49 protein-coding genes (2 of these 49 only partly in view) are annotated in these 57,671 nt (G+C 49.9%); 40 read left to right on the top strand and 9 right to left on the bottom strand.

Features of this window, described 5'->3' with window-relative positions:
• From QQK89_RS28105 to QQK89_RS28045, 13 genes are all read left to right on the top strand, one after another.
• Positions 1 to 663, top strand: partial view of a response regulator gene (locus tag QQK89_RS28105; RefSeq protein ID WP_284242080.1) — the 3' portion only. It extends 963 nt beyond the left edge of the window; the window shows 663 of its 1,626 coding nt (coding positions 964-1,626); the start codon falls outside the window, past its left edge; the stop codon is at positions 661 to 663.
• Between the two features lie 36 nt (positions 664 to 699).
• Positions 700 to 2,061: a GntP family permease gene (locus QQK89_RS28100; protein WP_284242079.1), complete on the top strand. Its 1,362-nt coding sequence runs from the start codon at positions 700 to 702 to the stop codon at positions 2,059 to 2,061.
• A 38-nt stretch (positions 2,062 to 2,099) separates the two neighbouring features.
• Positions 2,100 to 3,638, top strand: a complete 1,539-nt coding sequence (gene gntK, locus QQK89_RS28095; protein WP_284242078.1) for a gluconokinase — start codon at positions 2,100 to 2,102, stop codon at positions 3,636 to 3,638.
• 115 nt (positions 3,639 to 3,753) lie between these two features.
• Entirely contained in the window at positions 3,754 to 4,257 is a 504-nt protein-coding gene (locus tag QQK89_RS28090; RefSeq protein WP_284242077.1) for a DinB family protein, read from the top strand.
• Positions 4,258 to 4,385: 128 nt separating this feature from the next.
• The gene (locus QQK89_RS28085) at positions 4,386 to 5,546 is read left to right on the top strand and encodes a MalY/PatB family protein (protein WP_284242076.1); all 1,161 of its coding nucleotides are present in this window, start codon (positions 4,386 to 4,388) and stop codon (positions 5,544 to 5,546) included.
• A gap of 265 nt (positions 5,547 to 5,811) precedes the next feature.
• The gene (locus QQK89_RS28080; protein WP_284242075.1) at positions 5,812 to 7,239 is read left to right on the top strand and encodes an ABC transporter substrate-binding protein; all 1,428 of its coding nucleotides are present in this window, start codon (positions 5,812 to 5,814) and stop codon (positions 7,237 to 7,239) included.
• The gene (locus tag QQK89_RS28075; protein ID WP_284242074.1) at positions 7,236 to 8,141 is read left to right on the top strand and encodes a carbohydrate ABC transporter permease; all 906 of its coding nucleotides are present in this window, start codon (positions 7,236 to 7,238) and stop codon (positions 8,139 to 8,141) included. The genes QQK89_RS28080 and QQK89_RS28075 overlap by 4 nt, the downstream gene beginning before the upstream one ends.
• Complete coding sequence (locus tag QQK89_RS28070; protein ID WP_284242073.1) at positions 8,138 to 8,971, top strand: carbohydrate ABC transporter permease; 834 nt, start codon at positions 8,138 to 8,140, stop codon at positions 8,969 to 8,971. Before QQK89_RS28075 ends, QQK89_RS28070 begins: the two co-directional genes overlap by 4 nt.
• Before the next feature lie 110 nt (positions 8,972 to 9,081).
• On the top strand, positions 9,082 to 10,098 hold the full coding sequence (locus QQK89_RS28065) for a LacI family DNA-binding transcriptional regulator (RefSeq protein ID WP_284242072.1): 1,017 nt from the start codon (positions 9,082 to 9,084) through the stop codon (positions 10,096 to 10,098).
• Between the two features lie 71 nt (positions 10,099 to 10,169).
• Positions 10,170 to 11,207: a zinc-dependent alcohol dehydrogenase family protein gene (locus QQK89_RS28060; RefSeq protein ID WP_284242071.1), complete on the top strand. Its 1,038-nt coding sequence runs from the start codon at positions 10,170 to 10,172 to the stop codon at positions 11,205 to 11,207.
• A complete protein-coding gene (locus QQK89_RS28055; protein ID WP_284242070.1) occupies positions 11,204 to 12,247 on the top strand; it encodes a Gfo/Idh/MocA family protein in 1,044 nt (347 codons plus the stop codon). Before QQK89_RS28060 ends, QQK89_RS28055 begins: the two co-directional genes overlap by 4 nt.
• Positions 12,248 to 12,270: 23 nt before the next feature.
• Positions 12,271 to 13,053: an HAD family hydrolase gene (locus QQK89_RS28050; RefSeq protein WP_284242069.1), complete on the top strand. Its 783-nt coding sequence runs from the start codon at positions 12,271 to 12,273 to the stop codon at positions 13,051 to 13,053.
• Between the two features lie 37 nt (positions 13,054 to 13,090).
• The gene (locus QQK89_RS28045; protein WP_284242091.1) at positions 13,091 to 15,058 is read left to right on the top strand and encodes a glycoside hydrolase family 127 protein; all 1,968 of its coding nucleotides are present in this window, start codon (positions 13,091 to 13,093) and stop codon (positions 15,056 to 15,058) included.
• A gap of 42 nt (positions 15,059 to 15,100) precedes the next feature.
• Here QQK89_RS28045 and QQK89_RS28040 read toward each other — a convergent pair whose 3' ends face one another.
• Positions 15,101 to 15,973: a dihydrodipicolinate synthase family protein gene (locus QQK89_RS28040; RefSeq protein ID WP_284242068.1), complete on the bottom strand. Its 873-nt coding sequence runs from the start codon at positions 15,971 to 15,973 to the stop codon at positions 15,101 to 15,103.
• A gap of 224 nt (positions 15,974 to 16,197) precedes the next feature.
• Here QQK89_RS28040 and QQK89_RS28035 point away from each other — a divergent pair, with 224 nt between their 5' ends.
• Positions 16,198 to 17,115, top strand: coding sequence for a nucleoside hydrolase (locus tag QQK89_RS28035; protein ID WP_284242067.1), 918 nt, complete (start codon positions 16,198 to 16,200; stop codon positions 17,113 to 17,115).
• Positions 17,116 to 17,182: 67 nt separating this feature from the next.
• Positions 17,183 to 18,079, top strand: a complete 897-nt coding sequence (locus tag QQK89_RS28030; RefSeq protein WP_284242066.1) for an AraC family transcriptional regulator — start codon at positions 17,183 to 17,185, stop codon at positions 18,077 to 18,079.
• Position 18,080: 1 nt separating this feature from the next.
• On the opposite strand, the gene QQK89_RS28025 is transcribed toward QQK89_RS28030, so the two are convergent.
• Together QQK89_RS28025 and QQK89_RS28020 are read right to left on the bottom strand one after the other, a co-directional pair.
• Complete coding sequence (locus tag QQK89_RS28025) at positions 18,081 to 18,863, bottom strand: phytanoyl-CoA dioxygenase family protein (RefSeq protein WP_284242065.1); 783 nt, start codon at positions 18,861 to 18,863, stop codon at positions 18,081 to 18,083.
• Between the two features lie 115 nt (positions 18,864 to 18,978).
• Positions 18,979 to 19,845 carry an AraC family transcriptional regulator gene (locus QQK89_RS28020; protein WP_284242064.1) on the bottom strand — a complete coding sequence of 289 codons (867 nt, stop codon included), beginning with the start codon at positions 19,843 to 19,845 and terminating at the stop codon, positions 18,979 to 18,981.
• A 141-nt stretch (positions 19,846 to 19,986) separates the two neighbouring features.
• Here QQK89_RS28020 and QQK89_RS28015 point away from each other — a divergent pair, with 141 nt between their 5' ends.
• From QQK89_RS28015 to QQK89_RS27995, 5 genes are all read left to right on the top strand, one after another.
• The gene (locus tag QQK89_RS28015; RefSeq protein ID WP_284242063.1) at positions 19,987 to 20,937 is read left to right on the top strand and encodes an aldo/keto reductase; all 951 of its coding nucleotides are present in this window, start codon (positions 19,987 to 19,989) and stop codon (positions 20,935 to 20,937) included.
• Positions 20,934 to 21,950 (top strand): zinc-binding alcohol dehydrogenase family protein, encoded by a 1,017-nt coding sequence (locus tag QQK89_RS28010; protein WP_284242062.1) that lies wholly within the window; start codon positions 20,934 to 20,936, stop codon positions 21,948 to 21,950. The genes QQK89_RS28015 and QQK89_RS28010 overlap by 4 nt, the downstream gene beginning before the upstream one ends.
• Positions 21,951 to 21,968: 18 nt before the next feature.
• Positions 21,969 to 22,802, top strand: a complete 834-nt coding sequence (locus QQK89_RS28005) for an amidohydrolase family protein (RefSeq protein WP_284242061.1) — start codon at positions 21,969 to 21,971, stop codon at positions 22,800 to 22,802.
• A gap of 14 nt (positions 22,803 to 22,816) precedes the next feature.
• On the top strand, positions 22,817 to 25,195 hold the full coding sequence (locus QQK89_RS28000) for a glycoside hydrolase family 95 protein (RefSeq protein WP_284242060.1): 2,379 nt from the start codon (positions 22,817 to 22,819) through the stop codon (positions 25,193 to 25,195).
• Between the two features lie 89 nt (positions 25,196 to 25,284).
• On the top strand, positions 25,285 to 26,457 hold the full coding sequence (locus QQK89_RS27995; protein WP_284242059.1) for a serine hydrolase domain-containing protein: 1,173 nt from the start codon (positions 25,285 to 25,287) through the stop codon (positions 26,455 to 26,457).
• 47 nt (positions 26,458 to 26,504) lie between these two features.
• Here QQK89_RS27995 and QQK89_RS27990 read toward each other — a convergent pair whose 3' ends face one another.
• Complete coding sequence (locus QQK89_RS27990) at positions 26,505 to 27,572, bottom strand: Gfo/Idh/MocA family protein (RefSeq protein ID WP_284242058.1); 1,068 nt, start codon at positions 27,570 to 27,572, stop codon at positions 26,505 to 26,507.
• A gap of 5 nt (positions 27,573 to 27,577) precedes the next feature.
• A complete protein-coding gene (locus QQK89_RS27985; protein WP_284242057.1) occupies positions 27,578 to 28,666 on the bottom strand; it encodes an FG-GAP repeat domain-containing protein in 1,089 nt (362 codons plus the stop codon).
• A 167-nt stretch (positions 28,667 to 28,833) separates the two neighbouring features.
• On the opposite strand from QQK89_RS27985, the gene QQK89_RS27980 reads away from it, so the two are divergent.
• From QQK89_RS27980 to QQK89_RS27935, 10 genes are all read left to right on the top strand, one after another.
• Positions 28,834 to 29,676 (top strand): helix-turn-helix transcriptional regulator, encoded by an 843-nt coding sequence (locus QQK89_RS27980; RefSeq protein ID WP_284242056.1) that lies wholly within the window; start codon positions 28,834 to 28,836, stop codon positions 29,674 to 29,676.
• Between the two features lie 11 nt (positions 29,677 to 29,687).
• Positions 29,688 to 30,590 (top strand): helix-turn-helix transcriptional regulator, encoded by a 903-nt coding sequence (locus QQK89_RS27975; protein WP_284242055.1) that lies wholly within the window; start codon positions 29,688 to 29,690, stop codon positions 30,588 to 30,590.
• Positions 30,591 to 30,714: 124 nt separating this feature from the next.
• Positions 30,715 to 31,989, top strand: coding sequence for a glycoside hydrolase family 27 protein (locus QQK89_RS27970; RefSeq protein WP_284242054.1), 1,275 nt, complete (start codon positions 30,715 to 30,717; stop codon positions 31,987 to 31,989).
• Between the two features lie 173 nt (positions 31,990 to 32,162).
• Positions 32,163 to 32,852, top strand: coding sequence for a hypothetical protein (locus QQK89_RS27965; RefSeq protein WP_284242053.1), 690 nt, complete (start codon positions 32,163 to 32,165; stop codon positions 32,850 to 32,852).
• A 39-nt stretch (positions 32,853 to 32,891) separates the two neighbouring features.
• Entirely contained in the window at positions 32,892 to 33,674 is a 783-nt protein-coding gene (locus QQK89_RS27960; protein ID WP_284242052.1) for a class I SAM-dependent methyltransferase, read from the top strand.
• Positions 33,675 to 33,859: 185 nt separating this feature from the next.
• Positions 33,860 to 34,624: a collagen-like protein gene (locus tag QQK89_RS27955; protein ID WP_284242051.1), complete on the top strand. Its 765-nt coding sequence runs from the start codon at positions 33,860 to 33,862 to the stop codon at positions 34,622 to 34,624.
• Between the two features lie 145 nt (positions 34,625 to 34,769).
• A complete protein-coding gene (locus QQK89_RS27950; RefSeq protein ID WP_284242050.1) occupies positions 34,770 to 35,270 on the top strand; it encodes a hypothetical protein in 501 nt (166 codons plus the stop codon).
• A 383-nt stretch (positions 35,271 to 35,653) separates the two neighbouring features.
• Positions 35,654 to 40,567, top strand: a complete 4,914-nt coding sequence (locus QQK89_RS27945) for an S-layer homology domain-containing protein (protein ID WP_284242049.1) — start codon at positions 35,654 to 35,656, stop codon at positions 40,565 to 40,567.
• 162 nt (positions 40,568 to 40,729) lie between these two features.
• Complete coding sequence (locus QQK89_RS27940) at positions 40,730 to 41,470, top strand: DUF4184 family protein (RefSeq protein ID WP_284242048.1); 741 nt, start codon at positions 40,730 to 40,732, stop codon at positions 41,468 to 41,470.
• Positions 41,471 to 41,577: 107 nt separating this feature from the next.
• Complete coding sequence (locus QQK89_RS27935; RefSeq protein WP_284242046.1) at positions 41,578 to 42,276, top strand: type 1 glutamine amidotransferase; 699 nt, start codon at positions 41,578 to 41,580, stop codon at positions 42,274 to 42,276.
• 47 nt (positions 42,277 to 42,323) lie between these two features.
• Here the strand turns inward: QQK89_RS27935 and QQK89_RS27930 are convergent, their stop codons facing one another.
• Both QQK89_RS27930 and QQK89_RS27925 read right to left on the bottom strand, forming a co-directional pair.
• Positions 42,324 to 42,668 (bottom strand): P-II family nitrogen regulator, encoded by a 345-nt coding sequence (locus tag QQK89_RS27930; protein ID WP_284242045.1) that lies wholly within the window; start codon positions 42,666 to 42,668, stop codon positions 42,324 to 42,326.
• A 3-nt stretch (positions 42,669 to 42,671) separates the two neighbouring features.
• Positions 42,672 to 44,087, bottom strand: coding sequence for an ammonium transporter (locus QQK89_RS27925; RefSeq protein ID WP_284242044.1), 1,416 nt, complete (start codon positions 44,085 to 44,087; stop codon positions 42,672 to 42,674).
• Between the two features lie 226 nt (positions 44,088 to 44,313).
• Here QQK89_RS27925 and QQK89_RS27920 point away from each other — a divergent pair, with 226 nt between their 5' ends.
• From QQK89_RS27920 to QQK89_RS27910, 3 genes are all read left to right on the top strand, one after another.
• Positions 44,314 to 46,257: a primary-amine oxidase gene (locus tag QQK89_RS27920; RefSeq protein WP_284242043.1), complete on the top strand. Its 1,944-nt coding sequence runs from the start codon at positions 44,314 to 44,316 to the stop codon at positions 46,255 to 46,257.
• A 29-nt stretch (positions 46,258 to 46,286) separates the two neighbouring features.
• On the top strand, positions 46,287 to 46,640 hold the full coding sequence (locus QQK89_RS27915) for a hypothetical protein (protein ID WP_284242042.1): 354 nt from the start codon (positions 46,287 to 46,289) through the stop codon (positions 46,638 to 46,640).
• 93 nt (positions 46,641 to 46,733) lie between these two features.
• Complete coding sequence (locus QQK89_RS27910; RefSeq protein ID WP_284242041.1) at positions 46,734 to 47,510, top strand: IclR family transcriptional regulator; 777 nt, start codon at positions 46,734 to 46,736, stop codon at positions 47,508 to 47,510.
• 18 nt (positions 47,511 to 47,528) lie between these two features.
• Here the strand turns inward: QQK89_RS27910 and QQK89_RS27905 are convergent, their stop codons facing one another.
• Positions 47,529 to 48,458, bottom strand: a complete 930-nt coding sequence (locus QQK89_RS27905) for a helix-turn-helix domain-containing protein (RefSeq protein WP_284242040.1) — start codon at positions 48,456 to 48,458, stop codon at positions 47,529 to 47,531.
• Positions 48,459 to 48,581: 123 nt separating this feature from the next.
• Here QQK89_RS27905 and QQK89_RS27900 point away from each other — a divergent pair, with 123 nt between their 5' ends.
• The 7 genes from QQK89_RS27900 to QQK89_RS27870 all read left to right on the top strand — a co-directional run bounded on the left by QQK89_RS27900 (position 48,582) and on the right by QQK89_RS27870 (position 57,536).
• Positions 48,582 to 49,469: a sugar phosphate isomerase/epimerase family protein gene (locus tag QQK89_RS27900; protein ID WP_284242039.1), complete on the top strand. Its 888-nt coding sequence runs from the start codon at positions 48,582 to 48,584 to the stop codon at positions 49,467 to 49,469.
• 16 nt (positions 49,470 to 49,485) lie between these two features.
• Entirely contained in the window at positions 49,486 to 50,538 is a 1,053-nt protein-coding gene (locus QQK89_RS27895; RefSeq protein ID WP_284242038.1) for a Gfo/Idh/MocA family protein, read from the top strand.
• A gap of 150 nt (positions 50,539 to 50,688) precedes the next feature.
• Complete coding sequence (locus QQK89_RS27890; protein ID WP_284242037.1) at positions 50,689 to 52,758, top strand: bifunctional aldolase/short-chain dehydrogenase; 2,070 nt, start codon at positions 50,689 to 50,691, stop codon at positions 52,756 to 52,758.
• A 116-nt stretch (positions 52,759 to 52,874) separates the two neighbouring features.
• Positions 52,875 to 54,134 carry an L-rhamnose isomerase gene (gene rhaA / locus QQK89_RS27885; RefSeq protein ID WP_284242036.1) on the top strand — a complete coding sequence of 420 codons (1,260 nt, stop codon included), beginning with the start codon at positions 52,875 to 52,877 and terminating at the stop codon, positions 54,132 to 54,134.
• 12 nt (positions 54,135 to 54,146) lie between these two features.
• A complete protein-coding gene (locus QQK89_RS27880) occupies positions 54,147 to 55,619 on the top strand; it encodes a rhamnulokinase (protein ID WP_284242035.1) in 1,473 nt (490 codons plus the stop codon).
• A 121-nt stretch (positions 55,620 to 55,740) separates the two neighbouring features.
• On the top strand, positions 55,741 to 56,100 hold the full coding sequence (locus tag QQK89_RS27875) for a BlaI/MecI/CopY family transcriptional regulator (RefSeq protein WP_284242034.1): 360 nt from the start codon (positions 55,741 to 55,743) through the stop codon (positions 56,098 to 56,100).
• Complete coding sequence (locus QQK89_RS27870; RefSeq protein WP_284242033.1) at positions 56,097 to 57,536, top strand: M56 family metallopeptidase; 1,440 nt, start codon at positions 56,097 to 56,099, stop codon at positions 57,534 to 57,536. Before QQK89_RS27875 ends, QQK89_RS27870 begins: the two co-directional genes overlap by 4 nt.
• Positions 57,537 to 57,596: 60 nt before the next feature.
• Here the strand turns inward: QQK89_RS27870 and kduD are convergent, their stop codons facing one another.
• A protein-coding gene (kduD, locus tag QQK89_RS27865; protein ID WP_284242032.1) for a 2-dehydro-3-deoxy-D-gluconate 5-dehydrogenase KduD crosses the window boundary here: on the bottom strand, positions 57,597 to 57,671 show its final stretch. 675 nt of this gene lie beyond the right edge of the window; only the last 75 of its 750 coding nucleotides appear in the window; its start codon lies beyond the right edge, outside the window — the gene reads right to left on this strand; its stop codon occupies positions 57,597 to 57,599.

The following is a 57,671-nucleotide window of genomic DNA, read 5'->3' as shown; positions in this document are numbered from 1 at the left end:
CAAACGTTGGCTTGCTTATATGAACCGCCGGCCTTGATTCATTTGCTCGAGGCAGCCAGATGGGAAGCCGTTGAGGAAAGGTATAAGCGGATCTTCGAAGGAGTAGAGAGCGGAGAGACGACCTCCGAGGAGCAGTTGCTGGAGATTTATTTGACGATCGCCTCGGCTTATGCCTTTATCGCGCATAAGAACGGCCGCTTACTCGCAGATACATTAGGCGCCGATTACAGCCGGATGACGTCAGCGTTGCCCATTCGAACCATGCATCATTTGCGCGAGTGGGCATTCCGCACGCTTAAGCTGCTGCGTGAAGATATGGCGAAGGAGACGAAAGATAACCGCCATTCGTTGATCGAGCGAATAAGGCGTTTCATCGACGAGAACGCGACGCGCGATTTGTCTCTTCAGCTTGTTGCCGATCAGGTCAAATTGCATCCGGTTTACGTATCTAAGGTGTACAAGCTCGAAACGGGAGAAAACATCAGCGATTATATTCAGCGCGTGAAGATGGAGGAAGCCCAATCGCTGCTGAAGCATAGCGACGAGAAGGTTTACGAGATTGCCGCCCGGCTTGGTTATCAACGGCCGCACTCTTTTATAAGCGCATTCAAAAAAACGTTCGGTATGACGCCACAGGAATACCGCGACGGACATTTGTCTTAAAAGCAAGATTAATTACAACTAGGGGGAAAACACATCATGTTGCTATTTATTGTACTTGCGGCAATCGTTGTATTGCTGCTGCTCATTACGATTGTGAAATTAAATCCGTTTGTCGCTCTGATTATAACGGCGATCGGCACGGGCCTTGCTGCGGGCATGCCACTCGTAGCCACGGAAGACCAGACGGGGATTATCGATTCGATCAAGACGGGGATGGGCAATACGCTTGGATTCCTTGCTATCGTTCTGGCCCTTGGCACCATGCTTGGGAAAATGATGGCTGAATCCGGCGGCGCTGAGCGGATCGCCCGTACGCTTATCGGTGTGTTTGGAGAAAAAAGAGTGCATTGGGCCATGATGTTTGTTGCGTTTATCGTAGGCATTCCGGTCTTTTTCCAAGTTGGTTTCGTTCTGTTAGTACCGCTTATCTTCACGATCGCCAAACAGACGGGATTGTCGCTAGTTAAGATTGGCGTGCCGTTGATTGCGGGCTTGTCCGTCGTGCATGGTCTTGTTCCGCCGCATCCGGCTGCAATGGCCGCGGTTGGGATTTTTAACGCGGATATTGGAATGACGATCTTGTATTCGGTTATCGTAGGTCTTCCGACCGCTATTATTGCAGGTCCGCTCTACGGCAGCTGGATCGGTAAACGGATTCACAAAGAAGTACCGAAGGAAATGGGAGAACAGCTTGCCGATATGGATCCTAATCGCAAGCTTCCCGGTTTTGCCAATACGCTTATTACGATTCTGATTCCGGTCTTCCTGATGTTGATCGCGACGTTCGCGGACGTATTCGTTGAAAGCGGCTCGCTGGCGAAGGACGACACTTTGTTCCTCGCTGCTAAATTTATCGGGGATCCGGTGGTTGCGCTTCTGATTGCGACGGTATATTCCTTCTTCAGCTTAGGTTACGCACGCGGCATCAGCCGAGAGAAAGTATTGAAATTCACGAATGACTGCCTGGCACCAACGGCTACCATTCTGCTTGTTATCGGAGCAGGCGGCGCGTTCAACCGAGTATTGCTCGACTCCGGAATCGGCGACTACATCGCGGATCTTGCTACTTCGTCCAATGTATCTCCGATTCTTCTGGGCTGGGGCATTGCTGCCATGATTCGGATCGCTACGGGTTCCGCAACGGTCTCCATGATGACGGCTGCCGGCATTGTTGCGCCAATCGCAGCGGCTATGCCGGGAACAAACGTAGAGCTGCTTGTGCTTGCGACTGGCGCAGGTTCGCTTATTTTGTCCCATGTGAACGATTCCGGCTTCTGGTTGATCAAAGAGTATTTCGGCATGACGGTGAAAGAAACGCTGCTTACTTGGACGGCGCTTGAGACGATTATATCGGTCGTTGCGCTTGTTCTCATTATGGCTTTGAATATGGTTGTATAGACAGAAGAATTGAAGGATAGGAAGGAGAGAAGGCGAATATGGCTTCCTCTTACGTGATTGGAACGGATATCGGAACAACAAGCACCAAATCGGTATTGTTTGACAAAGAAGGGCGCGTTATCGCGACGCATACGATTGAATATCCTTTATACTCGCCGAAGTCGGATGTTGCGGAGCAGGATCCGGACGAGATTTTCCGCGCGGTAGTAGGTACGATTAAACAAGTTGTATCTCAAGGCGGCGCCGAGCGCGAAGGCGTCATGTGCGTCTCGTTCAGCTCGGCGATGCATAGCGTTATTGCGGTTGACGGCGAAGGCCGTCCGCTGACCCGCTGCATTACATGGGCGGACAACCGCAGTGCCTTATGGACGGAACGGATCAAAAACGAGATGAACGGACATCAGATCTACCTGCGCACGGGTACGCCGCTGCATCCAATGTCTCCGTTGTCCAAGCTGGTGTGGCTGCGGAATACGCAGCAAGACTTGTTTGGCCGTACGCATAAGTTTATCTCGATTAAAGAATACGTGTTTCACCAATTGTTTGACCGGTATGTGGTCGATTATTCGATTGCGTCCGCTACGGGGATGTTTAACTTAACCGAGCTGGATTGGGATACCGAAGCGCTGCAGGTTGCCGGCGTAACGGCAGAGCGCTTGTCGGAGCCCGTGCCAACGACGTATGCGCTTGAAGGGATGAAGGAACAATGGGCAGCCGAGATGGGACTGCCGGCTTCTACGCCTTTTGTTGTTGGAGCAAGCGACGGCGTATTGTCCAATCTTGGCGTGAATGCGATCGAACCTGGAACTGTTGCGGTAACGATCGGAACAAGCGGCGCGATCCGCGCGGTCACGGACCGTCCGGTGACGGATCCGAAAGGACGCATCTTCTGTTATGCACTCGCCGAGAACATGTGGGTAATCGGAGGGCCGGTTAATAACGGCGGCATGATCTTCCGCTGGGTGCGCGACCAGCTCTGCGCGGCGGAGACCGAAACGGCCAAACGGCTTGGTAAAGACCCGTATGATATTTTGACCGAGATTGCTTCCCTTGTACCGGCCGGTGCGGACGGGCTTCTGTTCCATCCTTATCTGGCTGGGGAAAGAGCACCGCTCTGGGATGCCAACGCTAGAGGTTCGTTCTTCGGGCTTGGCCTGCAACATAAGAAGGAGCATATGATCCGGGCTGTGCTGGAAGGCGTAATCTTCAACTTGTTTACCGTATACATGGCGTTGGAAGAGTTGATCGGCCATCCGACGAAGATCCAAGCAACCGGCGGCTTTGCCCGTTCGGCGCTGTGGCGGCAAATGATGGCGGATATTTTCGACCAGGAAGTTCAAGTGCCGGAAAGCTTCGAGAGCTCTTGTCTTGGCGCCGCGATTCTCGGGATGTACGCCATTGGCGAGGTGGAATCGTTGCATGTGGTATCCGGCATGATGGGCACGTCCCACACGCATGCGCCTATTCAGGCTAACGTTGAACGGTACAAGGAGCTGAGCCGGATTTTTGTCCGGATCTCCAGAATGCTCACCTCAGAATATAAGGAAATCGCGGCTTATCAGAAGAAATGGACTTAATCTTGCAGGCAACTCGTCAATATGGCGGGTTGCCTTTTCTTATGGAGAAGGATAGTTGCAAGCCATCTCGAAATGTTGGTATAGCCACGTATTGGAATAATGGAGGTGTTGCGTCTTGATCAAGCTGTTTGAATATAACTGGCAAGTCCGCAAGGATTGGTTCGAATGGTGCGCTGCCGTGAGCCATGAAGAACTGATGAAACAACGTACCGGGGGGATCGGATATATCCTTCCGACGCTGTATCACATCGTAGCCGTAGAATATGGATGGATTTGCGGCGGCATCCTGCAGAACCCGATTGAAATCCCCGCCTTTGGGGAAATACCGAGTCTGAAGCAGATCGAGCAATTCTCCGAGCGTTGTCACAGCGAACTTGCTCCGTTTGTTTATGGCTGGAACGATAGCCTCGAAGACCGCATCATGATTGATATAACGGACGAGGGAGAAAGCGTGCCCCATCCATACGGCGAAGTGATGCGGCATGTGATCGCGCACGAGATCCATCACATCGGACAATTATCGGTCTGGTCTAGGGAAATCGGCAAAAAGCCGGTCACGGCGAATTTGATCGGCAGAGGTTTGTATGGCGTAACGAACGGGGATAGCCAGGGATTATGATGCTCTGGAAAAACATTGGGATTAGGCCAAGCTTACAAGCCCGCCAATTCCTGACTGGATGTCGCAATCTTGGAATGGTATTCTAGACATCAAGACATAAGTTGCGAACAGAAAAGGTGGCTTGCAAGATGAAGTTTGATTTTGACGAAAGAATTAGCAGGAGAAATACAAATAGCCAGAAATGGGATACTGCCCACGGTAAAGACGATGTTGTCCCGATGTGGGTTGCAGATATGGATTTTAAGGCAGCAGATCCGGTTATTCGGGCGATGGAGCACAAGCTTGCGCACGGCGTATTTGGTTATGCTTATATTCCTGACGCTTATTATGAAGCGGAGATGAACTGGTGGGAGAAGCGGCATCATTGTCCGATCGAGAAGGACTGGATAGTCTTCACGCCCGGCGTTATTCCGGCATTGGCCGTTGTGATTCAGGCTTTCACAAGCCCGGGCGATAAAGTATTGATCCAAGCTCCCGTATACAACGCATTTTACGGCGTCATATCGGCGAATGAGCGCGAGATCGTGGAGAACGAACTGGTGAGCCAAGACGGTATATACGGCATCGATTTTGAAGATTTCGAGAAGAAGGCAGAAGACGATCGGGTAAAGCTGTTTATCCTGTGCAACCCTCATAATCCGGTCGGAAGAGTATGGAGCAAGGAAGAGCTGGAACGGCTCGCGGAAATTTGCCGCAAACATAATGTCCTAGTCATTGCCGACGAAATCCATAGAGATTTGGTATTCGGGGGATCGACCTTTATTCCTTTCGCCGCGGTTGACGCAATGAATTCCATAACATGCACATCCCCAAGCAAAACGTTTAATATAGCCGGTCTAAAAACGGCAAATATCGTCACTGCTAATTCGGAATTGAAGGATAAAATCAAACACGCCCTTCACGTAAACGGACTGCATGATCCGAATAACTTCGGAGTTGAAGCGTTGATCGCAGCCTACAACGAGGGTGAAGAATGGCTGGATCAACTGCTGGTCTATTTGGAATCAAACCGGGATTATTTCCTTGCCTTTGTAGAGGAGAAACTTCCGAGACTGAAAGTTTCCGCGCCTGAAGCCACTTATTTGATGTGGGTAGATTGCCGCAGTCTTGGGATAAATTCCGAGGAGCTTGGACGCAGGCTTTACGAAGAAGCCGGTCTTCGGATTAACGAAGGCAACATGTACGGAAATGCCGGAGACGGATTCATCCGCGTCAATATCGGCTGTACTCGGGAAGTATTGACGGAAGGATTAGAGAGGTTGGAGAAAGCCCTCGGTCAGCTGAATTAAGTATCAAGCTTAAGCCGGTTCCTATGTGGAACCGGCTTTTTTATGTCTGCAATATGACGACATAACTGTTCACTTTATGTCTGAATATTAGAATTGACTTTTTGTTTGTAAAGATTTTATAATGGCCATGTAATCAACATTAACGATAATGTTAACGTAAATGGAGGTGATTATTTCCTTTTAATAGCAAAAACCGACATCATGACTTGCAACTTTGGTTGAAGAACAATTCGAAACTTTTAACCAAATTTAGGGAGGTAAGTCTATGAGAAAGAGAAAAACGGCAAGTTTAGCCTCGGTATCATTGTTAGCGCTTTCAGTGTTGATGGCGGGATGTAGCGGCAACGGCGGAAACACGCCGGGAAAAGAAACATCCGGGAATACGGGAAGCAACGCAGCAAGCAGCTCGCCCGAGAACGAACCGGTGAAGCATGATCCGGTTACCTTGAAGTATACGTTCTGGGGAAGTCCCAACGAGAAGAAGGTACAGGAAGCGGCGATTAAATCTTTTACGGAGAAATATCCTTGGATCAAAGTGAATACGCTTCATATTCCGGATTCCTATACGACCAAGCTAACGACAATGGCTTCATCCAATCAGATGCCGGACATCGGTTTGCTTAACGGGGATGTTGCCCTAGATTGGGCGGCTCAGGGAAGAATCTATAACATTATGGATTTCCTTGCGGATGATCCGGATGTCAGCGTCAATGATATTTTGCCTAATACGATGTATTACTGGGATGAAGGAAAGCTGGCCGGCGTAAATGGGGCGCTTGAAGCTTTTGCTTTGTTCTATAACAAAGACGCCTTTACGGAAGCCGGACTGCCGCTCCCTCCAACGAAAGCGGATGAGGCTTATACGTGGGATCAATTCGTAGAGACCGCGCAAAAGCTGACATTGGATCAAAAAGGAAGAAATGCGCTGGATCCTGATTTTGATCCAAAGGCGATTAAGCAATTCGGGGTTACAATGCCGCTGTGGGCATATATGAACGGAGTGGTGTCAAACGGCGGTAACTTTGTGAATGACGACGGTACGCAGTTTAAGTTGTCAGATCCGGAAGCGGCCGATGCCATTCAGAAATGGGCCGATTTGATTAACAAATACCATGTATCGCCATCGCCAACGCAGTCGAAAAATATTCCTTCCGGCGCCAACGCGTTATCTTCCCGAAAGGTAGCCATGACGCTTGACGGACAATGGAGTCTAGTTGATCTAGGCGCGGCGAAAAAGCTGAACTTCGGCATTGGCGCGGTTCCGGTCATGAAAAATAAAGCAACGATGACCTTAGGCGAACCAATCGTGATCTTCAAGGATACCAAGCATCCACAGGAAGCATGGATGTTGTACAAATGGATGATGAATCCGGAGAATACGCTGGAATTGCAAACGAGCGGACTTTGGATGCCGGTTCTGAAGAAATGGTACGAAAGCGAGGACTTGGTTGCGAAATGGGCAGCAGGAAATCCGGCGCATCCAGACGGCTATCAGGATGCGGTGATGAGAAACGCATTTGACAACGGCTTCCCGAATACTTCGTATTACGTGAAAAACTTGTCCAAGATTAACAGTATTGTCGACCCGGCTCTGGAGCAAGTGTGGCTTGGCAAGACAACGGCCCAGGAAGCGCTTGACAAGATTAAGCCGCAAGTCGAGAAAGAATTGAAAGGGGTCTATACGGAGAGATGATAACCGGGAGGAAATTATGGAATAAAGAGGCCCGGGCCGGGGTTTTGTTTGCATCACCCGTAATAGCCGGATTTCTATTTTTCGTCCTGGGGCCAATGATCGCCAGCTTGCTATTCAGCATGTCGGAATATAACGTAATCACACCTTTGAAGTTTATCGGTTTTGCCAATTATTCGAACTTGTTCGACGGTACGGATCCCTTATTCTATAAGTCGCTTGGGGTTACCGCCTATTATGTCATTCTTAGCGTGCCGCTGCAGATCTTGCTTGCTTTTTTTGTAGCGCTATTGCTGAACCATCCGATCAAAGCAAAGGCCTTTTTCCGGACGGTCTTTTATATGCCGACCATTGTTCCCGCGGTTGCTTCGTCGATGATCTGGCTGTGGCTGTTTGATCCGGATCTAGGACTTCTCAACCAACTGCTCAAAGTGTTCGGCATACCCGGATTGCAATGGATCTATTCCGAGAATCTCGCGGTTCCTTCCCTTGTCCTAATGAGTTTATGGACGATTGGCGGCACGATGGTTATTTTCCTTGCCGGACTTCAGGGCATCCCTAAACATCTGTACGAATCGGTGGAAGTGGACGGCGGCGGAAGGTTTCACAAGCTGTTTTTTATTACGGTACCGCTTATGACGCCAACGATCTTTTTCAATCTGGTCATGGGATTTATCGGGAGTTTTCAGGTGTTTGGGCAAGCCTACATCATGACGCAAGGCGGACCGAATAACGCGACCTTATTCTACTCTTATTATTTGTACCGCGAAGCGTTCGAGTTCTCCAGCATGGGGAGTGCCTCCGCCATTGCTTGGGTCATGTTCCTGATCATTCTAGCATTAACGATGATGGTATTTAAGACATCCGCTATATGGGTGTACAGCGAAGGTGAGGGGAAACGATGAACAGAGGCCGAGTATTATCCAAGTCGCTTATTTATGTGCTGCTCGCCTTGGGAACCTGCTTATGTTTGTTTCCATTCTACTGGCTGCTGCGCAGCTCCGTCATGGACCAGTCTGATATTTTCGTCATCCCGCCTATATGGATCCCTCATGATTGGCTGATTAGCAACTACAAGGAAGCGATGACGATTCTTCCGTTTAGCCGGTATTTCCTGAACACGTTAATCATTGTTGTACTCGAGGTAACCGGCGTTGTGCTGTCGAGTTCGATTTGCGCGTATTCCTTTGCCAGACTTCGGTGGCCGGGACGGAATTTCGTGTTTATGGTCATCCTGACCAGCATGATGCTTCCCGGCGCGGTTACGTTGATTCCCCAATATGTCGGATGGGCGAAGCTGGGAGCGACGAATACCTTTATCCCGCTGACGCTGCCGGCTTGGTTTGGCGGAGGAGCATTTAACGTCTTTCTGCTAAGGCAGTTTTTTATGACGATTCCAAAAGAGCTGGATGAAGCTGCATTGGTTGACGGAGCAGGGTTCTTCCGAATTTATAGCCGGATTATGTTACCGCTTCTTGTGCCTGCCTTGGTCGTTGTTGGACTATTCTCCTTCTTAAACGGCTGGAATGATTTCATGGGACCTCTTATTTATTTGAGCGATGAGAAGCTATATACCCTTGCGCTTGGACTCCAAACGTTCAAGGGAATGTATAATGCGCAATGGCATTTGATGATGGCGGCCACAACCGTCGTGTTATTGCCGGCGATGCTCGTTTTTTTCCTCGGACAGAAGTATTTTGTTGAAGGTATTGTAATGACGGGCTTGAAAGGTTAATTCTAGCAACGGTTCTCCTCTAAGTCATTGACTCCAAAAATTTCTAGTGCTAATCTATTTAACACATCAGAGAGTCTAGCAAAGACATTATAGTAGCTGGGGGAGAAAGCATGGAAGGCAGGAAAGTCACACTGAAGGACTTGGCAGTCAAAGCCGGACTTTCAGTCAATACCATCTCAAGAGCCTTGAAGGACAAAGAGGATATCTCCGCAACCACCCGGCAAATGATCAAGGATTTGGCGAAGGAAATGGGTTACGTCGGCAACGCGCTTGCCGGTTCGCTCCGCTCCGGACTGACCCGCACGATTGCGGTCATCGTCAGCGACGTCGCCAACCCGCATTTCGGCATTATGGTGAAGGAAATCGAGAAGTCGGCACGCAAGCATCATTACACGATTTTTGTCATTAATACGGAAGACGATTACGAGATGGAAGAACGGGCGATCTACACGGCTATCGGGAAAAACGTAGACGCGATCATCATTTGTCCGTCCCAGCGGGGAGCGGATAATATCCGGTTCTTGCAGCGAAACGGCGTGCCGTTTGTCCTAATCGGCAGAAGATTCACGGATGAACCGGAATTCGATTATGTCATCTGCGATGACGAGAAGGGCGGTTTCCTCGCGACCAAACATCTGCTCGACAGCGGACATAAGCGAGTGTTGTTCTTAAACGGTCCCAACCGGATATCCAGCGCGAAGGAGCGGCTTGAAGGCTACAGACGGGCTCATGAAGAAGCAGGGCTACAAGTAGACGGCGAGTTGATCGTTGAAGTTGGTGCAACGGCGGGGGATACGAGGGCTGTCATGAAACAGCTGATCGAGAACAAGGTACAGTTTACGGGCATTTTTGCTTTTAATGATGTGATCGCCTGGGAAGCGGCTTATGTATTAAGCAAGTTTGGCTACAAAGTGCCGGATGATTACTCCGTGATTGGCTTTGACAATATCCAGTCGCGAATCTTTATTCCTTTCCAGCTGTCATCCGTAAGCAATTCCAAAGGCAAAATGTCCAAACGGGCGGTGGATATCGTCTTGCACAAAATCAACCATCCGCAGTCAAACCAAAGATTTAATGAAATTATCGATACGAAGCTGGTATTAAGGGAAAGCACAGGCACCTTATAAACAGCTTTGAAGCAGTCTTTTTTTGCCCTATAACATGAACGATAATGTTAACGATTAAGGAGATGGAGAAGATGAGTCAAGTAATCCATGTACCACAAACCATGAACATTCCGCTATTTGTAGGTCAAGGCAAAATCGAATACGGCGAAAAACCGGTACCCGTGCCGGGCAAAGGCCAGCTGCTTATGCAAGTGAAAGCAAACGCGCTTTGCGGTTCGGACCGGAGCCAATATTATGACGGAAGCACAACAGTTCCCGGGCATGAAGCCTCTGGTTACATTGTAGGCGCAGGCGAAGGCACAACTACGGCAATCGGAACGCCGGGCGTTGTGTTCCTGATGGATTTCTGCGGGGAATGCCGCAGCTGCAAGCTGGGGTTCACGAACCAATGTTTCCACAAACGGGCAGACTATGGCTTCTCCCATGACGGCGGCTATACGCCATATATCGTGATCAACGAAAATGTCTTTTTCGCGGTGGATCCATCCATTCCGCTCACGGAAGCGACAATGCTCCTTGATATTATGGGAACCGGCGGACACGCCATCAAGCGCGCCAAGCTGGTGCATCCGGATGTTCAATCCGTATTGGTAGCGGGTGCGGGTCCAATCGGACTTGGCGTATTAGCAATGGCGAAGCTGCTCCTTGGAGAAGAAACGCCGGTATTTATTATGGATTACGTGGATTATCGCTTGGAACTTGCCGAGCAGATGGGGGCCATTCCGGTACAGCTAGCTAATCAATCCGTGATGGACGTGATTCGTGAGAACGGTCTTGAAGGCGTTGACATTGCGATCGACACGAGCGGCAAAACATCCGGGCGCCGTACCTCGCTGGACTCGCTAAACCAACGCGGCGTTCTGGTGTGCGTAGGTCATGGCCAAGAGCTGAACCTCTCCATCTCGAATGACGTTATTGCGCCGGAGCGGGCCGTGCTCGGCAGCGAATATTTCCAATATAACGAGCTGGCAGAGAATCATGCCCTCATTCTTAAACATCTTCCTTATCTGCAGCAAATTATAACCCACCGGTTTGGCATGGACAAAATTCAAGAAGCCTATGAACTGTTCTTCGCAGGCAATACCGGAAAGGTGATCATTGAACAATGAGCGCAGACAACAAGGTGAAGGTGGCGTTAATCGGAGCTGGCGGGAACGTCGGCTCCCGCGGGAAATCCGAAGGATTTCAATCGGCAGGCAGCTGGGGATTGCAGCATGCCCGAATTTGGGAAGCAAGACCGGATGTAGATTTTTGCGCGATTGTAGGCAGAAATGCAGCCCGGACAGAGGAAAAAGCCGAGCTCTTCGGGACTAAAGCGTATACCCGGATTGCCGATATGCTTGAGCGGGAAACTCCTGACCTGGTTAGCATGTGTCTTCCCAATCAGGGACATTTCGAGGCAACGCTGGAAGTTATCCAAGCCGGCTTCCCATTGCTCGTAGAGAAGCCGCTCGTCTTTGATCTGAAGGAAGCGGACATTCTTCTGAATGAAGCCGCGAAGCGGAACGTATTTTTCGCAATCAACTTCAATCATCGGTTTGCGAAACCCGTTGAGCTTGCCCATGCGGCTATTCAAGGAGGAAAGCTTGGCGAGCTTTCCTTCGCTACCTGGAGATTCGGCGGAGAAGGAAGCAGCGATCATCCCCATGCCAATCTGATCGAGACCCAATGCCACGGCTTTGATATGCTGGAGCATTTATGCGGTCCGGTTGAATCGGTGATGGCGGAAATGACGGACAAAACAGGGGGCGGCTTCCGCACGTTGTCCATTGCTTTTCGGTTTGCTAGCGGAGCGGTAGGCAGTCTTGTGGGCAGCTACGAATCTTCTTATGCTTATCCGGATACGCACCGGGTTGAAATTAACGGTTCGCTTGGCCGCTGCGTCATCCAAGATACGGTCAAGAAATATACGTTCCACGCGGCGGGGAATGAGGTCGGAGAGAGCTGGGAAGCCGGTTACTTCAACGATGTCGACCGCGAATTTCACCGCACCTTCGATAAACACGCCGACGCGCTGCTCCAAGCCTTGCGTAACGGCGAAGCGCCTCCGGTACATGCGTCCGCAGGCTACAGGGCTTTGCTAATCGCGGAAGCTGCGATTCAATCCTATGAGCAAGGACGCAGAGTGAGCGTAGGCCAATTCTTGTAAAAGCAAGAGGAGGAGGATGCATAGTGATTAAGCTTTTTGTATCGGATATCGACGGCACATTGATGGACCGAAGCAAACAGATTCGCCAGGAGGATATCGATGCCATCCGTCTTGCAAATGAGCAAGGTGTTCATATCTGTCTCGCATCCGGAAGGATGTATGAAGAAATAAAGGTTGTTATGGATGTGCTGGGCGTCCCGTGTTATGCCATTTGCCAGAATGGCGCCACGATTGTAGACCAGAACGGAACGGTCATTCAAGCTAGCCGTTTTGACAGAGAGCTTGCGCTAAACGTCCATCGGTACGTTGCGCCGGCACCTCTGGTTACCGTTATTTGCGGTAGCGAAGGGAATTACGTTGCTGAGAATTCAGCTGATACCGAGCGCGTTGGCCAGCGATTCTTGACGCCGTTAATCGAGAATAGCGATATTCTGGATCAGATGGCAAACGGCATGCCGGTCACGAAGTTTTCCATCTATGGTGAAATCCCTCGCTTGGAACAAATGCTTGTTGAACTGGATCAGCGGTTTGCTGAGCGGATTACAGCTTCTTTCTCCGACCCTGACGGCATTGACGTGATGCCAGGGGGAGTGGATAAAGGCGCAGCCGTGGAATGCCTGATGCAACTATTGGGAGTTCGCAGGGGAGAAACGGCGTGCATAGGCGATTCGTTCAACGATTTGGCCATGTTCCGCATATGCTCGCGCAGCTTTGCCATGTCCCACTCTCATGGAACGGTACTTTCAACCGCTACGCATCAGGCGGATACGGTTAGTCAAGCGTTGCAAGATTTGCTTGTCGGCTGAATACAATTCGATTCATAAGGAGTGTTCGAGATTGTCAGTGAAAGCGACTCAAATGAATAAGCAAGCTTTAACTTATAAGCATCAAGTCGTCCGCAATGTACCGGTTCAATCCGTTACCATTCAGGATTCGTTCTGGGAACCTAAATTGAAAGTGCTGCGTGAAGTTTCCGCTTATGATATTTTGAACAAATTCGAAAATGACGGCGCGATGCGGAACTTTGATTTTGTTGCCGAAGGAGCAGCCGAGGGATTTCATTCCGGGGAACCTTGGTTTGACGGACTTATCTATGAAACGCTGCGCGGCATTTCCGATCTGCTAGCCACCTCTTACGACGAACAGCTGGATGAACGGGTGGACGGTATTATTGAACGGATCGTTCAGGCACAAGCGGCAGTAGGGGACGGCTATATCAACACCTATACGCTTCTAGACCGGCCTGGCCAGCGTTGGGGCGAAAACGGCGGATTTCTAAGATGGCAGCATGATGTATACAATGCAGGTTGTCTAGTAGAAGCAGGCGTACATCATTACAAAGCAACGGGCAAAACAGCGCTTCTGAAAGCGGCAGTCCAATTCGCTAACCATATGTGCGAGATAATGGGACCTTCGCCTAAACGGAATATCGTACCGGCTCATTCGCTTCCCGAAGAAGCTGTGCTGAAGCTATACCAGCTCGCCCTTGATGAACCGGAGCTTGGCTCGGTAATGAAGGTGCCGTTCAAGGCGACGGATTATTTGGAGCTCGTTACCTTCTGGATCCACAACCGGGGTAATCATGAAGGCAGATATTCGCATGGCGGCGAATATGCGCAGGACCATAAGTCTGTGCTCGAGCAGGATGAAGCGGTGGGGCATGCCGTTCGTGCTACGCTGTTATACGCCGGATTAACGGCATTGTATTTAAGTACGGGCGAAGAGCCTTACCTCAATACGGCGAAAAAGCTGTGGGACAATATTTCCTATCAGAAATCCCACATTACCGGCGGGGTTGGCGCGGTTCATCATGACGAGAAATTTGGCGCTAATTATGAACTGCCGGATAACGGCTATTTGGAAACTTGCGCCGGAGCCGGCATGGGCTTCTTCAGCTGGAATTTGTTCCTCGCTACCGGGGAGAGCCGCTATATCGATAAGCTCGAGACTATTCTATATAATATAGTTCTGGCAGGGCGTTCGATCGACGGCCATAAATATTTTTACGAGAATCCGCTGGTCAGCAAGGGAGGCCATAACCGTTGGGAGTGGCATACCTGCCCATGTTGTCCTCCGATGATTATTAAGATTTTGCCGGAACTTGCTTCCTATATCTACGCTTACGACAACAAGGGGGCTTTCGTCAATCTGTATATTGGAAGCGAAAGCGAAATGTTGATCGGAGATATCCCGGTAACGCTTAAGCAGCAAACCAACTATCCTTGGGCTGGCGCTGTTGGCCTAACGGTTACACCTGAGCAAGAGGCGTCATTCGAGATTCGTCTGCGCATTCCGGAATGGTGCGCGCAATATGAGCTGCAAGTGAATGAGCAAGCTGTCAGCTTTGAGCTGGTGAACGGCTATGCCGTAATTGATCGGGTATGGTCTCCGGGCGACCGGATTCATCTTGACCTGGATATGCCGGTACATCTGGTCGAAGTTCACCCGAACGTTACGACGCACTCGGACAAAGCGGCGATCCGCCGCGGACCGATGTTGTATTGCTTGGAGTCGGTTGATAACGAAAAGATCGTAAATGGTACGGTTCTGTACTCTCGTGACGCCTTGCGCGACGGCCATATGGACCGCAAGCTGCCGCTGCAGCCCGTGTTCGAGACGGAACATCGGGATCAATTTTTTGACGGAGCCGTTCTTGTTAAGACGAAAGATGCGGACGGCAACGACATGACGGCCGTACCGTATCCGTATTGGAATAACCGCTCCCGAGGCACGATGGTTCTCTGGCTGCAGCATGACCATCCTGTCCGCGATGACGGCTGGGACAATAAACTATATCGGATAATAGAATAGAAAAAATAGGCGCCTTGCCGTGTATGCAAGGCGCCTTTCTTATTATTGCAGAGCTGTGCGCACGGCATCAGCTTCTGCTGCTGTTAAAGAGGTAATAGGTTCGCGGTAACCGCCGGAGATGATGCCTCGAGCCGCCAAGCAGTGCCGGATCACTCTTACCCAGCCGATAGAACCAAGCAGCTCGAGCTTTGGCTGAATCGCCGTTAATTGGATATCCGCCTGTTCAAATTGCCCTGATTCAAGGAAATGAACGATCGTCTTCATCTCGCCTGGGAAGAGATTGCCGGCCACGCTAGTTAATCCGTTATATCCTTTGGCGAAATAGTCCAAGATCGTCGAATCAATCCCGGAGAACACTTGGAAATCTGCTCCAAGCTCCTTCTTTATTATACTGACAACTTCCGGATTGCCGGTTTCCTTCAGCGCCATAATCTGAGGATGCTTTTTTACGAGATTAAATAAGGTTTGAGGTTCCAGATTAAATCCAGTGCGAGTTGGATTATTGTAGAGCATCATGGGCAGCGGCGTAGCCGAGCAAATGGTTTCTACATACAAGGCGGCTTCGCGTTGGCTTGGACGGACATACGGCGGAAATCCTAGCATGATGGCGGTATGCCCGGCTTTGTCAGCTTCCGACGCTAGCCGTTCCGCATCGCGAGTCCGGATGGCGGCTACCCCGGCGTATAATGGCATCGTTGCCGGAGCAGCTTGTCTAACCGTTTGGTACAGCTGGATTCTCTCGTCCACGGACAAGGAATGCTGCTCGCCGGTTGAACCGCTAACGAGCAGAGCGGGAACTTCATGATCCCGATAGTATCGAACCATTTGCCCAATGCCTGCTTCATCGATCGTGTCGTCCGGACGGAACGGGGTAATCATGGCAACGCTATAAGTTTCGAATCGGAACGCTGTCATTCGAACGGTAACCTCCTTTATTTGCGGCAATTCGTTGTTGCTATACTAGCATATTGGCTGATCGATAGGAAGGATTGGAAGCGTTGATGAGGAAGTTTTCAATAGCTTATGTCTGAGAATTCGATGTTTGGTTCCGTAGGTTATTGACGCTGGGAATGAAACGACTTAAAGTGATCTCTGTAAGGGCTTACACTTAAGTGGTGAAGGATAGGGAGGAATAAGAAATGTTGTATCCGAAGCTGTCTGATTCATTTATTGTCCAAAGGTTAGCTCCGCCAACGGGGAAAATTTCAATGGTTCTTGATACAGATACGTTTAACGAAATCGATGATCAATTCGCGGTAGCGTATTCCTTGCTCTCGAATGAAAGAATGGAAGTGGAGGCGTTATACGCCGCGCCATTCTTCAACGAATTATCCAGCAGCCCAGGGGATGGCATGACGAAAAGCTATAACGAGATTCTAAAAATCCGCAAGCTCTTGAAGCGCGAAGACGTGCCGGCCTATCGCGGTTCCGAGCAGTATTTGCCAGGGGAGTCCTCACCGGTTGAGAGCGATGCGGTGGAAGACCTGATCGAGCGGGCAATGCGGCGCGAGGCGGACAACCCCCTGTATGTCGTTGCCATAGGCGCGATTACGAACATAGCCAGCGCCATACTTAAACAGCCAAACCTCATCGAAAAGATCGTCGTGGTCTGGTTAGGCGGCCATACGCTCGATTGGGGAGATACAAGAGAGTTTAATTTAGCCCAGGATTTGCACGCCTCCCGAGTGATTATGGACAGTGGCGTGCCGTTAGTGCTTATCCCTTGCATGGGCGTGGCTTCGAATCTGCGGACAACGTTGTCCGAAATTCGCGATTATGTCCGCCCGGAAGGGGAACTCGGGCAATATTTGTTCGAGACGTACCGCGATTGCGCGGATGATCATTATGCCTATTCCCGCGTGATCTGGGATATCTCAACCATTGCCTGGCTCAATAATGCGAATTGGGGGCCGTCACAGCTAATACCAAGCCCTCGGATTTCTGATGATTTCCGTTGGAGTATAGATCCGTCCAGGCATCTTATTCGTTATGTTCGGTATATGGACAGGGATGCGGTGTTTAAGGATTTGTTCTTGAGAATCAAGCAATTCCGGTAATTCCTACTAGGAAGGAATAGGCGCCTTGCACACTGCAAAGCGCCTATCGAACGTATGGGGGATCGCGATGACTAACGTGCTTAAGATCGATCAATATTTGGAGAGCAATCAATTTCTATTTCATATCGAGCCTTATCGGCTTGGAGACGGAACCCATATTCCGCTGCATCGCCATGAATTCGTAGAGCTTGTATTTATAAGCCAAGGAGCGGGGCTTCACGAGTATGGGGGCCATACGTTTCCGATTGCAGCCGGAGACGCGTTTATTATTGAGCCTGGAATGGATCATGCGTACACGATTGACCACCGGGAAGGCATGGAGGTGGTGAACGTCTTATTCGTACCGTCATTGCTCGAGCGGGAACTCGCCGCGCTCGCCGGCGTTACTTCTTTTATCGACTTTTATTACATGGAGCCGTTCTTGCGCGCCGAAGTTTCCTTCCAAGCGAAGTTAACCTTATCGCCCGGGCAAATGCTTGATATTCGCGGGTTATTGGAACAGCTTATGAAGGAATACAGGCAGAAGGAGAGCGGGTATCAGTTTCTGATCAAATCCAAGCTGATCGAATTGTTTATCGTGCTGAGCCGCATGTATGTGAGCACCCGGAATCACTCCTTGCCCTCTTTGCACAATGATGAGGAGATTATTCTTCAGATCTGCGAGTTTATTAAACGCCATCAGTCGCATCCTTTGTCGCTGGAACAAATCAGCCAGATGGCGGGCATGAGCCAAAGCAAGTTTACGCTGTTGTTCCGGCAAGTGACCGGGCAATCCTTCGTGGAATACCGCAATATGCAGCGGATTCAGCTAGCCAAGCAATTGCTCGCCGCAACCAATGATAAGATTGCCCGGATTGCCTTGGAAACCGGGTACGATGATCTAAGCCACTTCAATCATGTATTTAAGAAAGTAACGGGAGAGACGCCTAGTCAATTCAGAAAACAAAGGAAGTCCAATTCGTAGCTTAAGCCAGTCGAGGGAATAATCCTCCGGCAATCACTTGACCTTTTAGAAAACCGCTTCCGTCCGTACATAAATGATTAGCTCCATTAAAAGTCGTGCCGTCCGGCATGTAGATAATAGCAAGCGCCCGGCGCGGCTTGTCGGTGTTGTTGGCATGGGCGTAATGGAAAGTAAGGCCGTCATGGAAAGTACAGCTGCCGGCTTTCATCCGCACAACGGCTGCCGTATTGCGGTCAACCTCTTTGGCACCGTCGTCCGCAAAGATATCTTTCGGATCTACAAGGTCGATCGTTTTCAAGTTTTTGATCTTCTGAGATTTCGGCACCATCATCATGCAGCCGTTATTCTCGTCCACGTCATCCAGCGCAATCCAAATGGATAAAGCGCCTGATTCATTCATTGGCCAATACGGAAAATCTTGATGCCATGGGGTAGCTTTGGAATCCTGAGGCATCTTGAGCAGGGCATGATCGTGGAATAGCCGAATGCCATTGGCGCCCGTTAACTGCCTGGCAGCTTCCGCAAAACGGCGGGACAATACAAAACGCGCCATTCCGCCATGATCCCGCCATGTATTAACCCGTTGATTCAATACTCTGTAATATAAATCCCCCGAAGCGGCCGTTTGAGTGGATCTCCCGTCCTGCACCATCATCGTCTCGTCCAGGTAGCTTCGAAGTTCCTCCAGTTCTTCCTCCGATAACATATTATCGATCTGTACAAAGCCGTTCTCCCGGTAATATTGCACTTGCTCATCCGTAATGGTTTTGAGGTTGTCTAACATGCGGATCACCCTTTCGGTTCGTGTGAATTCCTCTCTATCATATAGGCCGGCAAGCTTCTATTCTTGGTGAATTAACCAAAAAAACAGGGGGAAACCGCCAAGCGGTTGGCGCGGGTTATCGGCAGCTTCGCTTGTATTCCACGGGAGTCATGCCCGTAATCAACTTGAACTTTTTATAAAAGTAAGATTCGCTTTCAAAGCCGCATTCCAAGCAGATGGAGCCGATCGTTTCATTCGTCAGCATTAGCTTTTCTTTAGCCAGCATTATTTTTTTGATCAGCAAATATTCGCTCACGTTCATGCCCGTGTGCCGTTTGAATACCCTCGAGAAATGGGCGGAGGTGACAGATGCTCTTGCAGACAAATCTGTTAAGCTCATCTCCCGCGCACCGACATTCGACTCGATATAATCGAGAATGGCGCGGATCCAGGCAGGTTCCACGCTGCTGCCGCTGCTCGAATGTTCAAGCTCCGGGACAGCCATTCGGTTCAACGCGATCAGCCAATCGTATAACCGGACGGCAATAGCGGCCCGATAGTTAGGAAGTCGGTTATTCCATTCCTCTTGCATGAGGTCTATGGTGCGGGAGAAATAAGCTTGTTCTTCTAACGTCGTGTCTAGCTTATAGTTTTTCGATTTCCTTGCCTGTTCGAAGCAACGAAGCAAAGATTGGGAATCACCGAACTCTAGCGGCTGAATGAGCCGCGGGGCGAAGAAAATCGCGCTTGAGGTGATCGGCGACAGCTCATCGGGAAACGCGCGGTGAACGGTATTGCCGGGAATAAGAAATATGTCGCCCGGTTTCATCTCGTAAAAGCCGTGGTTGATGAAAAAAGTACCTTTGCCGGAATAAACCCAAACCATTTCATACCAGTCATGCAGATGATCGGGAAGCTCGCTTTCGGGAGATTTCGTATCTTTATAGACCAGACTGAACGGAAATAGGGCGGAATCCTCGAATCGTTTATGTATGGTTTGCAAGGCTGTAACCTCCTGCATGGGATCTTTACCTCTAACAATAGCAAAACAGAGCATGAAATAACAGAATTAGAGCGTTTTCATGTGTAATTATGATGAGCTAAAATGAGGATATATAAATTTGCAATCAGGAGTGAGGACACATTGAAATATAGAGCATTAGGCAACACGGGAATGGATGTATCCGTCCTTAGCTTTGGAGCCTCGTCGCTAGGTGCCGTATTCCGACCGACGGATGATAGGGAGAGCATCCGGACGGTACACGCAGCTTTGGATGCAGGCATTAATTTCATTGATGTTTCTCCCTATTACGGCCTTACAAAAGCAGAGACCGTACTTGGCAAGGCTATTAAGCAGGTCCCGCGGGATCAATTCTATCTATCGACGAAGGCTGGGAGATACGGTCCGGATGCGTTTGATTTCCGTCGCAGCACGATTATGGCTAGCGTAGAAGAAAGCCTTCAGCGCCTGCACACGGATTATCTGGATATCTTATTCCTGCATGACGCGGAATTTGTAGAACCTGCAATCCTCTATGAGGAAGCGATCCCTGCCTTGCGGCAATTAAAGCGGGAAGGAAAGATCCGAAATACGGGGATTTGCGGCCTGCCGCTTGGTTTGTTTGAAGCGTTTCTTCCGCAAGCTGAGTTCGATGCTATCATCTCGTATTGCCATTATTCCTTAAACGATACGACCCTTGAGAGAATCCTGCCCTTGCTGGAAGAGAAGAGAACCGGGCTTGTGAATGCCTCTCCGTTGTCCATGGGACTCCTCGGAACACGCGGCACACCGGATTGGCATCCGGCAAGCGAGCGGTTGAAAGCTGTTTGCAAGCAGGCTGCCGAGCATTGCGAGGCTCAAGGGGAGAATATTGCAAAGCTTGCGGTGCAATTCTCGACCCGGAACGAACAAATACCAACAACTTTGGTTAGTACGGCCAATCCTTCCAATATCGTTAACAACGCCAAGTGGGTGGATGAAAAGATTGACGAGGAGTTGCTGGAGGAAGTCCGGGCAATTCTTGAGCCTGTACGGGATGAGACATGGGATAGCGGCATTCCATTATATAACAGGCAACGGGAGGACTTGGCATGAAGGGGATCGTGTGCGAGCAAATCGGGCATTTCAGCTATGCGGAACTGGAAGAACCTGTTTTTACCGAAGGCGAAGCAATTGTACGCATAAGCAGAGTTGGCATTTGCGGGACCGACCTCCATGCTTATAAGGGCAATCAGCCTTTTTTCCAATATCCGCGTATTCTGGGGCATGAGCTGTCCGGAATAATTGAACAAATCGGAGCTAACGAAGAAGGCCTTCAGCCAGGCGATCAAGTCAGCGTTATCCCTTATTTGCATTGCGGAGATTGCGTGGCTTGCCTAGCGGGCAAGACAAACTGCTGCACGGCGATGAAGGTACTAGGCGTTCATGCGAACGGGGGCATGCAAGAGAAGATTTCCGTACCCGTTACCCATTTGCTGAATGCGAACGGATTAACGCCGGAGCAGGCGGCGGTTGTTGAACCGTTCAGTATTGGCGCACACGCGATCCGGCGGTCGGGATTACAAAAAGGCGACACGGTGCTTGTGATCGGGGGAGGTCCAATTGGGCTTGGAATTATGGCGCTTGCGAAACAGAAAGGCGCAATCGTGATTGCCATGGATGTCCAAAGCGAACGTCTGGCGTTCTGCACGAGCTTCGTGAAAGCGGATTACGCCGTTAACGCATTGGAGAATCCATTGGCTGAGCTGGAAGCCATAACAAACGGCCAATATCCAATTATCGTATTTGATGCGACCGGCAATGCCAATTCGATGTCCGCTGCGGTCCGTTACACGGCCCATGGAGGAACCCTAGTATATGTAGGGTTGGTAAAAGGCGATCTATCCTTCGACGACTCGGAGTTTCACAAACGGGAGCTGACGATTATGGGAAGCCGCAATGCCACCAAAGCGGATTGTCGGCAGGTGGTAGATTTTGTACGTGCCGGAGGGATAGACGTCGACCGTTATATTACGCATCAGGTACCGTTTAGCGAAATGATCGAGCATTTCGACTCGTGGCTGGATCCGGCGAACAAGGTGATCAAAGCTATGATCCGGTTGCCGTAGGGAAGGGAGAAGCACGCGATGCGAATCGATGCCCATCAGCATTTCTGGAAGTATAATGAGCAGGATTATGACTGGATGTCCGATCGGCATAAGGCAATACAGGTTGATTACATGCCGGAGCAGCTAAAGCCATTGCTGGAAAAGGCCGGATTCGACGGTTCTATTGCGGTTCAGGCGAGACAATCGCTTCAGGAAACGGAATGGCTGCTGGATCTCGCGGTTCAGCATCCTGAGATCAAGGGGGTAATCGGCTGGGTAGATTTATGTTCCCCGGAGATTGGCATTCAGTTAGAGAAGGTTGGCAATCATCCTCTGCTTAAGGGAGTCCGGCATGTTGTCCATGATGAACCGGATGAACGCTTCATCTTAAGAGACAGCTTTATGAATGGCATTGCTGCCCTTGAACAATACGGTTTAACCTATGATCTTCTGCTATTCCCCAAACATTTGCCTTATGCGGCCAGGCTCGCCGAGAAGTTCCCTAACCAGCCGTTTGTGCTTGACCATTTGGCGAAACCGGATATCGCAAATGGCCGATTTCATCCATGGGAGCAGGATTTGGCAGCGCTTGCGGCGTATTCGAATGTGTACTGCAAATTATCGGGCATGGTGACGGAGGCGAATTGGGGGAACTGGAAGCAAGAAGATTTTACCGCATATTTGGATACAGTATTCCGGTGCTTCGGAACGGACAGGTTGATGATTGGTTCCGATTGGCCGGTTTGCACGTTAAGCGGTTCTTATGAACAGACGATAAATATAGTGAAAAGCTACTTGCAACAATTCGATAAAGAGGAACAAGCACTTGTGCTTGGAGAAAACTGCGCGCGATTGTACGGAATAAGGGAGTAAAGGAGCAATTATAGATGAAGCTGCAATATAATCGTCCATCAAGCAAGTGGACGGATGCATTACCAACGGGAAACGGCCGCCTGGGCGCGATGATGTTCGGCGGAACGGAAACGGAACGGATTCAGTTAAACGAAGACACGTTATGGTCCGGCGGGCCTCGCAACGGCGATAATGAACATGCGGCTACCGTGCTTCCGGAAGTTAGAAGATTGATCGGGGAAGGGCAATATGCGGCAGCCGATTTGTTATGCAAACAGATGATGGGGCCGTATACGCAATCCTATTTGCCGATGGCGGATCTATACGTGAAGTTTCTGCACGGGAACACGATGAAAAATTACCGGAGGGCGCTTCATCTCGAAGATGCCACCTCAACGGTAGAATACCAGATTGGCAACGTGATTTACACAAGACGGTTGTTTGTCTCCTATCCGGACCAAGTTGCCGTGCTTCGTCTTGAAGCAAGCGCTCCGGGCAAGCTGCATTTCCTGGCGCGTCTCGAAAGTCCGCTGCGATATGAGACCGCTTTCGAAGAGAATTGTCTCGTTCTTAGAGGCGATGCGCCGGAGCAGGTTGATCCAAGTTATTACGAGACGGACATGCCGCTCCGTTACGGCAAGCCAGGCAGTGCAAACGCGATGCGGTTTGATGGCCGGCTAACCGCACAGCTTGAAGGCGGACAAGCTACTTATGGCCATGACGGTTTGCGCGTGGAAGGCGCAACGGCGGTGACGCTTATTTTTAGCGCGGCTACAAGCTTTAACGGTTACGACCGCTTGCCCGGAACGGAAGGCAAGGATGAATCGGCGGAAGCTGCCGGATATCTTGAGAATGCCGGGAAGTTCTCTTATGAGGCTTTGCTTCAAAGACATACGGAGGACTATCAGGTATTATTCAAACGAGTCGAATTAAGCCTTGGGGAATCGGCTGTTCCGCCTGAGTACCCGACAGATGCGCGGATTCGGGATTTTGGAGCCAATGATCCGGGTCTAGTAGAACTGCTCTATCATTATGGCCGCTATTTAATGATCGCCAGCTCGCGTCCAGGGACGCAACCGGCCAATCTGCAAGGGATTTGGAACGAGGAGACCCGAGCTCCGTGGAGCAGCAACTGGACGCTTAATATCAACGCCGAAATGAACTATTGGCCGGCAGAAACTTGTAATCTTGCGGATTGTCATACGCCATTGCTCGATTTCATTGAGGGCTTGTCCCGTAACGGTCACAAGACGGCAGAGACGAATTATGGCGCAGCAGGCTGGACCGCGCATCATAACAGCGACATTTGGCGTCATTCCTCGCCGGTTGGCGATTATGGGCACGGCGATCCGATCTGGGTGATCTGGCCGATGGGCGGCGTATGGCTATGCCAGCATTTATGGGAGCATTACGCTTTTGGTTTGGATAAGAAGTATCTACGGGAGAAGGCGTACCCGATTATGAAAGGCGCGGCTTTATTTTGTCTGGATTGGCTGCATGAAGATAAAGAAGGTTATCTGATTACTTCTCCCTCGACCTCCCCGGAGCATAAATTTAAGACACCGGAGGGTGGTCTAGCTGGAGTTAGTGCGGCATCCACAATGGATCTATCGCTCATCTGGGATCTATTTACGAATCTGATTGAGGCGTCCACGATCCTTGAGATCGATGAGCCGTTCAGGGAAGGTTTACTTGACGTGCGAAGCCGTCTGCATCCTTTGCAAATTGCGGCTAACGGAAGACTGCAGGAATGGTCCCGCGATTTCGAAGACGAAGACCAGCATCACCGGCATGTATCCCATTTGTTCGGCGTATATCCGGGCCGCCAATTCTCGTGGCAAGATACGCCGGAGCTTATGGAAGCAGCTGAGCGCTCGCTCGAAATTCGCGGAGACGGTGGCACCGGTTGGAGTCTGGGATGGAAGGTTGGATTATGGGCGAGATTCGGGAACGGTAACCGCGCATGGGGGCTGATCGCCAATTTGTTGACGCTCGTAGACGCAGGCGAGACAAATTATCATCAGGGTGGCGGCGTATATGCGAATTTGTTTGATGCCCACCCGCCATTCCAGATTGACGGCAACTTTGCGGCGACTTCTGGTATCGCAGAGCTATTGCTGCAATCCCATCAGAACGTTATTCATCTGCTTCCGGCGCTTCCCGATGCTTGGCCGTCCGGCCATGTGAAAGGGTTGCGGGCTAGAGGCAATTATGAGGTATCGATTCAATGGGAAGAAGGCAAGGTGCTAAACTCCACAATTGTTGCCGGAGCAGGCGGATTGTGCAAAGTACGCGCTAATGCCCCGTTATCCGTTGAGTCGGAAGACGGCGAGGTTATAGCGGAACAAAATCAAGATGGCACAATAGCGTTTGAGACGGTTCCGGGCGGCCGATACCGATTGTTTCGCGCTTAATTGCAGAAGGTAATCTTTTGCAGGCAGCGAATAGAATTACCGAACTTATCCATTTTGACGTTATTATTAAGAGAAGGGGAATATCCAACATGCTAGATCAGACAGCCATCAGCCAGATTAAAGCGACGATTAGAAAAAGCGTAGTTAACAACGAAGTGGCCGGCGCGAATTTCATGGTCATTAAAAATGGCGAAGAAGTTTTTTATCATGAAGACGGTTTAGCCGACCGTGAATCGGGCCGCCGGATATCCCGGGATACGATCTTCCGCCTGTACTCCATGACCAAACCGGTTACGGCAACCGCCGTTATGATCCTGGTGGAACGCGGCGAGATCGATTTGTTTGATTCCGTAAGCCAATACCTACCCGGCTTCAAGAATCAGAAGTTTGAACGGGACGGGGAATTGGTTCCGGTGGAGCGGGAGATGAATATTCATGATCTGCTCGACATGACATGCGGCTTGGTATACGGAGGTAGCCATGCGGCCGGACAAGCAACGGAAGCTTTGTTTAGAGAAATTGGCGCGCGGTTGTTAGGGGACGAACCGCTAGGAACGGTAGACGCGATGAATAGGCTAGGCGAAGGCCCGCTTGCTTTCCAGCCGGGAACCTCCTGGGCTTACGGCACGTCGGCCGATGTGCTTGGCGCAGTCGTCGAAGTCGTTAGCGGCATGCGCTTTGGCGAATTTCTTCAGAAGGAAATGTTTGGACCACTCGGCATGTTGGATACCGGGTTCTGGCTTCCGGAAGAAAAGAGAGCGCGTCTTGTTAACTCGTATGCCACTGAAACAGACGGGATGAGCCTCTTCACCGGCAACCATCTGGGCATTATTCATCAAATGGACCGTAACCCGGCGTTTGAGTCGGGCGGCGCGGGACTTGTATCCACCATTGATGACGCGGCTAAATTTACGACCATGCTGCTAAACAAAGGCAGCCTGAACGGCGTTCAAATCTTGCGTCCCAGAACAGTTGAATATTTGACGTCCGGAACGCTAAATGCCCGTCAGCAGCTTGCATTTGAGAATTGGCATACGTTAGCCGGCCATAGCTACGGCAATCTAATGCGCGTTATGGTCGATACAACAACCGCCGGCATATTGGCTAGCCCGGGCGAATACGGCTGGGATGGCTGGCTTGGCGTCTATTTCGCAAACTTCCCGGCTGAGGATCTAACGATTCTGGTTATGATTCAGAAGAAGGATGCAGGTACCATTCCGCTTACGCGCAAGCTGCGAAACATTGTGCTTAGCACGTTGTAAATAGGGAAACGCTGCTGCGCATCAGGCGCAGCAGCGTTTTTTTTATTCTAAATGTCCGGGTAATTCCGAGTCATATAGGCAATATAAGATTCCGCAAAGATAAGGTCCTGAATCGCTTCTTTGGCCGTACAAGGCGCATCTCGCTCACCGCGGACGGCAGCGAGGAAGTTGCGGGCTTGGTTGCGCATGGCGGAAAGGTTTGGCAGGATCGGCTCATACGTAATGGCTTCTTCAGCGGAGGCGTTATCTTTCTTGATCGTTACCTTGCCCGCCCGTTGCCGTGCTAGCGGAGCAGGCAAATCTATGCGGATATAACCTTGACGAAAGCCGACCACGATCTGTTCTTCCCATTCATGGGAGGTATGATAAGGCGCCATTTCAAGAGTAATCGTAACTCCGCTGTCGCTCTCGCCGTTCAGAAGGATTCCGCGGCGGTCACCAAAGGTAAGACGGTAATTCTCGCCGAGCAGATGACGGAACATATTCACTTGATGAATATAATAATTGACGAAGTTGTCCAGCATATCCGTCATCTTGCCCGTATATCCATCCGGGCCTTGCTCTAGTCTAAGCGGGGGATACGGCTCATTGCTGCTCAGCGGTTGATCGGCGCCGCTAACCCAATCGCCCGGCGGCATTGTAATCCTTATATATTGCAAGTCGCCGAAATGGCCGCTTTCTTTCCATTGTTCTATAATCCGCTTCGCATATTCGACGGCAGGATCGGACCGCTTATGGTAGCCGACCATATGCAATACGCCATTTTGTTCGCCGATTTGCACCATCTTGGTTCCTTCCCGTACCGTGAGACAAAGGGGTTTCTCCGTTAGTACCGGAATGCCGGCCCGCAAAATATCCGGGATCATATTCGGATGGTTACGGAATGGCTGCGGTGCGACAATCGCATCCACTTTGGATTGCTCCAGTAAAGCTAGATGGCTATCGTATAATTCAGGCACGCCATAACGGCTGGCAACCAGTTGAGCCATCTCCCGCCGAGGTTCCGCGATAGCTACAACCTCGCATTCCTCTTTCAGGACAGCATAATTAGACAGATGCGCCATTTGTCCCATGCCGCCTACGCCCGCAAAACCAATGCGCAGTTTTTTGTTCATGTGGTTTACTCCTTTGCCGGTCCATTATTTTCGAATAGATAAAGTCCGTCTTTGCCTGGTGCAACAATGTCCGGATACCCGTTGCCGGTAAGATCCTGGACCCAGAAATAAATGCCTGTCCCCGAAGCCTCTCCCGCAGGGCCATAGTCAATAACGAACTTATCAAACCGACCGCCATTCACCCGGTAATAATAAAGACCGATCGGGTCATGCGCTCCGGGATCTCCGTCATTATGGGCACGGTAACGTTTGCCTGTTACAAGCTCCAGTTCGCCGTCGAGGTCAAGATCAACAAGCCAAAGGTCATGGAATTGCGACGCGCTATCGTCAATCGTATGCCGGATCCAGCTGCGCGTTCCTTCTTCCGATTGGCGTTGCTCGTACCAGTGGAGACCATAATCATGCGCTTGTCCGACGATCAGATCGATAAGACCGTCGCCATTAACGTCATGTCCAAGCACGGGAACGCTGGCCGAACCAAGCGACCATTCGGCGTGGAACATCCATGGAGTTTGATAAGGATCTTCGGGCTGCTCCAGCCAGCCATGACTCAACACGATGTCCATGCGCCCGTCACCGTTAATATCAACAAAACCCATGCCATGCCCGCTAGGCGCTTCGCCAATAACTACCTTTAAAAATTCACCGGTGCCTTTGCCTTCAGCGTCTCTCAATAGCTTATAGAAGGCTTGAGGTTCATTTGGCGTATTGGGGAATATCTCGGGCACGCCGCAACCGTCGATATCATAGAAACGGATCGTTTCGATATTGCCGCAGCGGTCGATATCAATCGTTTCCCACTCTTCGTCTTTCCTTCCCGGATTGCGGCGCCATCTTAGCGTCTCGGTAAACCAGGAGCCGGTGATCAGATCCATCCAGCCGTCTCCGTCTACATCCATTGGATAATCCGAAAAATCATCATGGTATTCGCCGATTGCTTCCACGTCGCAGATAGGATGCCGCAATGCGTAATCGGGACCTTCATACCAATAAGCTCCGCTTACAATGTCTGATATCCCGTCATTATTAACGTCAAATACGGCGCATGCTTCGTATGGATCATCCGAGAGCTTTCGTTTTGTGAACTCGGTCATTGGGAAACCTCCTGCACTCGTTACTATTGCTTATTGCAAAAGACGACGAAATAGATTTAGATAATTGTATACGTTTGCTAACTTGAAAATACCGGAGTTTCAGCCTGTTCTCAATCCTTGTTCTTGCGAATCAGGCTATTCATTCTTGCGAAATGAGAGGAATAACAGTGGAGATTACCTCACGGTTTCTAAGTTCGGCTTCATTAATTGCAAGCGGGGAGTTTCTATGCGACGAGTCAAATCCTTTTCTTCATCCGCTTCATCGCCACGAGACGTATAGCGAACTGCTTTTTATAGAAGAAGGCAAAGGCAACTTTGTGATTGACGATTTGACTTATAAGATCGAAGCGGGGACCGTCTTGCTCTATCATCGGGGAATCTGGCATGAAGAGTTGTCTACGCATTATCCGTTTCGTGCTACTTATTTTGCGTTTAAAAATTTGCAGGCGAAAAATTGTCCAAAAGACTTTTTTCTAACCCCCGATAAACGGCCGATTATTAATCTTGGAAATAAAGCTGAAGATCTCGCGGTTGTGATCCGGGAATGCCATGCGGAATTCCAATCCGAGAAGCCGGAATCTCTCACAGCCGCGAATCATTGGTTTGGTTTGCTCCTCGTGCAGCTGAACCGCCAGTTGGCGGGAGATTTCAAGGAACGAAGTTCCTTCAAACCTGCGGAAGCGGCCGTTATGAAGGCAAGGAGTTATATGGAAGAAAACTACCAACTGCCCATCACTCTTGATTCGCTCGCCAAGATTACGTTAGTCAGCAAATATTATTTATCGCATTTGTTCCAGCAGGAGGTTGGCATGTCTGTCATCCAGTTCCTGATCCGATGCCGAATGGAGGCCGCGAAGCGGTATTTGCTAATGACGGATCGTCCGGTGAAGGAAATTGGAGAGCTGGTGGGCTATCAGAGCGAGACGACATTTCATGCGATATTTAAGAAGATGAACGGGCTTACTCCGGGGAATTACCGCGAGAATGAAGGGAATAAACGGGATCTTTAGCAGAAGGGGAGATGGCTATGGCAACGGATCCGCTTGCGGAAACGGGCACGTATGGCTTCCGGTTTACGACGCCGGAGCAATTAGCTTTGTGCCAATTGTTTGCGATCGGCAAAGACATCGTTCAAGATCCTCACTATTATTGGGACGGGTTGATTCGAACGGATGGACCGCTTCTCTTATTTCAATACACGCTGGACGGGGAAGGCTGTTATGAGAATGGCGGGCAATCCTGCCGGATTAGGGCGGGACAAGCTTTTATGACGGAGATTCCTGGCGATCACCGCTATCATTTTCCAACTGACGGCACGTGTTGGTCCTTCATCTTTGTGTTAATGCGGCCGACGATTATTTTTCCGAATTGGGAGGAAGTAAAGCGTCAGCTAGGGGAAACGCCTCATTTGCCTCAAGGAAGCCGGCCTATTCGTCTACTGCACAACATGTGGGAGGAAGCAAAGTCCGGCCGGCTCAAAGATCCGTTTACAGCCTCGTCTTTTGTGTTTCAGTTTATATCGGAGTTGTGCCGATTTGCGCTCGCTCCGGAGGAGCACGCCCGCGATTGGCCGCTTAAAGTACAAGAAGCGGTTGCTTATATCGATGAACATTTCAAGAATATGATCAGCCTCGATCAATTGGCGGAACAACTTGGTTTATCCAAATACCATCTGCTTCGTTTGTTCACCAGATCGGTTGGTTTGTCGCCAAATGATTATTTAAACCAAGTTCGGATTACGGAAGCAATGAGGCTGTTGCAAGAGACGGAGTGGAGCGTGGAGCGGATTGCCAAGCAAGTTGGTTATTCGGGCGGCAGCTACTTCATTAAATGGTTCCGCAAAATAACGGGAGAGACGCCGGGCCATTATCGCTCTGGTAAAGGACAGCTTGTCTATAACCGTGTGTATTTCGATTTGTTGTAATTCGGGAACCGCAATATATTGCTATAATTGAAGCTAGATTACTGTAGAGTGCGTATTCTAATTGCGATTAATATAGAGACATGGAAGCAATTCATTCTTATGAAATGGAAAGCGGGAGGTCTCTATGAACCATCATGCATTTGCCCCAACTCCGCCGCTTGGGTGGAACAGCTGGGATTGTTACGGCGCTACCGTAAGAGAAGAAGAAGTTCGCGGGAACGCGGCTTATATGGCGGAATATCTGAAACCTTATGGCTGGGAATATGTCGTTGTGGATATCCAATGGTATGAACCGGGCGCCGTGTCTGACTTATACCGTCCTTTCGTCAGATTGGAGATGGATTCCTATTCGCGGTTGATGCCGGCGGTTAACCGCTTCCCGTCCGCCGATGGCGGTCAAGGCTTCAAGCCGCTTGCGGATTATGTACATAACCTCGGGCTGAAATTCGGCATTCATATTATGCGGGGGATTCCGCGCCAAGCCGTTCACGACAACACGCCTATAAAAGGCACGTCGGTTACGGCCCGGGACATTGCCCACACCTGTTCCTTCTGCGGCTGGAATACGGATATGTATGGGGTTGACGCTTCCAAGGAAGGCGCGCAAGAGTACTATAATTCTCTCTTCGAGCTGTATGCCGAGTGGGGCGTTGATTATATTAAAGTGGATGATATCGCTGACTCTTGGCTGCATGGCGGAGCCCACTTGGGAGAGATCGAGCTGATCCGTAAGGCTATCGAGCATGTTGGACGTCCAATTGTACTGAGTCTTTCCCCGGGGCCCGCGCCAGTCAAACATGCCGATTTCCTGGAGGATAACGCTAATATGTGGCGGATGACCGACGATTTCTGGGATCGCTGGCCGCTTCTCCTCGACATGTTCGACCGCTGCAAAACGTGGGAAGGACGCCCGAAGCCGGGCTGCTGGCCCGATTGCGATATGCTTCCGCTTGGCCGCATAGGGGTTCGCTGCTCCCATCCGGATAGAATGACCAGATTTACTCGGGACGAGCAAGTAACGATGATGACGTTATGGTCGATATTCCGTTCTCCTCTAATGATGGGCGGCGAGATGCGGGATAATGACGAGTGGACGTTGTCGCTGCTGACGAACCGGGAAGTGCTGCATATGCACCGCACCAGCTTTGGGGCGCGGCAGGTGTCGCGTGATGGAGACCGTGTCGTCTGGTCGGCGCAAGGCAGCGATGGAGAACATTATGTTGCTTTGTTCAATACGGGAGAAGAAGAGGCAGAGGTGGCCGTCACTTTGCGCGAGTTGGGACTGGATGGCGAAGCTCTTGTACAGAACCTATGGAGCGGTGAGGTTTTGGGAACGCGGACCGAGACATTATCCGCTGTTATTGCTCCGCATGGTGCGGCTTTGTATAGACTGGGTTAATATTAATAAGCAAAATGATGAGAAAATCCGCGTAATGCGGATTTTTTCTTTTTTAGGCTTCTTGATTGTTGCAGAACTTTCCAATGATTGGAACGTATAAGAAAAGCGAAGATATGAGCGACAACGGGTTCAGGCCACAATACAAAGTTATTAGAGATAAGGGGGGCGAAATATTGAAAAGCTACAAGGTTATAGCCATATTGGCCATTATATTGTTAATGATATCCGTAAGCATGAATGTAATTAATCACCGTAATAATCAAAAGAAAGAGAATTATGAGACTGCCGTTGACGTTGCTTTAAGCAATTATCTGTCACATTATAATACGGGTTCCATTGATCGGTCACTTACACGAGTAATCACGGATAGAAAAGTATACTTTGGCGAGGTAGGAAGACCGGTTAATTTTTTGGCGAGAGATTTCCAAGAACTAAGTAATATGCATCGAGAATTAACGCTGATGTATGGACCTTTATTTTCTTTTAAAAACTACAACCAGATTAGCAGTATAAGTACTGACCCCAACATCTTTGATATGCTTGCTAATTTTTCGTCGTTTTTTGATTATTTGTATGAGAATAATTCTGACTCGATTGCAATTGAAGATGAACAACTATATATAAGCTTTAATAAATTAACAGATGAAGAACGGAATGGGATAGAAATTATAGCTGAAATAACCGGAGAACTTGAAAAAGTCAGAAGCGAAAGTTCTCAAAACAAAGCATTAATGGATTATTTAGAGGATTACATGCTAAAAAGCGCGGAATACTTTCATACTCCAGAAGTACAGGAGAAAGTTGCTGCTTTTGAAAGTATAAGAATAAAATTAATACCTAACATGGAAAGCGACATTGGATAGATCTGGAACTCACTTTTAGGGTAATTAGGAGGTAGTGTCATGGAACGAAAACATTTGTTTAACGAAATGGTTGCGGAGTACGACAAATATAGACCTAACTATCCTGACGAGTTATTTGTTGATATCGCGAATTTCGCAAATTTGAAGAGTTCGGATCACATTCTTGAGATCGGATGCGGCACGGGGCAGGCGACAAGCGGATTCGTGCATAATGGATTCGGGCGGATCACATGCGTCGAGCTTGGAGATCAACTGGCGGCATTTACGAGAGAAAAATTCAAGCATAAACCCGGTATTCAGGTTATTCAATCCGACTTCGAATCGTGGGATAGCGGGAATGAGAGATTTGATTTGGCGATTTCGGGGACGGCTTTTCATTTTATCCAGCCGCAAGAGCTTGGTTACCGGAAAGTATATGATGTGCTGAAGCCTCAAGGGAATAAGGCCTTTTTCTGGACGGTTCATGTTCCTGGCTATGATGAGATGTCCGTTCAGATTCGGGAGATCTACAGAAAATATGCTCCGCAGCTCGACGATTCCACAAATCCCACCATGGAGGAAACGATTCAAGCGAGAACGCAACTAACGGTGAAGGAAGGGCTATTTCAACAATTGGAGGTCAAAACGTACAGATGGGAGCATGCCTATTCCGCCACCGAGTATATCGCGTTATTAAATACAAACTCCAGACATCGGCTGGTCCAAGATGATATTCGAGGTAAATTGTTTGACGAGATGAAGGAAACAATTGATCGTTTTGGCGGTACCATTAGAAAGCCGCAGGCAGTCATTCTATTTATGGCAAAGAAACGAATTAGATAGATTACAAGAGGCAATGAACCATTTTCTGCTAGATGACAAACCTAGTAGGTACAAGTCCAAAATCTTTCACGCTAACTTCATATGGTATTGCATCACATATGGAGGTGCTGGTATTGGGTTGTCTCAAGAAACGCCGTAAACATGTTGGCAAAAAGCGTCATAAAAGATGCTGCCGTAAAATAATCGTGAAAAAAATTATTAAAGGAACCAGAGGCCCGCGAGGACCTCAGGGAACTTCGGGAGATCCGGGTGCTCAAGGCCTTCCGGGACCTCAAGGTGCTACGGGTCTTCAAGGGCCTCAAGGACACAGCGGACCTTCCGGTTTAACAGGTCCGGCAGGTCTAACCGGTTCAACAGGCTTAACAGGTCCTTCCGGCTTAACAGGTCCAGCAGGCTCGACTGGTCCAACTGGCCCGACGGGCGCAACGGGTCCCGCAGGCCCTCAGGGGCTAATCGGCCTAACTGGCGCAACCGGACCGACCGGACCGGAAGGACCTCCGTTTATTCCTTCTTCTTTATTCGTCAGCAGCACGTTAGAACAAAACATTCCCAGCGGCCCGCAAGGCGGAGGAGAAGGCGGGGCTGTATCGTTTAATAACTCCGTTATTAACGGTACGGCTTTGACTTTCTCGGGTCCTTCAGCGATCACTATTGTAGAGGACGGCGTTTATAGTATCGTGTGGGAAATCTCTCCTCTTGCTCCGATAGAACCTGGATCCGGAATTAGCGTGTTCGCATTATTTGCCGATTCCTTGCTAGTAGCAGGAAGCAATTACGGCAGTCCAAATAATGCAAATCCATATACGGGCCAGGTTATAGCAAGTTTGGGGTCTGGTACGACATTAACGCTGAACCGGTTTGACGATACAGGTGGCGGCGTCGTATTAAACGCTACGATTCTTGGAAATCCAATCATCAATGCATCCATCGTCATCATAAAAATCGGATAATACAACAATCATTGACGCTCCTGCGGGGCGTCGATTTTTATTTGGAGAAAAGTGAAACATTTTGGCTTGTATCCCCGTTTTATTTAACATAAAAGGGAATATGTTGTAGAAGGATGGCTTGTAATAAAAGGAAGGGGCGGCTAACTTGCAATTATACTTTCGGGAAAATTTCTGGAATGCCGGAACGACGGAAATTTTGGATGAGCAAGAGAATCAAATCGGACATCTGGATATGAGAAGCGCATTTAGCTCAGCCATCGATATCTATGATTCCAAAGGCCAATTGCTGTATAACGGGAGATTCCCGTTTTTCTCCGGGAAGTGGGAAGTGAGCGGCGCGGATGAAGAGCAAGTAGGCGTTCTGAGAAGCAGGCTATCGTTTTTCTCCAAGAAATATTCCTATGAGACGATTGGACGCGGTGATTACGAGATTATATCTCCGGCATTCTCGAGAGAGTATGACATTATAGACGAGTCGGAGAATGTAGTCGCTCAGTTCAAGCAAGTGAACGGATGGCTATCTTCGGGTGCTTTTGTCCTCGACAATCAATGTGAATTTCTTGATCCTTATGAACTTGTTGCCGTCATCATCGGCATGCATGCCATTCAAAAAGCAGCAAGCAGCGCGGGTACAGCCGGAACCTGATAAACCTAGAAGACGCCTATGATAGGCGTTTTTTTGTTTAATAATAGAGAAATCAGCGAATGTTACGATACATAAGAAGACGAGAATAACCTATTGGTTTGAAATCGATTTCAATATTTAATAAACAAAATAGACGATGAACCAAGTTTTTAATCCTGTAAATCAGTGGTTTGTTTATGAAAGCGATTAAATTGTTTCTAATCAGGTTATTGAAATCGATTTCAATTCATGCTATTATCCATTTCAGAAAGCATCTGGTTATAACTTCGTGGGGATCTCTTGTCAAACAAGGAGGTGGAGGGACTAATCTGAGGGAAATCAAGTTTAGCAGATTTACATTGTAATCGTATGTTGAATCACTTTTCTTGAGAGGAGCTTGATGCATGATAGCAAGCAAATGGAAACGGATGGCGGCTCAAACGTTGGCTACAGGACTTATTGTCACCAGCTTTACGGGGATTGCCGTGCCAGCCGTAACGGCAGCGCCGGGGGATCCGGTCCGCGTATGGATGACGACAGGCGATAAAAGCAATTTGTTAACCAAACAGCCGGATATCGCATTCGAAACAAACGGTGCGCCGGCCCAGCTTACGATTGATGTAGATGAAAGTACGAAATACCAAACGATTGACGGATTTGGCGGTTCGCTAACGGACTCATCGGCTTATGTCATTTCCCGGATGAAGGATGCAGAGAAAGACGCACTAATGAACAAGTTGTTTAGCCGTGAAGGCGACGGCGTTGGATTTAGTTATTTGCGACTGCCTATGGGCGCAAGCGATTTTGCAACCAGCATTTATACGTATGATGACATGCCTGCGGGAGAGACCGATCCGGAATTGGAGCATTTTTCGATCAAACATGATAGCGCATACATTATCCCGGTACTGAAGCAGGCGCTTGCGATTAATCCGGATCTGAAAATTATGGGAACGCCTTGGAGCGCGCCGGGTTGGATGAAAACAACGGACTCTTCGATAAAAGGGAAGTTGAAAGACGAATATTACGGGGTATACGCCCAGTACTTTGTTAAGTTTATAGAGGCATACGAAGAGGAAGGTATTCCGATTGATGCCATTACGCTCCAGAACGAACCTCATTTCGAGCCCGGTGATTATCCTGGGATGAGGATGGAACCGGAGGATCAGGCGAAATTCGTGAAAGATTATTTGGGCCCAGCCTTCGAGGATGCTAATATCGATACCAAAATCGTGGTCTGGGATCATAACTGGAGCGAACCGGATTATCCGATAAACGTTCTGAATGACCCGGATGCGAACAAATATATTGCCGGCTCCGCATTCCATGGATATGCAGGAAATGTAAATTCCCAGTCTCTTGTCCATGATCAGCATCCGGACAAAGACATCTATTTCACGGAAAGCTCCGGCGGCGAATTCTCGCCTGACTTTGCCGGCAACGTGTTATGGGATACGCAAAACCTGATCATTGGCGCTACCCGCAACTGGGCGCGGACATCGCTCAAGTGGAATGTTGCGCTTGACGAGAAGCACGGTCCGTACGTTGGCGGATGTTCGGATTGCCGAGGGATCGTCACGGTAGACAGCGCAACGGACGAAGTGAAATTTAACGAAGAGTTCTACGCGTTTGGCCAGGCGAGTAAATTTGTCCTGCCGGGAGCTCAGCGGATTAAATCCAATACTTTTGGGTCTGGAAGCATCGAGGATGTTGCGTACATCAATGAGGACGGCTCTAAAGTATTGATCGCCCTAAACTCTTCCAAACAGCCGCAGGAGTTCAAAGTGCGCTATGGATCGCAAAGCTTTAAGTACACGCTTCCCGCGGGAGCCGTAGCGAGCTTTGTATGGACCGGCACGCAGGATGAAGCAGCAGCAATTAGTCCTTACGCCGCGCTGCAAGCCGAGGATTACAATGACATGCAAGGCATCGCGACAGCCGTGACGACAGATACCGGCGGCGGTAAATCCGTCGCATCTTCGGCGGAAGGCAACTATATCGCTTTTGACAATGTCGAGTTTCTGAACGGTACGGCAAGCGTAAAAGCAAGAGCAGCGTCGCAAGGTGGCGGCAGCATAGAGTTCCGGCTCGATCGCCCGGATGGCGCTTATATTGGGGGAGTCGAGCTTACCGATACGGCAGGTGCCTGGATTACCAAAGCCGCCCAGACGGAAGCCGTAACCGGCAAGCACAAATTGTTTGTCGTTTTCCGCGGCAACATTAACTTAAACTGGTTCCAATTCTCCTATGATTATGTGCAAAGCAGTTATAACTATATGAACATTGGCGGCAGCTTCGAAGAAGGCGGCTTAGCCGGATGGAATGGCTGGACCCCTGACGGACAAACTTCTGCCCAGAAAGCGGATCGGGATAATCCAAGAACCGGTTCGTATAAGCTAACTCATTATTTAGGCGGCAGTACGCCTTATGAGCAAACAACCTACCGTACGGTGAAGGTGCCAAACGGGACGTATAAAGCTTCTGTATGGTATCAGAAGGGCGGCGATACGAACATAAGCCTGGAAGCGAAAAAATATGGCGGTTCAGATCTTAGCGTACCTGCCGCAACAACGGCTTACGTAGGCTCATGGACGCAAATCGCCATTCCTGAAATTCAAGTAACAAACGGTCAAGTCGAGCTGGGTATTCATTCCCGCAATAAAGGCGGCGAGTGGGCGGCGTTCGACGACGTGGAATTAACGCCGGTAATAACGAAAGCTCCTATGGCAGCGCAAGGGACTAACCCGCCCGAGACACCCCAAGGCGTTGGCGCCGAGCTCTTGGACGGACATAACATCAAGTTATCCTGGACTTTGGCTGCAAATGCAGCCCGTTATAAAATTTACCGCTCTACAGCGGATTCGCAAGCAACGGCTAACGGTGTCTATCCGGATTACCGGCTTATTGGACTCGCTGACGGCGAAGCTTCGAATTATGTAGATCAAGGCCTTCGCGGCAATCAGGTTTATTCATACCGGATAACAGCCTTCAGCTCTGAAGGGGAGTCTGCGGCAAGTGGCTCGGTTAACGCCACAACCGCAGCAGGTTCGGATAACGTCGCCCCCGCAGCGCCAACCGGTTTAACCGCTGAGCCTGGAATCGAGCAGGTAAAACTCGCATGGGAGCCTAACGTCGAGACGGATTTCCTGAAGTACAACATTTATGTGAACGGTTTCAAAAGGGCATCGGTTGATCCAGCGCCTTCCTCCGTCTATACGGTGACGAATCTGAAAGCGGGCACGCGGTATACGTTTACGGTAAAAGCGGTGGACCAGGCCGGCAACGAATCGGCGGCTAGCCAATCGGTCACCGAGACGCCAACCGTAGCAAGCGTATTAATGCCATTCCCGGATAACAACCTGAACTTCGAGACGACAGATTCCGCAGGCAAACCTACGCTAGCGCCATGGCAGGAATGGCATCCCGGAACGCAATCGAATGCTTCCTCCATCGATAGCGATAATCCGCGCGGCAAATATAAAATGACGCATTGGTCCGGTTCGGCTTACCAGCAATCGAACTACCAAGTGCTTGCCGTTCCAAACGGCATATACAAAGTTCAAGTTTGGGCAAGAACAGGCGGAGGACAAAACAAGTTCCAGCTTGAGGTATCTGGTTACGGCGACAACGCTCCGCAACTCAGCAAGGATATGAGAAGCGCAAGCGGCAGCGTGTATACTCCTTTTGCGATTGACCGTATTGAAGTAACAAACGGCAAACTGCAGATTGGCGTATTCTCCGACGCAAAAGCCGGTAACTGGGCAGCCGTTGATGATTTCGAGGTATACCGTTATCCGGATGCTACCGTTGGAGTAACGGGTGTTTCGCTGGATTCATCACAACTTTCTCTTAATCTGACCGCTGCTAAGACCGGTACGCTGACAGCATCGGTCCAGCCCGTGGATGCGGAAAACCATAACGTATACTGGAGCAGCAGCAATACGTCGGTTGCTACGGTAGTGAATGGCGTCGTAACGGCGACGGGAGTTGGTACGGCTGAAATTACCGTAGCAACGGAAGATGGCGGATTTATTGCTGCGGCAACCGTAACCGTAACAAGCGGAACATCAACGCCGTCAACCGGCGGAAGCAGCGCGAATGGTCCTGCCGTAACAACGAAGGGCAATGAAGCTTCCATCCGCGGCTTTGTACCGGTAACGGGGACGACTCCTGCTGGCGGGTCGGCATCGGTAGTTAAGATCGATGCGGCACTATTGGAGAGTGCAGCCCAAGGCAATAAGACAGAGAGCATTACGATAGATTTGACCGATCTCAATGGACAAGACAATCTTGAGGCTGAATTCCCGGCAGCTGCGCTTGCTGCGCTTCTCAAGGGCAACAACGCGATGACGATTGTCGTCAAGTCCAATCTTGGATCGTATGAGCTTCCATTGGCAGCTGTACTTAGCGGATCAGCAGTTGACGGACAACAGCTCCGCATTGGCATCCGTCCTGCGTCCGATGCAGTGAAACAAGCCGGGCAGCTGGCCATCCAGCAACGGAACGGTACGCTGGTCGGGATTCCCGTTCAGTTCAACGTATGGGTAGGGAGCAGTCAGACTTGGCAAGAGGTAACAAGCTTTGGCAAACAGTTCGTGACCCGCACGATCCCGCTTGGAACAACGACACAGCAGCCAACCGGAGGCGTTGTCATCGGTACGGACGGCTCTCTGAGTCCGGTGCCAACGACGTTTAATACCGATGCAGCCGGCAACGTTACAGCTGTTATTCGTTCAAATCATAACAGCGTTTATGCCGTATTAGCTGCCAATCGAACGTTTGCGGATACAAAAAGCCATTGGGCTGAAAAAGAAATCAATAATCTCGCTTCCCGCTTTATTCTAAACGGGGAGGGGGAGGATCAGTTCTCTCCGGATCAATCATTAACGCGTGCGGAATGGGTGGCTATGCTGACCCGCGGGCTTGGCCTTGCAGCCGGCAGCTCGGCAACGGCCTTTAAGGACGTAGCGGCCGGAGCTTGGTATGCGGATGCCGTATCGGCTGCTACGGATGCGGGAATTATCCAAGGTTTTGCGGACGGTTCCTTCCGCCCCAATGACAAGATTACAAGACAAGAGCTGGCTGTGACAGCAGCTAATGCGCTGGCTTTTGCCCAGAAAACCCAGCCGGCTAACATAGAGCAGCTTGCGGATCTGAAGGACCATAGCCAGATTGCGGCTTGGGCAGTTGATGCTGTGGCGCAAACGCTGAAATCCGGATTGGTCAAAGGAACGCCGGAAGGCTATTATTATCCGGAGAAGTCAGCAACGCGCGCGGAAGCGGCAACGATTTTGTACAGATTAATCTCCATGTTCTAACCTGCAGAACAACAAATGAACCAAATGAAGCCGGCTGTCTCCTAGAGATAGTCGGCTTTTTCCTCTTGATTTCTAACAAAGATTATATATTTTTGTAACCTTTTCCCTTCTTGGGCGTCTATAACCTTGTATGAATTTTCGAATAGATTGGGGCCGTATGGAATGCCTTATACGTTAGCTCATCCGATATTTGCTTATCCATTGAAATACCTGAACCGCAATCTATTAAGCACAACGGGTCTCGTGCTGGGGAGCATGGGGCCGGATTTAGAATATTTTATCCACTTGGAACCGCATCAGACGATTGGGCATACCTTCCTTGGGCTTCTATTACAGGTAATTCCGCTTAGTATTGTGCTGGGGTTGTTGTTTCATTATGTCATCAAAACACCACTCGCCTTGCATTTGCCTTCTCTATTTCATCTGGACAAACGTGCTTATCGCTTGTTAAATCGCTGGAGCAGGAGAAGTTTTACGGCATGGTTTTATTACTTGATATCCGTAGTGATCGGGTTCTACACACATCTATTGGTCGACGGATTTACGCATGAGAGAGGGTATTTTGTCCATCATTTGGATGTTCTGAATCAAACGGTTCTGCTAAATCTCCCTTTGTATAAAATGCTGCAATACAGCTTTTCTTTGCTCGGACTGTTTGCCGTATTCCTGACGATTCTATATAAATTGTTCAAAAGTGTTCCGGAGACTGAGGGTTTTGTCGCTGTTCCTTCCCAACAGAAGTGGATGTATTGGATGGTTGTATCGTTGTGGGTGGTGCTGCTAACCGGCTTGAAGTTAAATGCCAGCAGCCTGCCGGCTATTAGTATCATCGTTGTGGCGCCAGTATCAGGCGTTGCCGTAGGACTTGTTGTCGCTTCGATGATTTATAGAAGAGTATTATAAATCATCGCTTTCCCATTATGCGAGAAAACAGTGTCGAGACTTCCCGTTCTCAACTTTACAATAAGACTATACACAATCGAACGCGTTTCACACTGGAGGGAATAGAGATGAACATACTCGCATTTCGGCATTTTGATTTTGATGATAGCAGCGCATTCTCGGAATGGGCGCAATGGGGCGGACATGAACTTACGGTCGTGGATCCGGAGGTCTCGTTAGAACGGGAATGGCTCGATTCAACCGATCTTCTCCTCATTCTCGGAGGTCCGATGAGTATCTATCAAGAGAAGGAATACCCATGGCTCGCGGAAGAGAAACGATTCGTGAAGTCCGCGATGGATCGTCATATAAAGATCATTGGCATCTGTTTTGGCGCCCAAATGCTAGCGGAGCTTCTAGGAGCAAAGGTGTACCGGCATACGGCGAAGGAGATCGGTTGGCACCGGATTGAGCGGACAGGCGAGGAGCATCCCTGGTTATCGCAGATGCCATCTCAGTTTCATTCGTTTCAATGGCATGGCGATACTTTTGATTTGCCGGAAGGCGCGAGGCTGCTGGCTCGTTCGGAAGCGTGCGGACATCAGGCTTTTGCTTACGGGGATCATGTGCTGGCGCTTCAATTCCATCTGGAGACATCGCCGGCGTGCATGGAGCAGATGTTAACGCGCTGGTCCGGCGAATTGGTAGATTCGCCATATATCCAAACAGCCGAGCAGATTCGCGGCAACATGTTTCGCGCGGCAGATTCCTTTCAAATGCTGCATCAAGTGTTAGATCAGGCAACGAGAATACAAGCAAAAGCATGATGACATCAGAACCCTCCGAGCGTACATCCGCCGGAGGGTTCATTTGTTTATTGGCCTAAGGCGGCTTGGCCATGTTCGCCGGTTCGGATCCGTATAACGTCGGCTACATCCGTTACGAAGATTTTGCCATCGCCAATTTGGCCTGTTCTTGCCGCTTCGATAACCGCTTCAACGGCCTCCTCGAAGAGATCATCGCTAACAACCGTTTCGATTTTATTCTTGAGTATGAAGTCGGTCTGGTATTCAATTCCGCGGTATAACGTACGCGTTCCTTTCTGAATGCCTTGGCCGCGGACGTCGCTGATCGTCATGCCGCTAATTCCGATGGAATGAAGGGCTGCGGTTACGCTGCTTAGTTTTTCCGGTCGGATAATAATAGTGAGAAGCTTCATCGTCTATACTCCTTTCATCTCGGGATTGGCGGTTAACATGCTGCCGGTTGGCTGGAATTCGGCTTGCGGTCGGACTAGCAAGCCGCTGTTCATGGCTTCAAACGTGTTATAGGCGTTCTCGCCGTGCAGACTGAGGTCGAGACCGGTTAACTCCTGCTCCTCGGATACCCGCAGAGAGGTGAATAAGGAGATAACTTTGAGAATGACGAATGTGCCAACAGCGGCAAGACCAACGGCTACCAGGACATCGACAGCTTGAATGAATACTTGCTTGCCGTTACCGTAGATCAGACCGTCGACACCGGCAGGGTTCACCTTTGTACTGGAGAAAATGCCGGTAGCAATCGCCCCCCATATGCCTCCAATGCCGTGGATGCCAAATACGTCAAGGGAATCGTCGTATTGCAGCTTGGCTTTCACCACATGAAGGCCCCAATAGCAAATGACGCCAGCTAGCGCGCCGATCGGAATGGCGGACAGGACGGATACAAAACCCGCCGCAGGCGTAATCGCGACTAATCCGGCAATGACGCCGGTCACGGCGCCAACAAGCGTTGCTTTTCCCCGCAGCTTCCATTCCATGGCCATCCAGGCAACGCCGCCTGCGGCTGCGGCAACCTGCGTAGTAACAACCGCAAGGCTGGCTAAACCGCCCGAAGCAAGGGCGCTGCCCGCATTAAAGCCAAACCATCCGAACCAGAGGCACATCGCGCCAATCATAAAGAAGATCAAGTTATGAGGGGGGAGCGTACGGCTTGGGAAGGATCGACGCTTGCCAACCATCAAAGCCGCGACCAGCGCGCTGACGCCTGATAAAATATGGACGACCGTTCCGCCGGCAAAGTCCAATCCTCCGAGCTTCGACAGCCATCCGCCGCCCCATGCCCAGAACGCCATTGGAGCATAGACGAATGTCACCCACAAAACGGCGAAGATGATCCAGACGTTAAACTTGATTCTCTCGGCTACTCCACCGGAGATCAAAGCGGTTGTAATGGCTGCAAACATGCCTTGATACATGGCAAAGATCAGATGGGGGATCGTAAGCCCTTCCTTCGCGCCTGTTCCAACGTCATGGAAGCCTAGAAAATCAAAGCCTCCGAATACGCCTCCAATTCCTGGCCCAAATGCAAAGCTATACCCCCAAAGCACCCATACGAGAGTGACGATGACAAACGCGCTTAAGCTATGCATGACCGTTGATAAAATATTCCGTTGGCCAACAAGTCCGCCGTAGAACAAGGCCAGACCCGGCATGAACATAAACATGACGAGTACGGTGGCGACAATTATCCAGGTTGTATCGCCCGTGTCCACCACGGCAGCTTCGCCTTCCGCAAAGGCGGAAAAGGGTATTGCGGTGAAGAGGAAGATAAAGGTTGAAACGATGGATAAGTACTTTTTCCAAGAAGACAGCATGTAAGTCCCTCCTATTTAGATATATGTTATGTTTCTTGACGCAATTATGGCTGAAAAGGGGTGGAGAGAGAATGAGAATATCCCGATATGTGAGAAATCTCAAAAATTAGCAAAAATCAAATTGAAATTTTCTCACTATTCGGGAAATTGAGGTTTGATAGACGAAATATACGAGATATTATTGTCACATAACTTAACATCAACTAAACGAAATGAGGAGATTAACATGAATCAAACGACATTAACGTTAGCCCATCATCCCCTTGAGCCACTAACAAGAGAGGAAATGAGCGCCGCTGTCCGGATTGTGAAAGAACAACAACAGCTCACGGCATCGGACCGTTTCGTCATGGTTGCTTTGAAAGAACCGAAGAAAGAAGTCGTTATCGGATATGACGGCTCCAAGCCGTTTGAGAGAGAAGCATTTATCATTATTTTGAATAATCAACAGAACGCAACGTACGAAGCCGTGATCTCGCTGACTAGGCAAAAGGTTACATCCTGGGTGCATGTGCCTGGCGTACAACCGACCATTATGCTTGATGAACAGGCGGAATGCGAGCTTGCCGTAAGGAAGAGCCCGCTATTCATAGAAGCCTTGGAGCGGTTAGACATCCACGCGCCCGAATTAGTCATGGTAGATCTCTGGTCGCCGGGTAACTGGGGCACAGAAGAGGACGCGACTCTACGTCTCGCCCGGCCATTATGTTTCCTTCGCGTCGACGAGACAGATAACGGTTATGCAAGGCCGTTGCCGCTAGTTCCCATTGTGGATCTGAACACGATGGAAGTGCTCCGGGTGGAAGAATACGAATATACGACAATGCCGAGCAAAGAGTATAATTACACGCCTGACCGGGTTGGCCCGCTCAGAAGCGGGATCAAGCCGGTAGAGATTACGCAGCCGGAAGGACCTAGCTTTACGATTAATGGCCATGAAGTAGAATGGCAGAATTGGAAATTCCGAATCGGATTTAACGCGAGAGAAGGTCTGACGCTTCATACGTTGTCTTATCAGGACGAAGGCCGCGAGCGTCCGGTATTGTACCGTGGTTCGTTATCGGAGATGGTTGTGCCGTATGGCGATCCGGGGCCGATCCAGAACCGCAAGAATGCCTTCGACAGCGGCGAATACGGGATCGGGCAGCTAGCGAATAGCCTGGAGCTTGGTTGTGACTGCGTGGGGTATATCAAATATTTCGATGGCGTGATGACAGACAGCAAAGGCGATTTGTTTGTAATCAAAAATGCTATCTGCATGCATGAGGAAGACTTCGGCATCTTATGGAAGCATACGGATTGGCGTACAAACGATGTAGAGGTAAGACGCTCCCGCCGATTGGTCATCTCTTCGATCTCGACCGTTGCCAACTATGAATATGGCTTCTTCTGGTATCTGTATCAGGACGGCAACATCCAGTTCGAGGTTAAGTTGACCGGCATACTGTCAACGGCGGGTCTCCATCCGGGAGAGACGCCGAAATACGGTAATCTGGTCGGTCCGGATTTGTATGCGCCCAACCATCAGCATTTCTTCAACGTTCGTCTGGATATGCAGATTGATGGCAACGAGAACTCGGTCTACGAAGTAAATGTCGTGCCGGAGGAGCTTGGCGAGAACAACCCCCGGGAGAATGCTTTTTACGCCAAGTCCACTTTGCTAGCATCGGAGCGACAAGGCAAACGGGATATTAAGCTGGAAACCGCGAGATATTGGAAGTTTGTCAATGATAATGTGAAGAACGAGCTGGGACAGTCCGTGGGTTACAAAATCGTAACGGGCGAGAACTGCTTCCCGTTTGCATCGGATCAATCCAGCTTGATCAAGCGGGCAGGCTTTATCAAGCACCATCTGTGGGTGACCCCATACGAAGAGGATGAAATGTATGCCTCCGGCAAATATCCGAATCAGCATCTTGGCGGAGAGGGCTTGTCCGCCTGGGTGGAGAAGGACCGCAATATCGCCAATACCGATGTGGTCGTCTGGTACACGATGGGGCATACCCATGTGCCGCGTCCGGAAGACTGGCCGGTTATGCCGGCCGCCTATATCGGCTTTATGCTGAAGCCGGTCAGCTTCTTCAATCAAAGCCCGGCCATTAATCTGCCTCCTCAAGCGAAGAAGAAATATTGCGGCAGCTCGGTTCATTCGGACGGTTGCCAAAGCTAAACGCCGGGACAGGGCAAAGGAGGATGTCCATGATCAAGCTGAGACACATGAGTCTGGAGTCCAAATATTCCGTGTTGTCGCTCGCCTCCGTATCCGGCGTGCTGCTCCTGCATATCGTTCATTGGTCCGCCATGCCGCTGCTCATGGGAGCCGCAAGCCAGATGCACGCACACCATCATGAGATGGGCGACAACCCTTCTTTTCTAATAAGTACGCTTATGATGGTTCTTTTTATAGTCAATTTAATTAGCATGTACTTTGCCGGCAGGCAGCTTATAGCGGCCGTGATGAGGAAAGGAAGCCATACGGGGCACTCGGTATTGTGCACGGGGTTGTCGATAGGGGTTCTATGTATTGGGTTCTATACAATGGCTTCCTTTTGAGATTCTAATTCGCGGATTGCCAAATGATAAACTTCCATTTTACAATAAGGTAGAATAGGTTATGTTCGAAAATCTGACATGGAGGTAAAGCTCATGTCCGTTATCTCAAAGGCCATACAAATCCTCGATTATCTTGTGCCGCAAGGGAGCGAGAAGGAAGTTAGCGTGACGGAAATCAGTCGCGAGCTGGATATGCCGGTGCAAAGCGTGCACCGCATTCTAACTTCCTTGTCCGATCACGGGTTTGTCTCCCAGAACAGCAAATCCAAGAAGTATAAGCTTGGACTCTCTATCATGAAATATGGCTTCTTGATGTGGGACAGCTTGCGATTCCGCTCGATCGCCCGCCCGTTTATGGAGGAGTTATCGAAACAAACGAAGGAAACCGTCTATTTGGCTACCCGGGAGAACACGGAAGGGGTCTATATCGACAACATCGATTCGCCCCAGCTGCTCAAAATATCGGAGCCCATCGGACTCCGTCTGCCGCTCGTGATCGGCGCCTCGAATCGGGTTATTCTAGCTTACATGACAGCCAATGCGAGAGAATCAATTCTGAACCAGATTGAATGGGACGAATTGCCATCCTTGCGTCCTTTGACGAGAGAGTACATATCCAATGATCTCGAGCAAATTCGCAAACGCGGGTACGCCATTACCTCGGGCGAAGCGACGGAAGGAACGACAGGCATTGGCGCGCCGATATTTTCTTACGAGAATACGGTCATAGGCTCGCTCAACTGTGCGGGACCAACGCTCCGGTTTACGGCGGAGAACATTGAGAAGTACAGCTATTACGTGAAAAAATACGCCGATTTGATCTCGCAGGAGCTTGGCTATAGGCATTTGTACAGAGTTAGCGAAAAATAGAAATATAACGAAATCCCCTTAGGCGATTGGTTCGCTTAAGGGGATTTTGGTTGTTTCAGCCTGTAGTTTTCTCACCTGGGAAGGCGCGACGCTTTTATATTTCTTGTACATTTTCGTGAAATAGTTGGAGTTGTCGCAGCCGACCATGCCGGCAATTTCGGTAATCGTAAGATGGCCGGCGAGCAGCAGCCGTTCGGCTTCGTTCACGCGGCATACGTTAACGTAATCGATAAACGTGCGGCCCGTCAGCTTTTTGAACATTTTGCAGAAATGATGGACGTTCAGGTTCATTCGTTTGGCCGCGTCCACAACGGTTTGCTTGTCCGCGAAACTCGCTTCGATATATTCGATCAGAGATTTGAACCTTTCCCGGTTCTGCACATACTGATTGGTCGCTTGCTCGGGAAGCTGCTGCGGCAGAAATTTGCGGGACAACAAGGTGAGCAGCATATGCAGCTGTGATTTGACCATTAGCTGATAGCCAGGCTGCTTCGCCGTAAATTCGGCATTCGCTTGCTCCAGTAAGTAATAATGGTCTGCGCAAGAGGGGTCAACTTGCGTCGGTTTGACGGGAAGCTGAACATGTCCTTCCAAGTAAGGCAGCACATATTTCGTATGCATAGAGTCATGCATCCAATTCTGAAACAGCGAGCTGTTGAAGACGATGGCCAGGAAGGAAATATCCCCTTCGCATAGGCTGTATCCGACGTGAAGGGCGCCGGCGGGAATAAACAACACATCGCCCGGATGAGCCTCGTAAGATTCGCTGTCTATATGAAATATGCCGCTGCCTTGCTGCATAACGATAATCTCGAAATGTTCATGCCAGTGCAAATAAAGAATCAAATCTCCCGGTTGCTTCTGATGGGAGCGGTTACGGAAAATCTGGACCGGATGCGTCTTTTCATCAATCCTTGTATTCTCGCGCAGTTCCTTCGGATAACTCATGAAAGTCTCAACTCCACAATATAGGACTAGTAAAACACAAGAATGGTAGAGAACCGTCACGCCTCCCGCGCTATACTGAGGTTGCAATTCCAATAATTCCACGAAACAGGAGAGGTTACCGATATGAATCATTTGCTTCGAATTGGAACTTTAGTTGGCGGAGGCGATGCCGTCCGCGTTATTCCGCAAATTGCGCCGCATGGCTTTGAGTCGTACAGTCTGACGTTCTGGCAAACAACGGGTTCTACCGACCTGGTTGAAACGGCAAAACGCGTTCGCGAGCTTTCAGATGAATTCGGTTTCATTATATCGACGGTTGGCATATTTGGCAATCCGCTGACAGGCGCAGGCGATAATGCGGACACGCTGGCGAGCTGGGAGAGACTGATTGATCACGCGCATTTATTCGGTACGGATATCGTATCGGGTTTTACCGGCCGATTAACCGGCGAATCCATCGACAGCTCTATTCCCCGTTATGCGGAAGTGTTTGGCGAATTGGGCAGACGGGCGGCTGACAAAGGCGTTCGAATTGCGTTCGAGAACTGCGATATGGGCGGAACTTGGGAGAGCGGCGATTGGAACATTGCCCATAATCCTACCGCCTGGGAGATGATGTTTACCGCGATTCCATCGGACAACATCGGATTGCAATGGGAACCTTGCCACCAGATGGTATCCCTCATTGATCCGATTCCCCAGCTTCGCAAATGGGTGAACAAAGTGTTCCACGTACATGGCAAAGACGCGACAATCGCTTGGGATATTGTAAAAGAACACGGCATCCATGGACCAAAGCCGTTTGTATGGCACCGGACGCCGGGCTTTGGCGACACGAATTGGACGGATATCATTACGATTCTTCGTCAAGCCGGCTATCAAGGCACGATCGATATCGAAGGCTGGCATGACCCGGTATACCGCGACGAGCTGGAGATGACGGGGCAAGTTCATGCATTGAACTATTTGAAGCAATGCCGCGGCGGACAGATTGTGCCGAATCCGAAATAGGGAGTGGACAACAAGTATGAGCGTAAATTATAAGGTCGTTATAGCCGGCTGCGGAGGCATGTCGAACATATGGATTGATACGGCTCTCGAACGGGAAGATACGGAAATCGTAGCATTGGTTGATATTAAACAAGAATTCGCCGAGACAATGAAGGGCAAAAAGGGACTGAATTGCCGTACGTTTACGGATCTGGCCGAAGCTATCAAAGAGACTGGCGCCAATCTCGTATTTGACGTGACGATTCCGGCAAGCCATCACCATATTGCCAGCACGGCTATGCAGCATAATTGCGACATATTTGGGGAGAAGCCGCTTGCGGAGACGCCAGAGGAATGCAAAGATTTGATCCGGATTGCGGAAGAGACCGGGAAATCCCATGCCGTCATGCAGAACCGCCGGTTTGATCCGCGGATCCGTTCTTTGCGCCATTTGCTTGAAGCGGGCACAATCGGCAAGCCGGGCTTCGTGAATGCGGACTTTTTCCTCGGTCCTCATTTTGGCGGATTCCGGGAAACGATGGCAAGTCCGTTGCTGCTCGATATGGCCATCCATACGTTTGACCAGGCTAGATTTATAATGGGTGCGGATCCGGTATCGGTCTACTGCCACGAATTTAATCCTCCGGGCTCCTGGTATGAAGGAGCGGCCGCTGCCGTCTGTATCTTTGAAATGTCGGACGGTTCTGTCTTTAACTATCGCGGTTCCTGGTGCGCGGAAGGGGCGAACACGTCCTGGGAAGCGGATTGGAGAATTACGGGCGAGAAAGGGACGGCGATCTGGAACGGACATGATGCGCCTTATGCGGAAGTGATCGCGCCAGAGCCGCAGGACGGTAAGTTTATTCGATCTTTTGAGCGCGTGGAAGCAGATTCGGAAGTCTATCAAACCTATTCGCAGAGAACCGGTCATCCGGGCTGCCTGGATGAAATGTTCCTTTCCTTGCAGGAGAACCGCAGGGCGGAGACCGACAGCAGGGATAACCAATACAGCATGGCAATGGTGAACGCGGCAATCGAAAGCGCGCGGATCGGGCAAAAAGTAAGGATCGATAAGTTTATTCAAAAATAACGTTCGACCATAAGCAAAGAGCGGGAGCTGTCCCGCTCTTTTGTTTTTGAATATATTTGTTTGTGTCCGAAATATTTTTGTTTTCAAATACAAACAAACATGTTACTATCGGAACATAAAGATAAAACAACGTATTCGGAGGTAAACAAAATGGTACAAAGCTTATGGCAATCATCTGATGCTTCTAAATTTACGAATGGACTTGACCAACTGGTATACCGCTCCAACCTAATCGGCGCAGACCGCCGCGTGTGCAATATTTATGGCGGCAATACTTCGACTAAAACGACGGTTACCGACTTCCGCGGCCGCGATATCGAAGTCATGTATGTGAAAGGTAGCGGTTCGGACCTTGGTTCCATGAAAGCGGCGAACTTCACCGGACTTCGCATGGAAGACATTCGTCCATTGTTCGAGCGTGAAGCGATGACTGACGAAGAGATGGTCGCTTATCTTGGCAATTGCATGATTGAGGCGAAACATCCGCGTGCTTCGATCGAAACTTTGCTGCATGCCTTCCTGCCGTTCAAGCATGTTGACCATACGCATCCGGACGCGATTATCAGCTTGTGCTGCGCCGATAATGGCCGTCACTTGGCAGAGGAGATTTTCGGCAACCGCTTCGTATGGGTGCCTTACGTACGTCCAGGCTTTACGCTGTCGAAGATGATTGCGGAAGGCGTGCTCGCGAATCCCAACGCCGAGCTTGTTCTGATGGAGAAGCATGGTCTAGTCACATGGGGCGAGACAAGCGAAGAATGTTATGCGCAAACGGTCAAGATCATTAATGAAGCAGAAGCTTTCATCGAAGCCCGCGTAAGCGAGGCGAAATTATTCGGCGGCGTGAAGCATGAAGCGTTTCCGGCAGACGTTCGCCGTCAAATCGTATCGCAAGTCATGCCAACGATCCGCGGTGCGGTATCCGACGTGAAGAAAATGATTCTTTCCTACGACGACCAAGCGGATGTGCTTGCTTTCGTTGGTGGTGCGGACGCTCCGCAGCTATCCCAAGTAGGCGCGGCTTGCCCGGATCATCTCGTTCATACAAAGGTTGTTCCGCTCTTCATCGATTGGACGCCAAACGCAGAGGATATCGACGGTCTGAAGTCGAAATTGATTGAAGGCGTTGCCGCTTATAAAGAGCAATACAAAGCGTACTTCGAGGAAAACAAAAACGATGGCGACGTCATGTTCGAAGCAGCACCGCGCGTTATTCTGATTCCGGGTCTTGGCATGATCAACACAGGCAAAAGCTGGGCTCTGTCGCAAGTTAGCGGCGCTTTGTACCATCGCGCAATTGCCGTTATGCGCGGCGCTACGGCGCTCGGCAACTTCGTATCGCTAAGCGCGAACGAGTCTTATAACGTAGAATACTGGCCGCTTGAGCTTTACAAGCTGTCGCTTGCTCCGGCAGAAGCCGAGTTCTCCCGCAAGGTTGCTTTCATTACGGGCGGCGCCGGCGGGATCGGCAGCGAGACAGCTCGTCGCTTCGTATCGGAAGGCGCGCATGTCGTGCTTGCCGACTTGAATCTGGAAGGCGCGCAAAAGGTAGCGCAAGAAATTAACGACAAATACGGCGAGAACCGGGCTTACGCGGTAAAGATGGACGTTACCGACGAACAGGCCGTTCAAGCTGCTTATGCCGAAGTATCTCTCGTGTACGGCGGCGTCGATATTATCGTCAACAACGCGGGACTTGCTACGTCCAGCCCATTTGACGAAACTTCCCTCAAAGAGTGGAACCTGAACATCAACGTGCTTGGCACGGGTTATTTCCTGGTTGCCCGCGAAGCGTTCAAGCTGATGAAGCAACAAGGCATCGGCGGCAACATGGTCTTTATCGGCTCCAAAAACTCGATCTTCGCAGGAAAAAGCGTAACGGCTTACAGCTCGGCGAAAGCGCTGGAGGCTCATCTTGCCCGCTGTATCGCGGCGGAAGGCGGCGAATTCGGCATTCGCGTCAATACGATTCTGCCGGATGCCATTCTTCAAGGTTCTGCGATTTGGAATGGCGCATGGCGCAATGAACGTGCGGCGGCTTACGGGATCGAACCGGATCAACTGGAAGAGCATTACCGCAAACGCACGACTTTGCTGGTAAACATTTATCCACGAGACATTGCGGAAGGGATTGCCTTCTTCGCGTCTTCCAAGGCCGACAAAACAACCGGCTGCATGCTGACGATTGACGGCGGCGTACCGGCTGCATTCACACGATAGTAAATAGTAAGAATTGCTGCCAAAAGCAGCACCAATTCTTTTAAAGTACATGCTTACGAAGCAAGAATTGCTGCCAAAAAGCAGCACCAATTCTTTTGAGGAGGTTCCATATACCGATGGATCCAATTGTGAAGCAAGCTTATGAAGCGGCAAAAGCATTATATGCCCAGCACGGCATTGATACGGATGACGTATTGCGCAAGCTTGAGACGATTAAAGTCTCCATGCATTGCTGGCAAGGCGATGACGTCAAAGGTTTCTTGAACGCGGATCAGGAATTAACGGGAGGAATCTCGGTTACCGGTCAATATCCGGGCGCGGCAAGAACGCCGGAGGAGCTTCGCTCCGATCTCGAGAAAGCTTTCGCTCTTATTCCCGGCAAACATAAGGTTAATCTTCATGCCATCTATACCGATACCGACGAAAAGGTAGAACTCGATCAGCTGGAACCACGCCATTACGAGCGCTGGGTAACATGGGCGAAGGAGCAAGGACTCGGACTGGATTTCAATCCGACCTGCTTCTCCCATGAGAAATCAAGCGACGGTTTTACGCTCAGCCATCCCGACGAAGACATTCGCCAATTCTGGATTGACCACTGCAAAGCTTCCCGCCGAATCGGCGCTTATTTCGGTGAACAATTAGGCCAGACTTGCGTAACAAACGTCTGGGTTCCGGACGGCTTCAAGGATAATCCGGTAGACCGCATGACGCCGCGCAAACGGCTGAAGGCTTCGCTTGACGAAGTGTTTGCCGAACCGCTTGATCCTTCCTATAACCTGGATGCCGTGGAGAGCAAGCTGTTTGGGCTTGGTTCTGAAGCTTATGTCGTAGGTTCTCATGAGTTTTATATGGGTTACGGTTTGCAAAACAACAAGCTGATCTGTCTGGACGCGGGACACTTCCATCCAACGGAAGTGATTTCGAATAAATTGTCTTCCCTTGCTCTATTTACAAGCGGCATTCTTCTTCATGTTAGCCGTCCGATGAGATGGGACAGCGATCATGTCGTTATTATGGACGACGAGCTGATCGAAATCGGCCGCGAATTGGTGCGCCATGACCTGCTGGGAACTACCCATATCGGCCTTGACTTCTTCGACGCCAGCATTAACCGCGTTGCTGCTTGGGTTGTGGGTACGCGCAACACGATTAAAGCCTTGCTCCGCGCGATGCTCGAGCCTGTAGAGACGCTAAAGAAGTTAGAGCTGGAAGGCGATTATACTTCGCGTCTGGCTTTGACGGAGGAATTCAAATCGTATCCGTTTGGCGCCATTTGGGATTACTATTGCGAAGCGCAAGGCGTGCCTGTCCGCGAGCAATGGATTGCCGAAGTCAAAGAATACGAACAAAACGTGTTGCTGCAGCGCGGTTAGGAGGGCGACCGATTGCCTAACATACTTGCATTTGACCTCGGCGCAAGCAGCGGTCGCGCGATATTGGGTAGCTTGAAGGACGGCAAGATCGTAACCGAAGAGCTGCATCGCTTTCCGAATGATCCGGTGCAGACGGGCGATCGTCTGCATTGGGACATTCTTCGGCTATACCATGAGATCAAGCAGGGTTTGCTCAAAGCCAAGCATCAGGGCGTTCAACCCGTTAGTATCGGAATCGATTCGTGGGCGGTCGACTATGGATTGATTGGCAGCGACGGCAGCTTGCTCGGCAATCCTCTTCATTATCGTGACCGTTCCAGTAACGGGATGATGGAGAAGCTGCAGGAAGAGCTGACATCTGCCGAAATTTTCAAACGGACGGGGATTCAGTTTTTGCCGTTCAATACGATTTATCAACTCTATGCGGCCAAGATCAATCAATCGCCGCAGCTTGATTCGGCCAAACATTTTCTCATGATTCCCGATTTGCTGCGATATTTCTTAACTGGTGAAATGTACAACGAGTTCTCTAATGCTTCAACGACCCAGCTTTATAATCCGCTCGGCCAGAATTGGGATGAAGACTTGTTGCAACATCTTGGTTTGCCGAAGGCATTATTTGGACAAGTGCTTCAGCCTGGCTCGCCGGCCGGTTTCTTGCAGCCATCGGTTCAAGAGGAGCTGGGGCTTGGTCCGATTGCCGTTCATGCGGTAGCGGAACATGATACGGCTTCAGCGGTAGTGGCCGTACCGGCCACTGACCGGTCTTTTGCTTATTTGAGCTGCGGGACTTGGTCGCTTCTAGGGACGGAAGTATCGGAGCCCGTCATGACGGAAGAAGCGTTACGGCTTAATTTTACGAACGAGGGCGGCTTTGGCGGTACGTACCGGTTGCTGAAAAACATAATGGGACTTTGGATTCTACAGGAATGCCGAAGAGAATGGGAGCGGGTTGGCCGCAACTATAGCTTCCCCGAGCTTGTGAAGCTTGCAGGCGAAGCACCGGCATTCCAGTCCTTCATTGAACCGGATGATCCAGCGTTTATGGCTCCCGGCGATATGCCTAGCAGGGTGAAGGAATATTGCGGGAAGACTAATCAGCCGGTTCCTGAAGAGGTTGGCGCGATTGTACGCTGCATTCTGGAAAGCCTTGCATTCAAATACCGTTACGTGCTTGAATTGACGGAGCGGTTATCCGGCCAGCAATTTAAGGGTCTGCACATGGTTGGCGGAGGCATTCATAATACGCTTCTGTGCCAATGGACGGCGAATGCCATTGGCAAGCCGGTATGGGCAGGACCTGCGGAAGGAAGCGCGATCGGCAACCTGGCCGTGCAATGGATCGCCAATGGCGAGTTTGCGGATATATGGGAAGCACGCCAGGCGATTAGAGAGTCTTTCCCGGTTACGGTATACGACCCTAACCAAACGAATGTTTGGAATGATGGATACGGACGGTATTTGGCACTAACCAATCTTCGTTAATAGAACTGCCCGAGAGAACATCTCGGGCAGTTTTTCGTATTGCTTGACAGGAGAGGTTTACTGCAATAAACTTCAAACATGAAGGTTTATTAAGATAAACCTATCCGGGAGGTCGGTAAGGTTGGAAGCCTATAAATTATTTGACGCAGAATACAAGTTTGCCTGTCTGGTCTGGGAGCATGAACCTGTTAATTCTACCGAACTCGTGAAGTTAAGCAAATCGAAGCTAGGCTGGAGTAAATCAACGACGTATACCGTGCTTAGAAAGCTTTGCGAGAGAGGGATACTGCATAATGAACAGGCAGCGGTGACTTCACTTGTCAAAAAAGCCGACGCGCAGAAGTATGAGAGCCAGACCGTGATCGAGAAAGCGTTCGACGGTTCTTTGCCGCAATTTCTGACGGCTTTCCTCGGAGGCAAGAAATTAACTCCAAAAGAGGCGGAAGAGCTTAAAAAAATTATCGAGGACTCTACGATATGACGGGGCTGTTTATTACGATCGTAAATATGAGCATAACGGCTAGTTATGTAGCCCTGGCAGTCATAATCGCTAGATGTTTGCTTAAGCGGGTGCCCAAGATTTTCTCTTATATCCTCTGGTCGGCCGTGGCAATCAGGCTCTTGATTCCCGTGAGCTATACGTCTGCGTTCAGTCTCATGAAGCTAGTACAACCAGCCTCTCGCCAGGAAACAAGAATATTGGAGTATGTGCCGCATGACATTGGTTTGCAGAAAAATCCTGTGTTGGATGTCGGAATGAGCAGTATAAGGCAGCTGTTTCCTCTTCCGAAAGCAGCCCTAGGCGCAAGCATGAATCCGATGCAGTTATATATTGGGCTGGGGATGATGATCTGGCTGACAGGGGTAGTCGCTCTCTTGGCGTATACCGTTTACTCCTATCTGAGAGTCAGGCGAACGGTCAGAACCGCAACGTTAGTGAGAGATCGTATTTTCGAGACTGACCGGATTACAACGCCCTTTGTATTTGGCATCATAAGGCCGCGAATCTACATCCCGACCGGTATTCCCGAACAGGGGCTTCGTTATATGGTCGAGCATGAGCTTGTTCACATTCGAAGAGGAGATCATATCGTCAAGCCTATTGCGTATTTATTGTTGATAGTTCATTGGTTTAATCCCCTGATGTGGCTCTCCTATAGGCTAATGACCAAAGACATGGAAATGTCATGCGATGAGCGAGTTGTTCGTGCAATGGGGGATGGTAGCAAGACAGGATATGCCACGGCTTTGCTTAGCATTGCGATAGACCGAAGCCATTTGCGGTTGCCCGGTCCGCTTGCTTTCGGAGAATCCGACGTGAAGGCTAGAATTAAAAACATTCTCGCTTTCCGTCAACCTTCATCCAAGCTTGTGGTTGTGATTCTGTTCTTTGTTGGAATGTTGGTGACGGGTTTCCTTGCGAATCCGAAGCCCATTCAACCTTCCGCATTGCCATTGCAATCGACAGTTACGGACAATGATCAAATCTACGATTTGGATAAGTTAATGGCGAACCAAACGCTGTACGTCGGCAATGCTTCCAAGGTCGGAGGATTGATTAGCGGACTTCCTCATCCGCAAGGCATGGAAGGAAAAGGGATGGAGCTGCAGACAAAAGAGGAGCCTTATGGGGTTACGATTATTTATGAACTAACCAATACAGAACAATCGAAAGGGACGGATCTCTATTACCGGAATGCCATCCTATTGCTGAGTTTAATTAATAACGTCGATTATATTACCTACAGAATTAACCATAAGATCAGCGATAGAGAGTCGAGCGCGATGGAGATTACAATCTCGAGGGCTGAAGCCAACCAAATCATTGGCGAGGATGTCCGTCATTTTGCCGAGAGTAAGCAAAGTGTGAGGAAACTGATCGATCGAGTTGAATATTTGTATAATGGACAACATTAAGCTAACCGGCAAAACAAGAAACCGCTCCAGCGTGGAGCGGTTTCTTGTTTGTATAAGATATTATCGGCCCATCCATCCGCCGTCTACGTTGAGCACATGGCCGCTTAAGTAGTCGGAGGCGCCTGAAGCAAGGAA

This window comes from Paenibacillus glycanilyticus (assembly GCF_030161375.1).
Classification (GTDB): domain Bacteria; phylum Bacillota; class Bacilli; order Paenibacillales; family Paenibacillaceae; genus Pristimantibacillus; species Pristimantibacillus glycanilyticus_B.
The sequence above is the reverse complement of the archived record's forward strand: the minus strand, read 5'-3'. Positions and strand labels throughout refer to the sequence as shown.

Coding starts and splice junctions, on each gene's coding strand:
- QQK89_RS28100 (WP_284242079.1), top strand. CDS start 700: ATGTTGCTATTTATTGTACTTGCGGCAATCGTTGTATTGCTGCTGCTC.
- gntK (WP_284242078.1), top strand. CDS start 2,100: ATGGCTTCCTCTTACGTGATTGGAACGGATATCGGAACAACAAGCACC.
- QQK89_RS28085 (WP_284242076.1), top strand. CDS start 4,386: ATGAAGTTTGATTTTGACGAAAGAATTAGCAGGAGAAATACAAATAGC.
- QQK89_RS28080 (WP_284242075.1), top strand. CDS start 5,812: ATGAGAAAGAGAAAAACGGCAAGTTTAGCCTCGGTATCATTGTTAGCG.
- QQK89_RS28075 (WP_284242074.1), top strand. CDS start 7,236: ATGATAACCGGGAGGAAATTATGGAATAAAGAGGCCCGGGCCGGGGTT.
- QQK89_RS28070 (WP_284242073.1), top strand. CDS start 8,138: ATGAACAGAGGCCGAGTATTATCCAAGTCGCTTATTTATGTGCTGCTC.
- QQK89_RS28065 (WP_284242072.1), top strand. CDS start 9,082: ATGGAAGGCAGGAAAGTCACACTGAAGGACTTGGCAGTCAAAGCCGGA.
- QQK89_RS28060 (WP_284242071.1), top strand. CDS start 10,170: ATGAGTCAAGTAATCCATGTACCACAAACCATGAACATTCCGCTATTT.
- QQK89_RS28055 (WP_284242070.1), top strand. CDS start 11,204: ATGAGCGCAGACAACAAGGTGAAGGTGGCGTTAATCGGAGCTGGCGGG.
- QQK89_RS28040 (WP_284242068.1), bottom strand. CDS start 15,973: ATGACAGCGTTCCGATTCGAAACTTATAGCGTTGCCATGATTACCCCG.
- QQK89_RS28035 (WP_284242067.1), top strand. CDS start 16,198: ATGTTGTATCCGAAGCTGTCTGATTCATTTATTGTCCAAAGGTTAGCT.
- QQK89_RS28030 (WP_284242066.1), top strand. CDS start 17,183: ATGACTAACGTGCTTAAGATCGATCAATATTTGGAGAGCAATCAATTT.
- QQK89_RS28025 (WP_284242065.1), bottom strand. CDS start 18,863: ATGTTAGACAACCTCAAAACCATTACGGATGAGCAAGTGCAATATTAC.
- QQK89_RS28010 (WP_284242062.1), top strand. CDS start 20,934: ATGAAGGGGATCGTGTGCGAGCAAATCGGGCATTTCAGCTATGCGGAA.
- QQK89_RS28005 (WP_284242061.1), top strand. CDS start 21,969: ATGCGAATCGATGCCCATCAGCATTTCTGGAAGTATAATGAGCAGGAT.
- QQK89_RS28000 (WP_284242060.1), top strand. CDS start 22,817: ATGAAGCTGCAATATAATCGTCCATCAAGCAAGTGGACGGATGCATTA.
- QQK89_RS27995 (WP_284242059.1), top strand. CDS start 25,285: ATGCTAGATCAGACAGCCATCAGCCAGATTAAAGCGACGATTAGAAAA.
- QQK89_RS27990 (WP_284242058.1), bottom strand. CDS start 27,572: ATGAACAAAAAACTGCGCATTGGTTTTGCGGGCGTAGGCGGCATGGGA.
- QQK89_RS27985 (WP_284242057.1), bottom strand. CDS start 28,666: ATGACCGAGTTCACAAAACGAAAGCTCTCGGATGATCCATACGAAGCA.
- QQK89_RS27975 (WP_284242055.1), top strand. CDS start 29,688: ATGGCTATGGCAACGGATCCGCTTGCGGAAACGGGCACGTATGGCTTC.
- QQK89_RS27970 (WP_284242054.1), top strand. CDS start 30,715: ATGAACCATCATGCATTTGCCCCAACTCCGCCGCTTGGGTGGAACAGC.
- QQK89_RS27960 (WP_284242052.1), top strand. CDS start 32,892: ATGGAACGAAAACATTTGTTTAACGAAATGGTTGCGGAGTACGACAAA.
- QQK89_RS27945 (WP_284242049.1), top strand. CDS start 35,654: ATGATAGCAAGCAAATGGAAACGGATGGCGGCTCAAACGTTGGCTACA.
- QQK89_RS27940 (WP_284242048.1), top strand. CDS start 40,730: ATGCCTTATACGTTAGCTCATCCGATATTTGCTTATCCATTGAAATAC.
- QQK89_RS27935 (WP_284242046.1), top strand. CDS start 41,578: ATGAACATACTCGCATTTCGGCATTTTGATTTTGATGATAGCAGCGCA.
- QQK89_RS27930 (WP_284242045.1), bottom strand. CDS start 42,668: ATGAAGCTTCTCACTATTATTATCCGACCGGAAAAACTAAGCAGCGTA.
- QQK89_RS27925 (WP_284242044.1), bottom strand. CDS start 44,087: ATGCTGTCTTCTTGGAAAAAGTACTTATCCATCGTTTCAACCTTTATC.
- QQK89_RS27920 (WP_284242043.1), top strand. CDS start 44,314: ATGAATCAAACGACATTAACGTTAGCCCATCATCCCCTTGAGCCACTA.
- QQK89_RS27915 (WP_284242042.1), top strand. CDS start 46,287: ATGATCAAGCTGAGACACATGAGTCTGGAGTCCAAATATTCCGTGTTG.
- QQK89_RS27910 (WP_284242041.1), top strand. CDS start 46,734: ATGTCCGTTATCTCAAAGGCCATACAAATCCTCGATTATCTTGTGCCG.
- QQK89_RS27905 (WP_284242040.1), bottom strand. CDS start 48,458: ATGAGTTATCCGAAGGAACTGCGCGAGAATACAAGGATTGATGAAAAG.
- QQK89_RS27900 (WP_284242039.1), top strand. CDS start 48,582: ATGAATCATTTGCTTCGAATTGGAACTTTAGTTGGCGGAGGCGATGCC.
- QQK89_RS27895 (WP_284242038.1), top strand. CDS start 49,486: ATGAGCGTAAATTATAAGGTCGTTATAGCCGGCTGCGGAGGCATGTCG.
- QQK89_RS27890 (WP_284242037.1), top strand. CDS start 50,689: ATGGTACAAAGCTTATGGCAATCATCTGATGCTTCTAAATTTACGAAT.
- rhaA (WP_284242036.1), top strand. CDS start 52,875: ATGGATCCAATTGTGAAGCAAGCTTATGAAGCGGCAAAAGCATTATAT.
- QQK89_RS27870 (WP_284242033.1), top strand. CDS start 56,097: ATGACGGGGCTGTTTATTACGATCGTAAATATGAGCATAACGGCTAGT.